This window comes from Ruegeria sp. HKCCD7303 (genome assembly GCF_013111185.1).
Taxonomy (GTDB): Bacteria; Pseudomonadota; Alphaproteobacteria; order Rhodobacterales; family Rhodobacteraceae; genus Ruegeria.
Genome location: NZ_WVRE01000001.1, coordinates 690,218 through 744,515 on the forward strand (window position 1 = coordinate 690,218; position 54,298 = coordinate 744,515).

Sequence of the window (54,298 nt, forward strand, 5' to 3'; positions counted from 1 at the left end):
CAAATCAGGCGAGCTGCATCCGAGCCGGGTGTTCGTCGCCTAACTCACGTGTTAGGCGGTTGGCATGATCACCCGAACACATACCAAGGGCGATGCGCCCTCGACCGCCATCTATTCCGATTGCGAGAAGTATCGCTATAGCCTGACCCGCGTCTGGGATCCAAAGGGGCAGAAGGCATTGTTTGTGATGCTGAACCCCTCGACCGCGACTGAGGCAGTAAATGACCCTACGGTGGAACGCTGCGAGCGCCGCGCGCGGGCCTTGGGGTTTGGCGCGTTTCAGGTGACCAACATCTTTGCCTGGCGCGACACTGACCCGCGCAAGATGCGCGCTGCCACTGATCCAGTGGGACCAGAAAATGACAGGGCGATTCTGGATGGCGTGGACTGGGCCGATCGGGTCATTGCCGCCTGGGGCACCCACGGCGCACATCTGGACCGTGGCCCGGCAGTTGAACAGTTGTTGCGTCAGACGGGTCAACCCCTGTTCCATTTGGGTCTGACCAAAGACGGCCACCCCAAGCACCCCCTTTACATCGCCTACACTCAACAGCCTGAGCAGTGGTGATAAAGTATTAACCCTTTCAACAACTTATCTTTGACGCTGCTGCCTGCAGAATGAGACAATCCCCTCGGAGTTTTCTGCCATCGGAGGGTGCCATGTTTCTGGCCGGATTGATCGGACTGGCCGCCATCGGCGGTGCAGCTTACGCGATGAGCGACATGCTGATCGAAGACGAGGACGTGTCAGATGACATTCCCGAAGATGAGCCGCGATCCGAAGCCGAAACCGGGGAATTCCTGGATATCGGCGAAAATGTCGAAGACCCCGTCGAAACCGAAGTCGAACCCCTGTCCACCGGCATCGTCCTTTCCGAATTCGAAGGCGATCTGGTGATTGCAGGACAAGACGGCCCGGACATCATCACCGGAGGAGACGGCGTGGATCAGATCAACGGCTATGGCGGTGACGATACGATCCACGGCGGCCAGGGGGATGACGTCCTGCATGGCGGCGACGGGATAGATACCATCTATGGCGGGCCGGACAACGATGTCCTGCATGGCGAAGCGGATGACGACCTGCTGTTTGGGGACACGGGCAATGACGCTCTGTTCGGACATTTCGGAAACGATGTTCTGGACGGTGGTGACGGGGAAGACGAGCTTTATGGCGGTCAGGGTGACGATACTTTGGACGGCGGGACCGGTGACGACGCGTTGCAAGGCGGCTTCGGGGATGACGTTCTGGTCGGAGCGGCGGGCGAGGATGCGATCTTTGGCGGCGAAGGGGACGATTTTGTATTCGGCATAGAAGACGGTGCAGCCGAACAGGATTTCCTGAATGGTGGTGCCGGCAATGACACCCTAGTTGCCGGCAGCGGCGACGTCGTGACCGGTGGTCAGGGGGCCGATGACATCTTCGTGGGCCAAGGTAAGGACGATGTTACCGTCATGGGGTTCCAGCCGGGTGAGGATAAGTTGCTTGTCACTTGGGAGAACGAATCCGAGCCTGAAATAGCCGTGGAACCTGACGCTGAAGATTCAAATCTTACTCGGGTGATCATTGACGGTCAGGAAGTGGCGCAGGTTTATGGTGCCGAAGGGATGACGGCAGCCGATATCCAACTGATCACCGAAGCCCAACTGGAACAGTATGGGCAGATGGTCTGACCCCGCAGATTCCCTTTGCCATTTGATAAAAATCCGCTTATACGCGCCCATCCGCATCGGAATCGGCGCGGTTTTCTCCATGGGCCTGTGCTGGACGACATCCCGGCCTGCGCCATTAACTCTAACCTTTAAAGGAGACCCCGATGTCGATCACTGCCGCTGAAAAAGCACGCGTCATGCAAGAATTCGCAACCAAAGAAGGCGACACCGGTTCGCCTGAAGTACAGGTTGCCATCCTGACCTCGCGCATCAACACCCTGACCGAGCACTTCAAGACCCACAAAAAAGACAACCACGGTCGTCGCGGTCTGCTGAAAATGGTCGCCCAGCGCCGTAAGCTGCTGGACTACCTGAAGGGCAAAGAAGAAGCGCGTTACCAGGACCTGATCAAAAAGCTGGGCATCCGCCGTTAAGTTCGGATCGCATCGCTTGCAGATTTCAGACGCCCGTCACTTTGGCGGGCGTTTTTTTGTGCAGGTCAACCAGCTGGAAGTCAGATGCCCTCAATCTGGGTGGGCCCGTTCATATTCCATGCGCGCGGATTTGACCTGATCCATTTGTTCGTGTGACCAATAGACAAGCGGCTTGAGCAGCTCCAATAGGTCGCGACCCAAAGGTGTCAGCGCATAAGAAACCGCAACAGGCGGGCCGGGATCGACAGTTCGCGTCAGATACCCATCCCGTTGCAACCCTCTCAGGTTTTCGGTCAGCACACGTTGCGTCACGTCACCAATACAGCGTTTGAGTTCTCCAAACCGTTTCGGCTCATCCTCAAGGGCCAAAATGATGATCATCCGCCATTTGCCCGTGACGTTGGACAGAACCGAACGGATCGAGCAGTTGGACGCTTCGGCCTTGCTGTTGACGCCAATGGGGAGCATGAGAACCTCCGGTGCGGTTTAGTTACTTAAGACAACAATAGAACCTCCTGAAATAATCGCAAGGACATGTTTTTTAATGAAATATCCTAGAAGTAACCTCATGACTTTTTAGTGCGTAATTGAACTGTGGTGCATTTTTAATACTTACTATCAGCACAACTCGAATCATCAGGAATTGACCATGACCCCTAAAGAGCTTGTCCTCGCCCTGTTCTCAGCCGCTTTTATCGATCACGACCCAGAAGCCGCGCTCCAGATGGTGAGCGCCGATTACATCCAGCACAATCCGCAGGTTCCGACCGGCGCTGAAGGGCTGATGGGGCTGATCCCGTTGGTTGGACAATCCGGCATGACTGCCACAACCCACCGTGTGATTGCCGAAGGCGACATGGTTGTGCTGCACAATACTTATGACAATGTCGACGCGTTTGGAGCCTCGTCGCTTGCGGCTTTTGATATCTTCCGCGTGGAAGATGGAAAGGTTGTCGAACACTGGGACAATCTGCAACCCATCCCCGAAACCACCGCGTCAGGGCGTGGCATGACGGACGGGCCGGTTGAAATTACCGACCTCGACAAAACCCAAGAAAACAAGGCGCTGGTGCTGGGCTTTGTGCGTGATGTGCTGGGCGGTGCCGCGCCAGAGAACGTCACAACCTACATGGACCCAGAGGTCTATATGCAGCACAATCCTTCTATTGAGGACGGTCTGGCCGGATTGATGGCCGCGATCGACGCTTTCGCCGCGCAAGGCATGGTGATCACTAAGTTCGAGCCTCAGTTCGCCGTAGCCGAGGGCAATTTCGTCTTCGTGGCCACCGATGCCATTATGGGTGGTGAGCCATGGGCCTTCTTCGATCTGTGGCGCGTAGAGGACGGAAAAATTGTTGAGCATTGGGATGTTGTCTCACCCATCCCGTCTGAAATGGCGCATGACAACGGCAAGTTTTAATACCGGATCAAAAAACGCCCACCATCTGGTGGGCGTTTTCAATTTTCATAGCGGTCGTATTTACATCTTCGCCTTTTCCGATTTCAGCGCCAGCCACAGGCAGTAGCACATCATCAGAACCACCAGCGTGAACGGTATCCCCGTAGACACCGCTGCGCCTTGCAGGGCGGACAACCCACCCCCAAGCAGCAGGGCGATAGCAACCAGACCCTCCAACGTGCACCAGAACACGCGCTGTACAACTGGCGCATCCATCTTGCCGCCTGCCGTAATCGTGTCGATCACCAGCGAGCCCGAGTCGGACGAGGTGACAAAGAACACTACGATCAGGATCAACGCGATGGGCGCGACGATGCCATAAAGCGGCAGCTCTTTCAGGAAGCCGAACAGCGCGCCTTCGGGGGCGTAGCTGTCGATTACGGTGGCGCGGACGCCTTCGGCTCCGCCTGCGTTCAGCATGTCGATGGCCGCACCGCCAAAGGTCGACATCCACAGGGCGCAGACCGCCGTCGGGGCCAGCAGCGCGCAGAGGATGAACTCTCGCACCGTGCGACCCTTCGAGATGCGGGCAATAAACATACCCACAAACGGTGACCATGCGATCCACCAGGCCCAGTAGAACGTCGTCCAGCCGTGGAAATAGCTGGTGTCTTCTCGCCCGAACGGATTGGACAGCGCTGGAAGGTGCGTCACGTAATCCACCATCACGTTGAAATACCGCGCGATGGCTGTGCCAACGCCGGTGACAACAATGACGAAAAGGAACAAGCCCACAGCCATGATCATGTTGATCTCACTCAGCCGTTTCACACCTGCATCCATGCCCATCAGGACTGATCCCAGCGCGATCATGGTGATGCCGATGATCAGCAGGACGGTCACGGTTGGGCTGGGTTCGATGCCGAACACCTCGTTCAGCCCCGCCGCAACCTGTTGCGCCCCAAGACCCAAAGAGGTCGTCAGGCCGAACAACGTCGCAAACACCGCAAGCGTGTCGATGATATGGCCCCACCAGCCCCAGACACGCTCGCCCAGGATTGGATAAAAGGCCGAGCGCAGGGTCAGTGGCAGATTCAGGTTATAGGCAAAAATCGCAAGGCTCAGACCCACAGCGGCATAGACCGCCCAGCCTTCCAGCCCCCAATGATGGATTGTGCCGACGATGCCGATGTATTCATTGCCCGGAACGGCAATATCAATGCCCAAGGGCCGCGCATTCCCGCTTTCGGCAAAGTTATAATAGACCGGCTCCATCACGCCAAAGAACAGCAGACCGATACCAATACCGGCGGCGAACATCATCGCGATCCATCCGGCATAGGAATAGTCAGGCTTGGCATCCTTGCCGCCGATCCGAACACTGCCGACCGGCAGAATGATCAGAACCAGACAAAACAGGGTAATTGCGTCGACCGAAAGAACCAGGAACCAGTCAAACGTGCTGGTCAGCCAGGGCCGGAGCCAGCCGAAGAAAGAAGCCGCAGCCTCTTGGTTGGCCAATGCGATCAGAACGAACGCAAAGATCAAAATACTCGAGATCAGAAAGACCGGGTTGTGAATATCCAGACCAAATGGCCGGACGTTATCCTGACCCAGCTCATATTCCGTTTCGAAGTCGTAAATCCGGGGGTCCGGATCCAGCATCTTCTTTGTTTGTGCCATTCGATTGCCCTTCTGTTCGCTTTTTGCAAACGCCAAGGTATTCGGTCGGCGGACGGTTATGAGATAGTTACCCCCTTGGCGCGTTTCCGTCATTTCGACCGCAGGCTGGTTCGTAAGAGCTTATACAGCCTTGCTATTTTTTCAATTGCATTCGATCTCACCTATGTTAGCGATAAAATTTTTTTGCGATTTATTATCCCCTGCCCGGAAAAAACGCCCTGTTTCACGACGTTCAGTTTCATGCCCTGACCTGAAAATTACGTACAAAAGGAAAGCTTCGATCTGTCTCAGCATGATCCGGCCGCCGGATGCGGTTTCTCTTTCCTTCCAACGCATTCTCATGTATGCGCGCGTTATCTGAGACGTTGTGCCCTGACCCTGGCACTCGAATGGAAGATAAAGTGGGGTCGGCGGCAATGGGGCCGCCATGCAAACCGGAGACCCGCAGGGGCGGGAGTGCTCCGTTCTAGGATACGCATATGTTTGATGTAACGAAGAAATCGATTCAGTGGGGCGAAGAGACGCTGACACTGGAAACCGGCAAGGTTGCCCGTCAGGCCGACGGCACCGTGATTGCCACGCTGGGCGAAACCAGCGTCATGGCCAACGTGACCTTTGCCAAGCAACAAAAGCCCGGTCAGGACTTTTTCCCGCTGACCGTACACTACCAAGAAAAATACTATGCCGCCGGTAAGGTTCCGGGTGGCTTCTTCAAGCGCGAAGCGCGCCCGACCGAAAAAGAGACGCTGACCGCGCGTCTAATCGACCGTCCGATCCGCCCGCTGTTCGTTGACGGCTTCAAGAACGAAGTTCTGGTGATGTGCACCGTGCTGTCCCACGATCTGGTCAATGACCCCGACATCGTTGCAATGATCGCTGCTTCGGCTGCCCTGACCATTTCGGGTGCCCCGTTCATGGGCCCGATCGCTGGTGCCCGTGTTGGTTTCGTGGATGGCGAATACGTCCTGAACCCGACCGTGGACGATATGCAGGACCTGCGCCTGAACCCCGAACAGCGTCTGGACCTGGTTGTGGCCGGTACCAAAGACGCCGTGATGATGGTGGAGTCGGAAGCTTATGAACTGTCCGAAGCCGAAATGCTGGGCGCCGTGACCTTTGCGCATGAGCAAATCCAGCCGGTCATCGACCTGATCATCTCGTTGGCCGAAGAAACCGCGAAAGAGCCGTTTGAGTTCGTCGCTCCCGATTACTCGGAGCTGTACGCCGCTGTTTCCGCTGCCGGTGAAGAACAGATGCGCGCCGCCTTCGCGATCACCGACAAGCAAGAGCGCACCGCCGCTGTTGCCGCTGCCCGTGAAGCGATCAAAGAAGCGCTGACCGAGGAACAGCTGGAAGACGCCAATCTTGGCTCGGCGATGAAAAAGCTGGAAGCCGGTATTCTGCGCGGTGACGTCGTCAAAGGCGGCAAGCGCATCGACGGTCGTTCGACCACCGATGTGCGCGCCATCGAAGCCGAAACCTCGCTGCTGCCCCGGACCCACGGTTCCGCCCTGTTCACCCGTGGTGAGACACAGGCGCTGGCTGTAACCACGCTGGGCACCGGTGACGACGAACAGTTCATCGACGCGCTGCATGGCAACTTCAAATCGAACTTCCTGCTGCACTACAACTTCCCTCCATATTCGGTGGGTGAAGTTGGCCGCGTTGGTTCGCCCGGCCGTCGTGAAATCGGCCACGGCAAGCTGGCATGGCGCGCGCTGCAAGCGGTTCTGCCTGCGCCAACCGACTTCCCCTATACCGTTCGCGTGGTGTCGGAGATCACGGAATCCAACGGTTCCTCCTCGATGGCTTCTGTCTGCGGTGGTTCGCTGTCGATGATGGACGCAGGTGTTCCGCTGAAAGCACCGGTTGCCGGTGTGGCCATGGGTCTGATCCTGGAAGATGATGGCGACTATGCTGTTCTGACCGACATTCTGGGTGATGAAGACCACCTGGGCGACATGGACTTCAAAGTGGCAGGTACCGAAAACGGCATCACCTCGCTGCAGATGGACATCAAGGTCGCAGGTATCACCCCGCAGATCATGGAAACCGCTCTGGCACAGGCCAAAGAGGGCCGGATGCACATTCTGGGCGAGATGGGCAAAGCCCTGTCCGAGACCAACGAATTCTCGGTCCACGCCCCGCGCATCGAAACCATGAACATCCCGACCGATAAGATCCGCGAAGTGATCGGCTCGGGCGGTAAGGTCATCCGCGAGATCGTGGAAACCTCGGGTGCTAAGGTCGACATCAACGACGACGGTGTCATCAAGATCGCATCGCCCGACGGTGAATCGATCCAGAAGGCTTATGACATGATCTATTCGATCGTGGCCGAACCGGAAGAAGGTCAGATCTACACCGGTAAAGTGGTCAAGATCGTCGATTTCGGCGCCTTCGTGAACTTCTTTGGCAAGCGCGACGGTCTGGTCCACGTGTCCCAGATCGAAAATCGCCGCCTGAACCATCCGTCAGACGTTCTGAAGGAAGGTCAGGAAGTGAAGGTCAAGCTGCTGGGCTTTGACGATCGCGGCAAGGTCCGCCTGTCGATGAAAGTCGTCGATCAGGAAACCGGCGAAGAGGTCGTTCCCGAGAAGAAAGAAAAGAAAGAAGACGCAGAGTAATCTGTAACTTTCTTCAAGCTCGAAAGGCCCCGGCACTGTCCGGGGTCTTTTTTGTTTGGAGATGTCATCAATCACGCCCCCATACTCTGGCCTTGGTAAATCAACCATTAACGATTCTTAAACGTATTAGCACAACCTTAAGGGTAATTTTGTTGCTCTTAGGGATGTTGTGCGACCGTGGCCACGATTACCGTCTATGAAATCAGTGCAGACCCGTTCAGCACGCGCAACGTCGATATCACGGCCGCGTATTCTGTTGAAGTAACTGATAACGACGCGATCCTGGATGACCCGGACCCCGACAGCACCCAATTGGATCTTTCCGGGCTGCCGGGCTTTACCGCCTCGTCTCAGAATTTCAGTACGTTCGAGACATATTCCGGAACGATCAACGGCGCGCCTGTCAGTTTCACCCTGATCCAGTTCAGCAACCCGCGCTATATCATCGTCACTTCGGGGCAGGCTGCGCTGAATGACACCATCGAAGACACCAGCTTTGGCGGCACCGCAACTTCTACCCCGTATCAGAGCCTACCCTCTTTCGTGTGTTTCACCACGGGGTCGCTGATCCTGACGCCCTCCGGGCAGCGCCAGGTGGAAGAACTGGTACCGGGGGATCCTGTCCTGACCACAGATGGGCGCATCCGGCCAGTGCGCTGGATCGGGCGACGGCATTTGTCGACGCAAGAGCTGCGTTCGTCTCCGCATCTGTGCCCAGTGCGCTTGAAGGCGGGCTGTTTCGGGCAAAACGCCCCCACGCGCGATCTGCTGGTGTCGCCGCAACATCGGGTCGCCGTGACATCAGCGATGATGGAGCTGATGCATGGCGAGACCGTGATGCTGACCCCGGCAAAGGCGTTGATCAACGGGCAAAGCATTGTACAGGACCTGCCTGCGCAGGGGGTCGAATATGTTCACATCCTTTTAGATCAGCATGAGCTGGTGAATGTCGAAGGGATCTGGTCCGAATCCTTCTATCCCGGCGACACGACCCTCAGTGCGATGGAACCTGCCACCCTGCGCAGGTTGTTCGACCTGTTCCCAGACCTGTCGCGCGGCGCGCAAGATTACGGGCCAACGGTACTGCCGGTTCTAAAACCCTTTGAGGCCGAAATTCTGAAATCAGAGCTGATGGTTCCAAATTGGCAGACAAGTCCAAACCTGCAGAAGAGGGCCGCCTGACATCATCTAGTGAAAGACGCCACTCGGCCCATGTTTCAGGACGTGCCATTGGCCATAACTGTCTTTCAAATCCAGCTTGATCGCCGCATCTGCGCGTGTTGTGGCGCTGCCGATCTCGGCCACAGAGAATTCGATGCCCCCGGGAATTTCGATGCGTACGCGATGCGCGCCCCCGCCATGTGGGGCTTCTATGGGACGACCCGTCGAGCTCAGCACATCTCCGATGGACACGTGGGCAGTACGCTCTTCCATGTCCATCTCGAACTCAATCGGCAAATAGAGAGTCTCGTGCACCTTATCGCACATGGCACGGAACACGTACCAATGCGTCGCCATCTCTTCTGTTTCTTCTCCATGAAAGACCTTTTCCAGCGCAGCGCGCTGCGCAGGGCTCGCCGCAGGATCAACAATCACCTGCATTTCCCCGCCACCTTCGAAAATCGGCCCTGGCCAGGCATAAATCAGAGCAGCTTTGGCACCGCAAAGATCAGTGTCGCCAAAATGCCCCTTGCCAATCTCAAGCACCTCGAAGCCCCGGCAATCCCCATGCGTGGGCAGTTCTTCGAATTGGCAGGGACAAGCATAACCGCAATTGCAGTTACCGAAGCTTTCTCCTTCAACATACCAATCTGTAAACGCCATGGTTCTCTCCTGCAAAGTACAGTGAAATCCCGATGGCCTTCGCCTGTGGAACAGCCCCCTTCAGCCATACTAGCACATCCCTGCGCAGATCAGAAACCAACCTGCTGCTGTCGAGCGACAACAATTTGATAAAGCGAATTATTCTATCACACGGACCCAATTTAGAGTGATCCGATGTGACCGCCCAAGCCCTTTCCATGCAACGCCAGACACACGATTTACGTGTGGAAACGTTTTGGAACAAAGGACATGATCATGGTTAGTCGTTTCATCCTGACCTCCGCCGCCCTGATGCTGGGCTCAACTGCAGCAACCGCGCAAAGCCTGGGTGACGGCACCTATGTTCAAGGCTTCATTGGCTACAGTCAGTTGCAGGACAGCAATTTCTCTGGCGCGATTGGCGGCGCGACCCAATCTGTCGATACGGATTTTGATGCAGGTTTTGGCCTGGGTGTGGCTATCGGTAAAGAGATCCCGCAGTGGTCCAACGACACGGTCGGAACGCGTATTGAACTGGAATTATCATACCGCGAAAGCGACGTGGATGGTGTAAATTTCTCGGGCAACGGTCCGGCACCGGAAGGCAATATTTCCGGCGACGTGTCGCAAACTTCGCTCTTTGCCAACGTGCTGTTCGACTTCAAACAATCCGGTGCGCTGACCCCGTTTGCAGGCTTTGGTCTGGGCGCGACTTATTCGGATCTGGATTTTGCTTACGGCCCCGGTGTGGCGCTGGATGACAGCGACACTGCTTTTGCGGCTCAGGTGATCGCTGGCGTGGCTTATGACATCAACCCGTCAACCGCCCTTACCGTAGACGCCCGCTATGCCCGCGCCTTTGATGTGTCGTCGCAGCGGTTGGCCCCGAACGGCGCTTTGACGGGAACGGTTGAAGACGACCTGGATACATTCAGCGTTAACTTCGGGCTTCGTTACAAGTTTTGATAAAATCGGGGGTTAGGTTTCTCTCCGGTTTCCCTTCCCCGTTATGCCCTCGCGCCTCTGGTGCGGGGGCATTCTGAAAAAATCGACAAAATAAAGCGCAGATCAAACATTCTGCGGATTGCCATGCGATCAGCAACCGCCAGTTGCATCCGACGCTAAACACATTTTGGGAAAAATTCCTATAGACGCGATTGGGGAGCCAACGGCCCCCCAACTTTCAGCCCGCCTTAGGACGGTGCTTTGGTCTTGCGCAGATATGGGAAGATCGTCTCAAACTCGCCAAACTTGGCCTTGGCATCTTCGTTGGAAACGGTCGGCGGGATAATTACGTCCTCGCCCGGAACCCAATTGGCCGGTGTCGCAACACCCTTGGCTGACATCTGCAGCCCGTCCAGCGCACGCAGGATCTCGGCAAAGTTCCGGCCCACGGTCATCGGATAGGTCATCGACAGCTTCAGTTGCTTGTCCGGGCCGATGATGAAGACTGAACGCACAGTGGCGCTGTCTGCAGGAGTGCGACCGTCCGGCAGATACGCTTCAGCGGGCAGCATATCGAAGGCTTTGGACACAGCCAGTCCGTCATCGGCGATGATCGGGAAACCAGGATTGGCTTTGCCGTATTCTTCGATGTCTTTTTTCCACTTCTTGTGGTCCTCGACCCCGTCGACCGAAACACCGATCACCTTGGTGTTGCGCGCAGCCCATTCGTCATTCAGTTGCGCAACGGCAGAAAACTCGGTGGTGCAAACAGGCGTGAAATCCTTTGGGTGCGAGAACAGAATGGCCCAGCTGTCGCCGATCCAGTCGTGAAACTGAACGGTACCCTGATCCGTTTCTGCTGTGAAATTTGGGACGGTATCGTTGATGCGCAAACCCATGGGGCATCTCCTTTCCTGTTAAAAACCTGAGTCGGTTGCTTGGAACCTAATCACTTTGCGCGCAGGTTAAACCATCCTATGCGTCTAGGGATAAGGAATTTACAGACCTCCCAAGAAAATAATTTGATCAAATTCACTATTGCCCAGTCTAAGTATGGGTGACAGAGTGTGTCCGAAACACCGATTTAAGGCTGAACCTTCAGGAGGGCGCACGATGATCGAAAAACGGGATTTCTATATTAACGGTCATTGGGTCGCGCCGTCGCAGCCCAATGATTTCGAGGTCATAAACCCCTCGACCGAAGAACCCTGCGCAGTGATTTCGCTTGGCGCGGAAGCCGACACAAATGCAGCCGTCGCGGCGGCCAAGGCCGCCCTTCCCGGCTGGATGGAAACCCCGGTGGAAACCCGCATAGCGCTGGTTGAAAAACTGGTGGATCTTTATGCGGCGCGGTCCGAGGATCTGGCGCAAGCCATGTCGCTTGAGATGGGGGCGCCCATCGATCTGGCCCGTTCGGCGCAGGCTGGGGCGGGCATCTACCATCTGAAGAACTTCATTCGCGCTGCCAAAGCATTCGAGTTTGAGCGCCCGCTTGGAGATCACGCACCAAATGACCGGATCATTTACGAGGCTGTTGGCGTTGCCGCGCTGATCACACCCTGGAACTGGCCTATGAACCAGATCACGCTCAAGGTCGGCGCGGCGGCAATTGCGGGCTGTACGATGGTTTTGAAACCGTCAGAACAAAGCCCGTTGAACGCGATGATCTTTGCCGAGATGATGGACGAGGCAGGCTTCCCACCCGGTGTGTTCAATCTGGTCAACGGTGACGGGGTGGGCGTTGGCTCTCAGCTATCGGGCCATAAGGATGTCGATATGGTCAGCTTTACCGGCTCAACCCGTGCTGGCACGGCGATTTCGAAGAACGCAGCCGAGACGCTCAAAAAAGTGCATCTGGAATTGGGCGGCAAAGGTGCCAATGTGGTCTTTGAGGACGCCGACGAGAAGGCGGTCAAACGCGGCGTGCTGCACATGATGCAAAACACCGGCCAAAGCTGTAACGCCCCCAGCCGGATGCTTGTTCAACGCCCGATCTACGACAAGGCAGTGGAAACGGCGGCCGAGGTTGCAAACATGGTCAAGGTTGGTCCCGCAATGGAAGAGGGCCGCCATATCGGTCCGGTGGTGAATGAGGTTCAGTGGACCAAGATTCAGGATCTGATTCAAAAGGGCATTGACGAAGGCGCGCGTTTGGTCGCCGGTGGCACCGGACGGCCCGAGGGGCTGAACAAGGGCTACTATGTCCGCCCGACGGTTTTTGCCGACGCCAACAACCAGATGACCATCGCACGCGAAGAGATCTTTGGTCCGGTTCTGACCATGATCCCCTTCGACACCGAAGAAGAAGCCATCGAGATAGCCAACGACACGCCCTATGGCCTGACCAACTATGTTCAGACCCAAGACGGCGCGCGAGCCAATCGCATGGCGCGGGTCTTACGCTCGGGCATGGTTGAAATGAATGGTCAATCACGCAGCGCGGGCTCTCCGTTCGGCGGCATGAAGCAATCTGGCAACGGGCGCGAAGGCGGTGTCTTTGGTCTGGAAGACTTTCTGGAAATCAAAGCCGTCGGCGGCTGGGCTGCAGAATAAGCCAGATTGCAACGTGAACCAAGCGTGAGGCACCTTAGGATGCCTCACTCTATGTCTCAGGCATCCGCCTGAGCAGCTTCGTACGCCAGCATGGCCCGCTTTACCGGTAGGCCCCAGTGATAGCCGCCAAGGCCACCCGATTTGCGCAGCGCGCGGTGACAGGGGATCAACCAACTAACCGGGTTACGCCCAACTGCCGTTCCCACCGCACGCACGGCTTGTGGCGAGCCTACGCGCTGCGCGATCTCGGAATAGGTGGTGACTTGTCCTGATGGGATATGCATCAACGCTTCCCACACTTTGATCTGCAGGGGCGATCCGATCAGGTAAAGCGGCGTTGGTTCCAACCGGTCGCTGGCAGCCCCAAAAGCGCTGAGCACCCAAGGACGCAAACGCATCGGATCCTCGACGAAATCCGCTTTGGGCCAGCGCGAAATCATGTCCTCCATCGCGGCCTCTTCCCCGGTCTCTGCCCCAAAGGCCATGCCGCAGATACCTTTGTCTGTTCCCATGACAAGCGCAGGACCAAAGGGGCATTCGAACCAACCCCAATAGATCGTGAGACCTTCACCCTTGCGGGCGTATTCGCCGGGACTCATGGATTCCCATTTCAGGAACAAATCATGCAGGCGTCCGCTGCCCGAGAGGCCAACGTTATGTGCCGTTTCCAGCGTGGTGAATCGTTCCCGCAGTAATGCCTTTGCATGGCCTAGTGTCAGGTACTGCTGGTATCTCTTCGGTGACACCCCAGTCCAACGCGAGAACAGACGTTGGAAATGGGCCGGGCTCATATCCATCTGGTGGGCCAGCTCATCAAGGCTAAGGCCCTCGCCGCCCTGATCGATCAGATCGATCGCGCGGCGCATGACGTTGTAGTGGTATCCGCTTTCCGGGGTCTGGACATTCATGGTTCCACCTCATTTCCTGACAAAACCATAGCGCGCAGGCCACGCCCAAGCGACCCGGAACTTGCGCATTGGCTTTGGGCTTGTGTCACGGGACCTTGGGCGGCATTAAGGCCCGGATGGCAAAGCAACTCGATTATCATACGATCCGCGAGATCTTTACGCGCTTTCAGGACGCCGACCGCGAACCCAAGGGCGAGCTGGAGCATGTGAACGTCTATACCCTGGTCGTGGCCGTGGCGCTGTCGGCGCAAGCGACCGACGCTGGCGTCAACAAAGCCACGCGCGAGCTGTTCAAGATCGCCGACACACCACAAAAGATGCTGGACCTGGGCGAACAGGGTCTGATCGAACATATCAAGACCATAGGCCTGTTCCGCCAAAAGGCGAAGAATGTCATCAAACTCAGCCGAATTCTGGTCGAAGACTATGATGGCGAGGTGCCCAACTCACGCGCCGCGTTGCAATCCCTACCCGGTGTAGGCCGCAAGACGGCCAATGTGGTGCTGAACATGTGGTGGCGGCAACCCGCGCAGGCGGTTGATACGCACATCTTTCGCGTAGGCAACCGAACCGGCATTTGCCCCGGCAAGGACGTAGACGCAGTCGAGCGCGCCATCGAAGACAACATACCTGCTGACTTTCAACTACATGCGCATCACTGGCTGATCCTGCATGGCCGGTACCATTGCAAGGCACGCAAGCCGCAATGCCCGACCTGCATCATCCGTGATCTCTGTCAATTCGAGGACAAAACCCAATGAAAACTTACCAGCTGACCGGCATCGGAAATGCCGTCGTAGACGTGATTTCCCAGGCCGATGACAGTTTCCTGGAACTGATGGGTATCGAGAAAGGCATCATGCAGCTGATCGAGCAGGAGCGCGGTGAGGTTCTCTATGCCTCGATGGAAGGCCGCGTGCAGACGCCGGGCGGGTCCGTCGCCAACACGATTGCAGGTGCAGGTGCCCTAGGGCTGGACGCCGCTTTTATCGGCCGCGTGCATGATGACGCGCTGGGTCGGTTCTATGCGGATGCGATGAACGAGGACGGCGTCGATTTCGTGAACCCCCCGGTCCCGGGAGGAGAGCTGCCGACCTCGCGTTCGATGATCTTTGTGTCGCCCGATGGCGAGCGGTCGATGAACACTTATCTGGGGATTTCGTCCGAGCTGTCTTCGCAGGACGTTTCGGATGATGTTGCAGGCAACAGCCAGATCATGTTCCTCGAAGGTTATCTGTTCGACAAAGAAAAAGGCAAAGCCGCGTTTCTTGAAGCTGCACGTGCCTGTCATAAGGGTGGCGGCAAGGCCGGTATCGCCATTTCCGACCCGTTCTGCGTTGAACGTCACCGGGTCGATTTCCTGTTGCTGATCGAGAATGAGCTGGATTTCGTGATCGGAAATGAGGCCGAGATCAAATCGCTGTTCGAAACCGACGATCTGGAGGAAGCGCTGGCCAAAACAGCCGCAATCTGTCCGCTGGTGGTCTGCACCCGGTCAGGCGACGGTGTCACTGTTCTGAGTGGTGACAACCGCATTGACGTGCCGGTTGAAAAGATTGTGCCCGTGGATGCAACAGGTGCTGGCGATCAGTTTGCTGCAGGTTTCCTGTTTGGTATGGCCACCGGTCGGGATTACGAGACTTGCGCAAAGATCGGAAATGTCTGCGCCCGCGAAGTCATCAGCCATATCGGTCCACGCCCCGAGGCAAACATGCAGGAATTGCTGCGCGCCGAAGGGTTGCTCTGACCTCGGATCGGATCGTTTTCACAAAATGGATTGGGGCGTCAGCGCCCCAACCCTACCCTTTAGTTAGAAAACAGCGCCAGCCAGATTCCGACGAACATCAGAACCCCACCCAGGTTCACCCAGACGTGCCAAATCGCATAACGAAACGGCAGTGTCTTTTGAGCGTAAAACATCGTTCCAACAACATAGCTGACTGCACCGCCCGCAATACACCAAAGGGTGGCTGTGGGAACGGTTGTCATGTCTGGGATTGCGCCTAAACCGATACCACCCAAACCAAGGTATGACGCCGTCGACCATCGTGATTTGACCGTCTCATTCGCGATCTTGTTCCAGACGGCTGCGATGGTCAGCCCCCAGCACACCCAAAGCAAGGTCATGGTCCATGCCGTGCCCGCCTGAACGAAGAATGGTGTGAACGTCCCGCAGATACTGGGATAAATCGCGGCGTGGTCGATACGGCGCAACAACTTGCGACGGTCATGCCAGGGCGCGAAATGATAGGCACAAGACGCAAGGTTCGACGCTAGCGCGCAAAGAACATAAACGATGACAGCAAAAAGCAGCGCGACATCCAGACGCTGATAGGCGTTCACGATCAGCAAACCCCCAGCCGTCAGGATCAAGGACAACCCGATCACATGGACAACCATGTCCGCGGTGCGATGCGCGCGTATTGGGCTGGGATAGGTTGTTTGCATCATGACTGGCCAGTTAAAAAACAGCTCTGCGCTAAAGTCCCGCCAAAAGGATGTCCAACTTTCCCAAGCGTCACTTATACGAGCCGAGGTGGTCTTCAAAAGCCGCCAGCACTTGCTCGTACACGTCCCGTTTGAACGGTACGATCTCGTCGATCAACCGATCAGGCGCTTGCCATTTCCATTGTGAAAACTCTGGGTGGTCGGTTTCGATGTTGATCTGGTCATCCTTACCGACAAAGCGCAGTAGGAACCATTTCTGCTCTTGCCCGCGATAGCGCCCTTTCCAGATCCTGGGCACGATGTCCTGCGGCAGATCGTAGAGCAGCCAACCGTCGGTTTCGGCCACGATCTCCACCAGGTCCGAGGTTACCCCGGTTTCCTCCCACAACTCGCGCAGGGCCGCATCGCGCGGGTCTTCGCCTTTGTCCACGCCGCCCTGCGGCATCTGCCACGCGTCTTTGTGGCGATCATTGCGCTGACCCACAAAAATCCTGCCGTCCGCATTTATCAGCATTAGCCCCACACATGGGCGATAGGGTAGCTTGGCGATGTCTTCGGGGGTCATAGGGGGCCTCATCGGATTGTTCCGCCAACCTCTAACAACCACAGGGGCAACAGCAAAGAGGGTGACGTGGGGTTTCGCGTGACAAAGTTGACGCGAAGGTCAATCTAACTCGCATATTCGGGAGGGAGAGTTTCGCCATGACTGCGTACCCAAACATGCTGGCCCCGCTGGATCTGGGCTTTACCACCTTGAAGAACCGCGTGCTGATGGGCTCGATGCATACGGGGCTTGAGGAAACCGGTGACTGGAACCGGGTGGCAGAATTCTATGCGGACCGGGCGCGCGGCGGCGTGGCGCTTATGGTGACAGGTGGCATTGGTCCGAATCTTGAGGGCTCGGTTCTGCCCGGCGCGTCGATGATGACCAATGAAAAAGAGGTGGCGAGCCATTCCATCGTGACCCAGCGGGTGCACGAAGCAGGCGGCAAGATTGCGATGCAGATCCTGCACGCAGGCCGCTATGCCTATGGCCCGAAATGCGTAGCCCCAAGCCCGGTGAAATCCCCTATCTCACCCTTTCCGCCAAATGAGCTGGATGAAGACGGCATCGAAAAACAGATCAGCGACATCGTGAACGCCGCCGTTCTGGCCCAACAGGCGGGCTATGACGGGGTCGAGATCATGGGGTCTGAAGGGTATTTCCTGAACCAGTTCCTTGTGACCCATACCAACAAACGCACAGACCGCTGGGGCGGGTCCTACGAAAACAGAATGCGCCTGCCGATTGAGGTCGTGCGCCGCACGCGCGAGGCCGTTGGCCGCGATTTCATCATCATCTACCGCCTTTCGATGATTGATCTGGTCCCCAATGGTTCAACCCATGAAGAAGTGGTGCAACTGGCGCAAGAAGTAGAAAAGGCCGGTGCCACAATCATCAATACTGGCATTGGTTGGCACGAGGCGCGGATTCCGACCATCGCCACCAGCGTCCCGCGTGCAGCCTTTGCTTGGGTGACGAAAAAGTTGATGGGCAAGGTTTCGATACCTGTGATCACCTCAAACCGGATCAACACGCCCGAGGTCGCCGAAGAGGTCTTGGCCACCGGCTGTGCCGATATGGTTTCGATGGCCCGCCCGATGCTGGCGGACGCGGATTTTGTCAACAAAGCAATCGCAGGACAATCTGCGCAGATCGCGCCTTGCATCGCCTGCAACCAGGCCTGTTTGGACCATACATTCAGCGGCAAACTGACGACATGCCTGGTCAATCCCCGCGCCTGTCATGAGACTGAGCTGGTGATTGAGCCCGCCACAACGCAGAAAAACGTTGCCATTGTCGGTGCGGGCCCCGCCGGTCTGTCCACGGCCATGACAGCCGCCCAGCGTGGTCACGACGTGACTTTGTTTGACCGCGCCGCAGAGATTGGCGGACAGTTGAACATGGCCAAACAGGTGCCGGGCAAGGAAGAGTTCTGGGGGCTGGTCGACTGGTATCGCACAATGATGGCCGATCTGGGCGTGAAGGTGGAATTGAACCGTGAGGTCAGCGCCGATGACCTGGCCGGCTTTGACGAAGTGATCATCGCAACCGGCGTCACCCCGCGTGACCCACAGATTCCCGGGCAGGATCGGAAAAATGTCCTCAGCTATATCGACGTGCTGCGTGGCAAGGCCGAAGTCGGCGAATCTGTCGCCGTGATCGGTGCAGGTGGCATCGGCTTTGACGTCTCCGAATTTCTTTTGGAGGACGGGCACAGCGCAACCACCGACTTGCCGCTTTGGATGAAGGAATGGGGCGTGACAGACCCGGCCGAGCACCGCTCGGGCCTTGCGCCAGAAGGGCCTCAACCCAGCGCGCCAGCGCGTCAGGTCACATTGCTACAGCGCAAGAAACAGGCACACGGCAAGGGATTGGGCAAAACCACTGGCTGGATTCACCGTGCAGCGTTGAAGATGAAAAACGTCAACTTCGTGGGCGGCGTGAACTATGAGCGCATTGATGACGACGGCCTGCATGTCAGCTTTGGCGAAGACCGTGCAGACCCCACAGTGATCTCGGCGGATACGATCGTTTTGTGTGCCGGGCAGGTTTCAGACCGGTCGCTCGCGGACGCACTGATCGAACGCGGCGTTACCCCGCACGTAATCGGCGGTGCGGATGTAGCGGCCGAACTGGACGCCAAACGTGCGATCAATCAAGGAACACGATTGGCGGCCGAGCTTTAAGCTTGGTCAGTCGGACAGCGCAAGTTTTACCCCAAGCGCGCCGAAGGCTGTTGCAAAACAACGTTTGATCCAGGCCATCACTGACGGGCGGTGGATTATGTAGTCCCGCGCCAAGGCCGCGCAGGCCCCGTAGGCGATGAATACAACAAAGGTCATCGCCATGAACGCAAGCGCCAGTTGCACCAAAGCCAGCCCCGCATCGCTTGTGTCGGCGGGCAGGAATTGCGGCAGGAACGCAAGGAAGAACAAAGACAACTTAGGGTTCAAAACGTTGATAAGCGTGCCGGTCGTCGCAATCTTTAGGTAGCCTTTACCGGATTTTTCGGCGCTCACTTCCATCGCACCGCCCTCACGGACGATTCCCCACGCCATATAGAACAGGTAGAGCACGCCAAGGTATTTGAGCACCTGAAAGGCCAGCGCGCTTGTATGCAGCAAAGCGGCCAGGCCGATAATGCTGGCTACAGCGGCGGGCACGATCCCAAGTGTACAGCCTGCTGCTGCCGCGACGCTGGCGCGAAATCCTCGGCCAAGCCCAATGGCCAGCGTGTAGATGACGCCGGTACCCGGCAACAGAACAACGATCAAGGACGTAAGAAGAAACTCAAGCGACATGAAACCCCCCGAACACGCGCCGGAGAGTTCCCCACATCAACGCGAAAGTAAACAGGCCCGTGGTTGCTTATTCGACGGTAATCGTAATCACCTCGGACACAATCGGCGGGTTATGCGGCACATGGCCCGCGTCCCCCAGCACCAGTTGCAACGTGTGCTGACCAGGGGGCAGGTCCAGTGTCACCTCGGTCTGACCGCCTCCGAAGTGCATGTGGTTGTCGTCGGCGGGCAGGCCATAGGCCAGCTCATCTGCGCCGTCATCACCCTCACCAATTGGTGGGCGGTTAAGCAGCAAGTGGTGGTGGCCGGTGTTTTCCTTCTCGGTCCCTGCCGGAGCGACACCCATTCCGCTGAGGCCAAAGACAACCGTAACCGGCGATTGCACTGCGTCACCGTCTGACAAATTGACGAAATAGACCTTTGCTTCGGGGTTCGAAGGCGTTTCACCCCCGGCGTGTGCGAAACCCGCAAAAAGGCAAAAGGCAGCGATGGTGAAAACGGTCTTCATGGTCTCCTCCCTTGTCACAAAAATGCCATTCTCAAACTAATAGATTAGTCCAATTGGCCAAAAAACACAGCCACACAGGGGCTGCGGCGCATTTGGAAACCACTGTTTCTGCGTTTCCCATACGCAAACGATCCGATTCAAATCCCTGATATTATCCCATGTATGCCCCGTTTCCGCCCAGATTCAGCGCCATAGTCAGGGAGGAAATCAAGATCTGGGGAACAAGTATGGACCGACTGACTGAAATGGAAGCCTTCGCCAATGTGGTGGACCAAGGTGGCTTCACCGATGCGGCCAAAAAGATGGGCATCTCCAAATCCGCCGTGTCCAAACATGTCTCGAGCCTCGAAGCGCGTCTGGGGGCCCGGTTGCTGAACCGCACCACGCGTCGGGTGTCGCCGACAGAAATCGGCCTTGCCTATTATGACCGCGCACGGCGCGTTCTGAATGACGCGGGCGAGGCAGATTCGCTGGTCACCTCAATGCAATCGGCCCCATCTGGCCTGTTGCGCATCAGCGTTGCCACGGATTTCGGCGTGAATCACCTGTCCCCCGTTCTGTCCGAGTTCCTGGCCGCCTATCCCGACATCACCGTGAACATGGTTCTGAACAACCGTTATGTCGAACTGATTTCCGAAGGTTTTGACGTGGCCGTCCGCATTGGAGAGCTGGAAGACAGCACGTTGCGCGCCCGTAAACTGACTGAAACCGTGAAGCGCATGGTGGTTGCGCCCAGCTACATAGAGCGCTTCGGTCGCCCGCAGAAGATTGATGATCTAAACGAACACAAGCTGCTGCACTATTCCAGCCAGTCCTCGGGCAATGTCTGGAAACTGACGGCACCTTCGGGTGAAAAGCGTCAGGTGCGCACTGCGGGCTGGCTGAGCGTGAATGACGGGCAGTCGCTGCTGAACGCGGCCATCTCGGGGCTGGGGATCGCGTATCTGCCCAGCTATCTTTATGCCGATGCGCTGAAATCAGGGCAGGTGGTCGACGCCATGCCATCACTGCCGGATGAGGTTCAGGGCATCTATGCCGTCTACCCACCCGGCCGCTTCACACAACCCAAAGTTCGGGCCTTCATCGACTTCCTGGTCAATTCCTACCACGACAAAGGCCCGATGGACTGGTAATTCTCCCTGAAGACCAACCTATGACCCGCATGTCAAAGTGCGGGTCTTTTTTTGCCTTCAGACTCGGCGGCACAGTTTCAGTTGACCAATAAAACCGCCTCGACCCGGCGGTTCAGGTCGCGCCCCTCAGGCGTTGCATTGGACGTTATCGGAGCCAGATAGCCCACGCCTTGCGCCTCAATCCGCTCGGGGGCCACGCCATGCGCCTCGATCAATCGGGTGCGTACGGCCTCGGCCCGGCTTTTGCTGACAGAGATATTGGCCGACAGCGCGCCGGTGTCGTCGGTATGCCCCACCAGCGCCAACCGCGTCTCCGGGTTGTCGGCCAGATATCCGGCCAGCAGGGCCAGTGAGCCAAATGGCCCTTCTCCTAACGCCACCTCGCCCGTAGGGAAATGCAAATCATCCAGGATCACATGCCCAGTGCTAGTCAGAGCCTCGAGCAATCCGCCCGAACCTTCGACGGCCTGTTCGATCACCACCGGATCAGGGTCAGGAGCATCCTGCGGCGTCACACGGATAAGCTGAACATAGCCATCCGGCGGGTTGCGACTGACCAACAGGCTCAACACAACAGGCCCTTTGGTGGCCGACAGGAAGCGGTAATCCTGAATGGCGACATACATGTCCGGTGTCGGCACAACTTCGGTACCAAATCGAAAATCGAAGCCGCCACAGTTTTGAACCTCGCATTCGAACAGGATTTTGTATCCCTGCGCCTCGATCTGGTCGCGCAGCGGGGCCAGAAGTTGCAGGGTCGTACTGGACCCGGCCTGAAGCCGCCATGTGAACCGTTCGACCTGCCCCTCAACGGTCTTTGCTGGCACTGCACCATCGGCATAAGGCCCCGTCGGTAGGTCATAGCTATCCAGCGGCGAGGTCCGGTCGCTGATCTGACGCGCACTGCTGGGCAGTGTCAGGTCCTGTGCCAGAACCGGACCTGTCAGAAGCATTGAAACAAGGGCGGCGGCGCGGATCATCGAAACTGTGCGTGATATTCTTCGTTGGGTACCATTGCGGTCGCGCTGGCCACCCGGTTGGACATGTTGAAGAACCCGGTGACATTGGCAATGTCCCAGATATCCCGGTCGGTGAACCCGGCATCGCGCAGTTTCTGGCGGTCAGGTTCTTCAATCTCGGCACTGGCAGTGGTCATCTTGGCGGCAAAATCCAACATCGCACGTTGACGCGGCTCCAGCGGCGCGACGCGGTAATTCATCACCAGCATCTCACCCAGTTGCGGATTACCCGACAGCTGACGCACCGCCGCGCCATGTGCGACCAGACAGTAGAAGCACTTGTTGATCGACGATACCACCACCGCAATCATCTCGCGCTCCAGCTTGGACAAGCCGCTGTCGGCCAGCATCAGGTCATTGTACATCGCTGTGAAGGCGTTCAGCTTGTCGATGTCGAATGCGTTGGCTTTCAATACGTTCGGCACCATTCCCAGCTTTTCGACACAGATATCAAAGTATTTCTGCGTTTCCGGCGGCAGCGGATCGACCATGGGCAGGTTCAGCGCGGTGGGCATGTCTTTCTGTGTCACGGCGGCCTCTTCAGTTCACTCAAGGTGACGGTAATGGTATTCGCCCGCAAGCTCCATCCCGAGTGCGCGATAAAGACCATTGGCTCCCACGTTGGCCTTGGTGCAGATCACGCTGAGGGTCTGCGTGCCATTGTCCCGCGCCCAGATTGCCGCCGCGCGCATGGTCCAGTGGCCCAGACCTTGGCGGCGATGATCGGGCAGGATTTCAAGTGCGTGGACCATCGCAACATCCCCGTGCATCGCGACAAATGCTACGCCACTGGGCTTGTCGTTGTGGCGCAACAACAGACTGGTTTTGGGGCCCTTCGCGCGCGCCATCACCGCTTGGCGTTCTGGCCCAATCCCGGCCGAAGCCCAGATTTCACGCATGATCTCAAGCGGCTCCCAGACCGAGAAGACCATGATCGGAGGGATCGGTTGATCTGTCAGCAGGTCGACCGGACAGGCATAGATGTTGACCGGGTCCAGAACGCTGTACCCCCGATCAGCCAGTTTCGCGTCCAGAGCCTCATCACCCGGACGCAGACAGAAAATGCGTTTCTGCCCCATGGCCAGCATCGCGGCTTCGGCGGCGTCAATATCCGCGTCTGTTGCAGGGCCCAGCGCATTGGCCGCAGACACACGTGACCCACCACCCTGCCCTTCGCGCAGTTGGAACGGGCCAAGTGCCTTGTAGCCTGCGGCGGGCCAAGTGCCGTCGACAATATCCGCCCAGTTGGCGCTCAAAGCTCCAACTCTTTCGCCAGACGGGTCATCGCCGCATCAATCTGCCCTCCGTCAGTGCCCCGTATCACAACGTTGGCACCGAAGGCCCCGTTGATCTGGAACGGATAACAGCCAATGGACAGGTCGCTGAACTCTTCGGCCAAGGCGGACAGGTTTGCGGCAATATCGCCCTCGCCCCGATCCACGCGCAGAGTTTGCGACAGCAAGGGACTGCCTCCGGTTAACGTTGGCAGAACACTGGCCACCATCGCCTGAAACACCGAAGGCACACCGGCCATCACATGCACGTTCACAAGAGTAAAGCCCGGTGCAGTCGAGACCGGATTGTCGATCAGCGCCGCACCATCGGGAATGCGGGCCATGCGCAGGCGGGCGGCATTCAGCTCCAACCCCGATTTGTCGTAATGCGCCTGCAACAGCGCCCGCGCGTCATCCCGAATATCAATCGGCGTGTCGAAGGCCCGCGCGATGCAATCGGCGGTGATATCGTCATGTGTCGGACCGATGCCGCCACTGGTAAAGACGGTGTCATAGGCGTCTGATAGTGCTTTGACCGCCGCTTCGATGGCGGGGGCGTCATCGCTGACAATGCGCACTTCTTTCAGGTCGATGCCGTGTTTGGTCAGCTCCTGCGCCAGAAAGTGCATGTTGGCATCACGGGTGCGGCCGGACAGGATTTCATCCCCGATCACCAGCATTGCTGCAGTTGGATTGGCCATGGCGCTCTCCCCTCTTGATCGTTCTCAGGGGCAGGTATAGGCCCTGAACCATGCGATTTGAAACCCCTCTTGTCCCCGCCCGCCTGATCCGCCGCTACAAACGCTTTCTGGCTGATTGCACGCTGGAAGACGGGCAAGAGGTTACGGCCCATTGCGCCAATCCGGGATCGATGATGGGGCTGGCTGAACCGGGCGAGAAAATCTGGCTGGAACCCAATGACGACCCCAAGAAAAAGCTGAAATACGGCTGGCGTTTGGTGGATCACGAAAACGGGCATTTCACCGGCGTTGACACCTCGGTTCCCAATCGCGCCTTAAGGGCAGCGCTTGAAGCCGGTGAGATTGCAGAACTGGCCGCCTATGACACCGTCCGGCCCGAAGTGAAATACGGCGAAAACAGCCGCATCGATTTCCTGCTGACCGGGCCGGGCCTGCCCGACGCTTATGTCGAGGTCAAAAGCGTGACCCTCTCGCGCCAGCCCGGCCTGGCCGAGTTTCCCGACAGTGTCACGGCACGCGGCACAAAGCATCTGGGCGAGCTGGCAGCCATGGCCGCGCAAGGACACCGCGCGATCATGCTGTATCTGGTCCAGCGTACCGATTGCGACAGGTTTGCGCTGGCGGCTGATATTGACCCGGCCTATGCGGCGGCGTTTGAAACAGCACAGGCGCAGGGGGTGGAACGATTGGTGTATGGGACAGAGATTTCACCCTTGGGCGTCGCAGTCTTACCCAAACCGATCTAGAGGCCATTCAGCAGCACCCGCCAGAAACAAGATAACCTAGCGTCTCGGGTCAAACCTAAAGCTCACTATAAATATTCTTAAAACGCTATTTGTTGATTCATATCAAGGTTAATGAGCATACAAAAAGCTTTGCTATTCAGCACGACAATTTCGAGGGGAGATTTGTCATGCGATACAAAGCCATTGGTATGACCGTTCTGTGCGCCGCACTCCTATACACGGCCTCTTGCTCGGGCATGAGTTACGCGATGAAGACATATGGCGACGTCGACCCAATAAACTTCGAAGCCTTTGGCAGAACCTGGCGCGTCTTCGACAAGCCTGAAAGCGGCTTGATTATGCTGACGCCCAGCTTGGGAGATGCGGCATTGGCAGGTGCCGCCAAAGGGGCAACATTCGGCTTGGCTGGCAGTATGGACCCCACGCAGTTGGTCTTTCAATCGGCGGCGGCAGAGTACCTGAAGTCAACCGGCAGAACATGTGACATCCGTTCTGCCCAACTGGTCATCGACCCTCAGTGGGAGTTCACCTATACCTGCTGAGCCTTCGCGAAACTGTCGCCTTATGTCAGAAATCACGGAGTTCAGCATGCAAAAAAATTTAGTCACATTGGCCGTCCTTCTCGCCGTCACCGCGTGCGCGGAACAACCAAGTTCGATTGCACCGGTTCCAATCGGAGACGTCTATAACGACGTATCTTGCGCAAAGGCACGACAACTCTACCAACAAGAGGTTGCCAGAGTGCCTGCCTTGGTTTCCGCACAAAAACAAGCGGTTGCTGGTGACGCTGTCGGCGTGCTGTTAATCGGCGTTCCTGTATCCAGTTTATCTGGGGATGATTTGGAGGGCGAAATAGCCGCGACCAAGGGCAAATTGATCGCACTGTCCGCTCGTTTGGAAGTTTGCGGCACTCCACCCCCGAAAATAGCGTGGGATTGAGCCTGTCGCGACATAGGGTCGTAGTAATGGCATGAGAGAGCGGCTGTTGAAACTGATAAGCCGTCGAGCTACTTCGCTGAAAGAGTGTGACCCTGCGCCCTCTGGTACTTTCTGCACAAGCAGCGTAAAAGGAATGCTGCGCGAAACATTTGGAGCTTAGCGTCGATGAAAGAACATCGTGGCCGCCTGACCAAAGACGGCATCCGCATCTATGAACAAAGCGACTTTGCCGGAATGCACGCGGCAGGGGCTTTGGCGGCACGCATTCTGGATGATATTGCAGAACACGTCTTTCCCGGCCAGACCACTGGCGCGATTGACGGGCTGATCACGCAGATGGTCGAAGACGCAGGCGCAACTTCGGCCACGATTGGCTACAAAGGCTATCAGCACGCCAGCTGCATCAGCGTCAATCACGTCGTTTGCCATGGCATTCCGGGTGAAAAAAAGCTGAAGGATGGCGACATCCTGAACATCGACGTGACTGTGATCGTCGATGGCTGGTTCGGCGACACCTCGCGTATGTATGTGGCCGGTAAATTGCCCCGCAAGGCGGAACGGCTGATCCAAGTGACCCATGACGCGCTGTTCAAGGGCATCGAGATGGTCAAGCCCGGCAACACTTTCGGTGATATTGGCCACGCCATTCAGGCTTATGTAGAAGCGCACCGGATGAGCGTTGTGCGTGATTTTTGTGGCCACGGTCTGGGCCGCGTGTTCCACGCGCCGCCCAACGTTCTGCACTATGGCCGTCCGGGCACTGGCGCGATTCTGGAAGAGGGTATGTTCTTTACCATCGAACCGATGGTCAACTTGGGCCGTCCTGAAACCAAGACACTGGCCGACGACTGGACCGCCGTGACCCGCGACAAGTCACTGTCGGCACAGTTCGAGCATTCGGTGGGTGTCACAGCGGATGGGGTCGAGATTTTTACACTCTCGCCGGGCGACAAGTTCCACCCGACCTATTCCTCCTGATCGACCGCCTGTTCGCGCATCACTTTCAGCAGCATCGTCTCTGCCCCCCACGGCGTCACCGCGTCGTGGATGAAAACAGGCGCGCGCATGGGTTTGCGCTCGGGGCCGGTCGAGGCTTCGGCGTCGTGGGAAAACGTCCAACTAAAGGGTGTCAGGGCGCGGTCCATGCCTGCACCTTAGCACAACAAAGGGTCAGAGTCCCAACAACTGGTGCGCTTGTGACATGTGCGTGATTACTTCGGCACCCAGATCTGCCAGCCTGCCGCCATGCGGTGCGTAGGCCAAACAGCGCATACCCGCCCGGGTGGCCGCAGTGACGCCGTTCTCGCTGTCTTCAATAACCACCGGGGCGTTTGCTTCGAAGTGCTGAGCGGCCAGCTTGAACATCCTTGGGTCCGGTTTGCCAGTTCCCAGAACATGAGCCGAGAACATAACGTCCTTGAACCGGTCCCAGAGCCCATTCTGACCCAGGGTGATCTTCATCTTGTCCGGGCTGCCGTTTGACGCAACGCAGAACGGGATGCCGTTTTGATCCAATGCCACCAACAATTCGGAAACACCAGGCACCAAAGGAACCCCTTTGCGAAGTCGGTCATAGGTTTCAGCATAGATCTGATCCACCCAGTCATCGGGTAAATCGGCACCCATGCTGCGTGCCTTGTCGCGCACCCCGACCATTGTTCCGCCTACAAACAGCGACATGCATTCAGGCAGTGTCAGGTGCAGGTCATAGCCAGCTAGATTTTCAACCAGCACCTGGTTCGAGATCACTTCGCTGTCTACCAGAACGCCATCGCAATCAAAAATCACCAGATCATGCATCCGGTTCGTCTTTCCATATCAAAGAGATATACGTGTCGCCATATTTCCGACTGCCCTGCAACGTGAACCCGGCAGGTGGCTGCATCGGAGCATTTTCTTCCCAAACCAGTAAGGCGTCATCAGCGACCCATCCACCGGCGGTTATTGCGGTCACTGCCTTTTGGCCCAACGCTTTGCCGTAGGGGGGGTCCAGAAAGATCAGATCATATGGGGCCTTCGGGTTGTCGCCCAGCCGGGTGGCATCGCGGCGGACCAGATCGGTACGCTCGGCGCTGTGGGTCAGGTCGATATTCTTGCGGATTAGCCCTTGGGCCACACGTCCGTCATCAACAAAGGTGACATGAGACGCACCACGCGACAGCGCCTCAAGCCCCAGCGCCCCGGTTCCTGCGAACAGATCCAGCACGCGCAGGCCGTCAAAATCGATCTGGTGGGTCAGGACGTTGAAAAGACTTTCGCGCACACGGTCAGTGGTGGGGCGCAGATGTGCCCCCGCATCCCCTTTGCCGACCGAGGCCAAGGCGCGGCCTCGGAACTCTCCGGCGATGATTCTCACGCTTTAAGCAGCGGCTTCAGGTCCGCGTCCGGATCCGCCACGATGGCCGGATCGGCCGTCTTGCCTGCGTCGATCAAGCGTTTGCCGACCATATACGCGCGGGGATCGTTCATTGCGTCCACAGCTATCAACTGATCGCCCTTGTAATACCAGAAGGACACGGTCTGCCCTTCGCCCTTGCGGGTCACAACGCGGTCATATCCGGTGTTCAGACCGGCGATCTGCAGTTTGACGTCATACTGGTCCGACCAGAACCATGGGGTCGCCACATAATCCCGGGCCTCGCCCAGCATGTTCTGCGCGACGATCTCGGCCTGATCGATGGCGTTAGGCACACTCTCTAGCCTGATCCGGCCTTCACCGTGTGGAAACGAGGCACAATCGCCTGCCGCCCAGATTGACGGATCCGAAGTGCGGCCATGGGCATCGGTCTTGATACCATTGTCCACCTCAAGCCCCGCCATCTCGGCCAATTGGGTTGCGGGCGCGATGCCGACACCAACCACGACAAAGTCAACCTCAAGCTCGGTGCCGTCGGTAAGCAGGGCCCCCGTCACCTTTCCGTTTTTGCCAATCAGCCGATCCAACCCGACGCCTTCGCGAATGTCCGCACCATACTCGCTGTGCAATGCACGGAAATAGTCGCTGGTCTCGGGTGCTGCAACCCGTTGTAGAATACGGTCTGCCATCTCGACCAGAGTCACCTTGACGCCTCGCTTGGCGCAGACGGCTGCGGCCTCAAGCCCGATATAGCCACCCCCCACGATCAACGCACGAGCACCTTCAGTGACCTTGGGCTCCATATCGTCGATATGCGCCAGATCGCGCACCACATGCACACCTTCCAGGTCACCACCAATTGCCGCGGGCAGACGGCGCGGATCGGACCCGGTGGTCAGCGCCAGTTCGTCGTAAGAAATGACTTCGTCCCCCAACGTCACAGTCTTGGCTTGCGGATCGATGCCCGTGACGCGCTGGCCCAGACGCAGGGTGATGTTGTTCTCGGCATAGAAACTCTCGGGCCGCAGGAACAGGCGCTCCAGCTCCATCTCGCCCAGCAGGTATGCTTTGGACAAAGGCGGGCGCTGATAGGGCAAATGCGGTTCAGCGCCGACAAGGGTGATGTCCCCGTCGAACCCATCCTTGCGCAAACGCGCCACCAAAGATGCACCCGCCTGACCGGCACCGATCACGACAATATGGCTCATGTTTTGCCCACCCTGCAGTTTTCCCGTGGTCTCCGTGTTTGGACCACCTATATTGCGGCTAAGCCCAATTCTGCAAATCCAAACAACAGGAGCTGAAAAATGATTTCAACAGGAGACGCCCTTCCCGAAGCGACACTGACCCAGATGGGCGCGGACGGGCCGGAAGAGGTTCGGATTTCAGAAAAGACCAAGGGCCGCAAAGTGGTGATCTTTGCTGTTCCTGGGGCGTTTACACCGACATGCCATTCCGCGCATGTACCCAGCTTCATGCGGACGAAAGATCAGTTCGACGCCAAAGGCGTAGACGAAATCATCTGCATTTCGGTCAACGACCCCTTTGTCATGAAAGCTTGGGGCGAAGCCACCGGCGCGTCTGACGCCGGTCTGACCATGCTGGCAGATGCCGCATCAGAATTCACCAAAGCCATCGGCATGGATTTCGACGCCCCGCCCGCCGGTCTGATTGCCCGGTCCAAACGCTATGCCATGCTGGTTGAGGACGGCAAAGTCACTGCCTTGAACCTGGAAGAAAACCCGGGCGCATGCGAAATCTCTGCCGGTGAAGGCCTGCTGGACGTCATCTGATAGAGTTCGGCCCCGGTTTTTCGGGGCCATCAAAACCCAAATTAACTTGATGCTCTTCCCTAATGCGCGAATACTTGATCCAGGCGTTTGGGGAGTTCTTTATGACACTTAAGACATTTTCACTTATCCTGACCGGCTCCGCCATTCTAGCATCCTGCGGACCGGCACCCACCCCACAGCAACAAGCCGCGCGCCAACACGAGATCGCGTGCCTGGGCGGAACTTTGGGCGGTGCGTTGATCGGTGGCGCCATCGGCAATCAATTTGGTGGCGGGTCGGGCAAGACAATCCTTACCGCTGCGGGTGCCGCGGCTGGTGGCTTTGAAGGCCAGAGATTTGCATGCTGAAAGGGTCAACCATGACACGCGGAATTATCATACTCATGATCACATTTCTGACCTCGGCAGCCGCCGCCGAAACCGTTGCAGAGCTGCATGAAAAAGAACTGAACGCCATTGATGCGAATAATGACGGGTTCTTATCAAAAGACGAGTTCGACGCATTCTCGGACTATGCATTTCAGGCCATGGATGAAGACAAAAACGGCACCCTGGGCCTGGAAGAGGCCAAACCGTTTCTGGACATCAAGCAGTTTCAGAATGTTGACCGCAACAAAGACAGCTTTATCTCAAGAGCGGAATATGATGCTCAGATGGATGAGGACTTCAACACGGCGGATCAGGATGGCAATGGCCAACTGGATTAAGCCTGTCACGACAGGAGCTTGGTATGAACAAATGGATTGGTTTGGGCGCATTGGCACTGGTCGCGGCCTGTGATGTTCCGCAGGCTACTGTGGTGACGGGACCGGATGGGCAGTCTCGCATTGAAATCAACCTTTCCGGGCTGACCTGCTATCAAAACCGCTGTCTGGACATAAACCCAGCAGCGCGGAGCGTGCGACAGATTGGCAACAAGACCACCAGGATTCCTGCATCCATAGATGTCAGCGACGGCTATGTCACGCCAGCCGAGTTCAGGCAGATGGCGACCACGGCCTCACTTGCCGGAGGCCAAGGCTCGGGAAATGATCGCTAGCACAGACTGTCCATCTTGCGTGCCAGTTTGGCATCCAATGAGGACAGACCACCTACGTCATGGGTGGACAGAACAACCTCGACCGTGCGGTACACGTTGAACCATTCGGGATGGTGGTTCCATTTCTCGGACCAAATCGCTACCTGGGTCATCCAGCCAAAAGCGGAAACGAAATTGTCGAATATAAACGTTTTTGTAATCGCATCTCGGCCTTCGACCATCGTCCAACCGTTCTTGAACAGCGGATCCAGCAGCGGGCCGCGGGTTTCTGTCGACAAGAGTTCGGTCATTGCTGTTCCTCCGGGTTCGATTTCCTGAACGGACCGTAGTCCGTTAGGATCTCGATCTCTTCTCCCACTGCACGGCCTTCGGCGTCCAGATATTTTTTGACGGCATCAGCAAAACCCGGATCGCCAACCCAGTGCAAGCTATGCGTGCGCGTTGGCAAATAGCCCCGCGCCAACTTGTGTTCACCCTGAGCGCCCGCCTCGACCCGGGCCAGACCACGGGCAATGGCAAAGTCTATCGCCCTATAATAGCACAGTTCGAAATGCAGACAGGCATGATGTTCAACGCAGCCCCAATACCGGCCAAAAAGCGTTTCGCGGCCTATGAAGTTCAACGCACCCGCGATGGCATAGCCGTTCCGTTCCGCCAGCACCAAGGCCATGTCATCCGCCATGGTTTCCTGTGCAATATCAAAGAATTGGCGCGTCAGGTAGGGCGAGCCCCATTTACGCGCGCCGGTATCCTGATAGAATCGCCAAAACGCATCCCAATGCTCAGGACGCAACGCTTCGCCGGTCAGGGTGCGGATGTCACCGCCAAAGTCATTGGCCTGCGCCCGCTCCTTGCGGATGTTCTTGCGTTTGCGCGATGACAGGACAGCCAGGAAAGCGTCGAAGTCTGAATAGCCCTCATTCAACCAGTGAAACTGCTGCGAGCTGCGCAACATCAGGCCCATCTGTTCACCGGCCAACGCTTCGTCCTCGGTACAGAAGGTCGCATGAACCGACGAAACCTGATTATCCGCCGCCAGTTGTACAGCGCCCTGCACCAGAGCTGACATGCCGATCCTCTCGTATCCCGGGCGCACCAGGAAACGTCGTCCGGTTGCCGGGGTGAACGGCACTGCGATCTGAAGCTTGGGGTAATAACGCCCACCTGCGCTTTCATAAGCATGTGCCCAGCTATGATCGAAGATATATTCGCCCTGACTGTGCGATTTGGCATACATCGGAGCCGCTGCGATCAGCATACCATCAAGATAAGCAGTCAAATATTGCGGCTGCCAGCCTGTGCCGCGACCAACCGAGCCGCTTTCTTCCAGCGCTAGTAAAAACCGATGGGTTGTAAAGGGATCAAGAGGCCGCCCGCCATCAACGGCTTCGGGGCAAGCGCAGGCATCCCACTCTGCCGCAGAAATCTGCGACAGAGCACCCAATACCTGAATTTCGATCTGTGCCTGATCCATATGTCCTCCGCGCCTGCCCTTTATCTGTGACAGCCTGAAGGAGGTTCAAGCCGAATGCGCAGCCAGATACCCTTCGAAAGTCACATTGTCGGCAACTTTGCGAGCCTCTGCCTCTTGTTCAGGCGATCGGACAGTCCAGCACAGAATTGGCACCCCGCGCGCCTTCAATTCGGCCACGCGGGGGCGCGACAGGTCAGCGGCCTCGTGGCTGATGAAACTTGCTCCGACACGATAAAAATCCGGAATACCACGCAGATTGTCGCAAATGTCTTGGGGCAAAAGTTCGACGCTGGGTTCATAGGCGCAAGTGGTGATGCCACGCGGCAGATGCGGGGCAAGCCGTGCCAGTTCAGCGACCGAGTTGGGATTGAAGGACATCAGGGCCACAGGACCGTCGTAACCCAGCAATGCGCGGACGGTATCCCGCTCCAACGCGCCCACATTTGCACCCATTGCACCGTCCTGATCTTTCAGTTCGATCAGCAGCGGTACCCGACCTGCTACCATCTCTAGAACATCATCCAGCGTTGGAATGCCATCATCCCCATACAAAAGGGTCGCGCCAGAAGCTGCAGCCGCCGAGACCTGACGGATCGGCCCGGGCTGACCGGTCAGACGCGCCATATCATAGTCATGGAAAACCATGGCCCGGTCATCCGATGTCAGTTGAAGATCGATCTCGATCCCGTAACCCGCGTCAATCGCTGCCTGAATAGCCGCCCGGCTGTTTTCCGGGCGGTTGTCCGATATGTCATGCAGAGCCCGATGAGCAATAGGGACCTGCAAAAACGCGTTTGGCAAAGGTGGTATCATTCGACTTCGAAAATACCTTCGATTTCAACCGCCACACCCAACGGCAGGGACGCCGCGCTGACTGCGGAACGTGAATGACGGCCCGCTTCGCCCAGCGCTTCGACCATGAAATCGGAGGCACCGTTGATCACCTGTGGCTGTGCTGTGAACTCTGCTGTCGAGTTTACAAAACCAGTCAGCTTGATCACACGCACCAGTTTCTCGATATCGCCGCCGCAGGCTGCCTTGACCTGCGCCAGCAGGTTGATCGCGCAAACCCGGGCCGCAGCGGCCCCGGCCTCAACGTCCATATCGTCGCCCAGTTTGCCGGTGATCAGTTCATCAGCTTTCGAGATCTGGCCCGAGACATAAACGATATTGCCCACGCGCACGAACGGCACATAGTTGGCAGCGGGTGCAGGTGCGTCATCCAGCGTGACACCCAGGGTTTCCAGTTTTGCGGCGATGCTCATTGAGAGGGTCCTTCCCTAAATTCGACTCTGCCGGACGCTAACCGGGAAGCTTGGATTGGGAAAGACGGAAACCGGCAATTTCCTGTCTGCCTGCGATCTGAGCGTTTCTTTACTTATTACGAGCTGTTGATCCTGGGTCACTTTACCCGCCCCCAAATGACAGGTTACACGCAAGGTGTTTCATTTAAGGCCCGAAACGACTAGTGACAGAACTTGTGCCACCCCAGCACGTGGATTTTGATTGAACGTCCGGCGGACCATGTGTCGGACCATTTTGGGAGAAGCAAACCGTGACAAGCAGATTGCGCCTGAAACATTTTATTGTCCTGTCATGCATGGCCATTCTGTCTGCTTGCGCTACGACCCCGCCCGAAGGGGCCTCGCGTAGCGACGTTTTTGATCCGTATGAGAACAACAACCGGGCAATCCACAAGTTCAACCTTGGTGTGGACCGATTTTTGTTCCGGCCTGCCTCGAAAGGCTATGTGAAGATCGTTCCTGATCCGATGGTGACCAGTTTCAGCACCTTCGCCGAAAACATCTCGCTGCCGGGGCAGGCCGTAGATTACTTGTTGCAGGGCAATCCGAAACAGATGGGCAACGCGTTGCTGCGATTCGTGATCAACATGACTGTGGGTGGCTTTGGTCTTTCCGCACCTGCGGATGAATTGAATCTGCCACCAGTGGATACCGATTTCGGCGAGACGCTGCATGTCTGGGGTGTGGGCGAAGGCGCATATGTTGAGCTTCCCTTCTACGGCCCATCCACCCAACGAGATGCGATCGGGGTTGTGATCAACTTGTTCTCGAACCCAATCAATTTTTCGCCGGTGCGACCGGTCGACAATATTGGCGTCTACGCAGAGATCGTGCGCCGCATGGGAGATCGCGGCCGGTTCTCGGATACAGTCGACTCGATTCTTTACGAAAGTGCAGACAGTTACGCGCAAGCACGCCTGATCTTTTTGCAAAATCGCCGCTTTGAACTGGCAAGAGATGACGAAGACGCCTATCTGGATCTATATTCTGACCCCTATGCCGAAACCGGGACAGACCCGGTCAGGGACCCCTTTTTAGACCCCTACGAGGACCCCTATGCCGAATAACGAGTTGAACCGCCGTCACTTCATCGCCTCGAGCCTCGCGCTGGCCTTGCTGCCCATGCCTGCCTTGGCGCAGACCGAAGCTGCAGCCAAAGCGCTGGTCAACAGCGTGGTTGCTGACATCAATCGGGTGATCGATTCGGGCAAGTCTGAAAAGGCAATGCTGCGCGACTTCGAAAAAATCTTTGTGCAATATGGTGATGTCCCGATCATGGCTCGCTATGCCCTGGGGGCGGATGCCCGCACGGCAAGCCCCGCCCAGCTGAAAAAATTCACCAAAGCGTTCCAGGGCTATATCTCGCGTAAATACGGCCGCCGGTTCCGAGAGTTTATTGGTGGCGAGGTTGACGTACGCAATGCGCGAAAAATCAAGGCCGGGTACGAAGTTCGGACGATGGTCAAACTGCGCGGCTCCGCCCCGTTTGACGTGACGTTCCTGGTGTCCGACAAGTCGGGCCGGGACAAGTTCTATAATATGTTCATTGAAGGCGTGAACCTTCTGCTGACCGAACGCACCGAAATCGGTGCTATGCTGGATGCCCGGAAAGGCAATCTGGATCAACTGATCAGAGATTTGAACAAAACAGGCTAACCTTGCGGCCGGGTGTGGTAACACGCCAGATCAAAGTTATTGCAAGTACACAAAAAAGGGTCAGGTTCTTCTGACCCTTTTTTGTTTCGATTTCAGGGCGCATAGCTACGCACCAAAGCGCCTGCAATCAACGCCCAGCCGTCTGCGATGACAAAGAACGCAAGTTTGAATGGCAAGGATACGATTGCCGGAGGTACCATCATCATGCCCATCGACATCAACACCGCTGCAACAACAAGATCGATGATCAGAAACGGCAGAAAAATCAGAAAGCCAATCTGAAAGGCCCGCGCGATTTCAGATAGCATGAAAGATGGCATCAGGACGGACAGCGGCGCTTGTGCTGACAGTTCCATCTCATCCCCACCGGGACGTAGGGCCGCCATGGCGTAAAATGTATCCGCGTCCAACCGGGCTGCCATGAAAGTACGGAACGGGTCCAGCGCCCGTTCCAGTGCGGCCTCGACACCGATCGTTTCCTCCATCATCGGGCGAATGCCGCTTTCCCAGGCTTCAGTGAAGACAGGGTCCATGATGAAATAGGTCAAAAACAACGCCAGACTGACAATCAGCATATTGGGCGGCGATTGCTGCAATCCAATCCCCTGTCGCAGGATCGACAATACTGTAACCAGGAACGGGAAACAGGTGATCATAACTGCCAGGCCCGGCGCTATGCTCAATACAGTGATCAGTAGGATCAACTGGATGGTCCGTGCCGATATAGATCCTCCCTCGCCAAGGGACAAAGTCACATCCTGAGCTGTGGCGAGCGATGGTGTCAGCACAATCGCCAGAGCCAGCCAGATCGCAAAGCGCATCAACCGATCCCGTTTTGAAGGTCGGCAATCTCGGTCAGGCGCACGGCCAGTTGACCGGCCTGGTCGCCATCCATCTCTTCAAGCAGCCCACGTGCCACCAACTGATCCCCGACATAAAGGTCAACCGGATCTTCGATCCTTTTGTCCAGTGTCAGCACCGCATTCTCTCCCATATTGAGCAAATCCCGGATCAATGGGCGGGCGCGGCCGACAGAGACAGTCACCTCGATCGGGACGGATTCAAACGGGTTGGGTCTTTCGGTGTTCGGGGTCTGAGTGTCATTCATTGGACAAAGCCTCTCTTGCCTCAAAGACGTATGCGTCAAAAATCTGTGCAACGGTGGTCAGCAAGGCGCTGCAATCCACTTCGCGCCTGCTGATGCCGACTTGCAGGCGGGCCTGCCCCGGCTCGAGCCCGGGATCTTCGATGACCTCTGGCGCGAGCTGTGCACTTGGCGGCAAAATTGCTGCAACATCTTCAGCACGGCCCGTCGGCACCATGATCTGCATAGGTTGCTCCAGCTGCATGCGCGCCATCTCCGACAGCTGTTCAACAAGAAGGGTGGCCAATCCCCGGTCAACCATCTGCGGTAAGACTGTCTGCACCAGGCTTTCAAACATCGGCTCCAAAGACAGAGTCATCCGGGTCATCGCCTCGTGATAGGTGAATGACATGTCCTCCAGCGATTGCGCGAGCTCTGCCGATACCTTTCCGCGACTTTGCTCCTGCGCCTGAGCGGCATCCTCCCAACCAGCACCATAACCATCCTCAAAGGCGGCAAGCCTCTGTTCTTCTAATGTTTCCTCATCCAGAAGCAGAACCGTGCCGGTGCTGGTCTGAGCGGTGAAATCCTCAAGCAGATGGGCGATCGACATCACACCCGCTCCTCGCCTTCTTCAAGCCAGCTGCGAAGGATCTCGACGGTCTCCTCTTGCTTGTCACCGATCATAGTCCGCAACCGTTCAACCGGGTCTTCGACGGCGTTGACGCCCAGCGCTGGAACGCCCCCGTCTTGGGACAAGGCTGCAAACTCAGCCACGTCATCGGCCGCGATTTCACCGGTCAAAACCGAAGGTTCCACCTCGGCCCCGTCAACAGCGGGCAAAAGCGCTGGTGTCAGTGTCGGCTTCATCAGAATCGGTCGGATCACGAACAACGCCAGCACCAGCGATACCACCGCCAGCACGGCCATTTGGATCAGGGACATGGCGTCCAGATGAATGTTCTGCCACATGGAAGACGAAGCCAGAGTGCCTTGCGGTTCTGTCACAGGCAGATCCAGAGATTTAAGTGTGATCACGTCCCCGCGCGCGGCGTCGAACCCCACGGCCGCAGCCACCAGTTCTTGCAGCGCGTCCAGTTCTGCCTGCGGCAGCGGTGCAAATGTTTCGGCTCCCGAGGCATCCACAGTACGCGTTCCGTTCACCAAAACGGCAACCGTCAGGCGCTTAATCGAACCGGGCGCTGTGTGAACTTCAAGCTCTGTTTCAGAGACCTCATAATTCACCCGCTCACGCGTTTCGGTGGCGGTGGAGTTCGATTCGTCACCACCAGCCCCATCTCCATCGGGCAGGTTGGATGCAACGGTGACATCAGAAGACTGATTGCGGGCGCTGTCCGAACGTTCCTCGACATCCGTACTGATGGCCACGCGGCCTTTGGGGTCAAAGCGCCGCTCGCGGATTGATTCTGTCTTGGTTTCCGTATCCACGCTAACCTCGACCACCGCATTGCCGGGTCCGACACGCGCTTCCACAAGGCGCAGTACACGTTCACGCAGTTGGCGCGATTTATCATCTGCCGTGTCAGCGGCCACCGCAGTGTCTTGCCCACCAATAACAGCCCCGTTCGAATCGATTACAGTCACGTCCTCAGGTGCCAGGCCGCTTACGGCGGAGGCAACAAGGAACCGGATCGCCTTGGCCTGATCACCAGTGATATCGGCACCTGACGGCACCAGATAGACAGAGGCTGTCGGCGCAACGCTGCGCTGGAACGGGTTCGCAGACCCGTTGGCGATGTGCACCCGCGCCTGGCTGACATGCGGACTGCCGACTATGGTGCGCGCCAACTCACCCTCTTTTGCACGCCAGTATGCGGCGTCGAACATCTGAGAGGTGGTGCCAAACCCGCTCAGCGAATCCAGCAGTTCATACCCCCTGTTACCATTTGCGGGCAGGCCTTCACTGGCCAGAGTCATCCGCAACTCGTCCCGCTGCGCGCCGGGTACATAGATTGACCCACCGCGAATCTCATAGGTGATACCGCGCTGATCCAGCGCGCGCACGATGTCCCCTGCCGCGCCGCTTTCCAAGCCTGCATACAGCAGCGTCATAGACGGTGCGGTTGCAAGGCGGGACATTCCGAGAATTCCCAAAAACACCAGCACAACTGCACTGGCGACAATGATTTGTTTACGCCTGTCCAAACTTGCCCAAACAGTTCCGATCTGCTGCACGCTCACCTCCGACTCGCCGACATTCTGCCCGGCGCACCCTCTGTTTGGACGATTGCCCTTAACAATCGGTTAGTCCCTGAGCGGTTATGAAACGACAGAACGGATGAATGAGGACGTCATGACCGACGCGACGGCAGAACAGGCAGAAGCCCCGGAAAAAAGGGGGAAAAAGGGAATCCTTATTGGGTTGATTCTGGCAATTGCAGGGGCCGCGGGCGGATATTTCCTAACCTCATCCGGACTGATTCCGCTGGGCAGCAAAGCTACGCAGGAAACAAGCCAGGACATGGAAAAAGGAAACTCTGTCAAAGCGCTGGAAAACGTTGGCTTCCTCGCACTGCCACCCGTCGTCGTATCGGTGAATTCAGACAGCTCTCGGCATTTGAAGTTTCACGCACAACTCGAAGTTAACGCCCCGTACATGGCTGACGTGGAAAAAATGCAGCCGCGAATCATGGATGTTCTGAACGGATACCTGCGTGCCGTGGAATTGCAGGATCTTGAAGATTCGTTGGCGTTGATGCGCATCCGGGGCCATTTGCTGCGCCGCATTGAAATTGTCGTTGGCGAGGGTCGCGTTCGCGATGTGCTGGTGATGGAATTTGTTTTGAACTAGGAGGCGAAATTGGAGCTGATCGCGGATATTTTGCTGGTTGCCGGTGCGTTGGGCGCGGGTCTTTACTGCTTTGTTCTGTCGCGCCGCCTCAAGCGGTTTACCGACCTTGAAAAAGGCGTTGGTGGTGCTGTGGCGGTTCTTTCACGGCAAGCGGAAGAGCTGAAGAAATCTCTGGACAACGCGCGCAGCGCTTCTGACCAGTCCCGGGACAAGCTTACAACCCTCACACACAGAGCCGAGAGCGTCGCGCAACAGCTCGAGCTGATGATGGCGTCAATGCATGACGTGATCTCCGAAGACGCCTCCAAAACGGAGACGCAGCCAGAGGCTGTTCCGGCAGAGGCTCAGCCACAAGAACCAACTCTTGCAAGGCAAGAGGATGTCACAGAGCCCTCTGACGACGCAGAATCTTCTGAAACTGAAGCACCCAAAACAAAAGAAAACAAAGCGCCAGAGGGTCTGATGTTCTTCCGTCATGATCACAAGCAGGGTGGAACACTGGCATGAACCGCCCTCGCGCAACTCGGCCAAACGCTCGCCCGCGGGCCGGTGTACTTGCTGTCATCTCCTTACTCATGCTTGGTTCAGCCGCAATTCGCATCGGGTTAGAGGCTGGGCCGGCGCTTGCGAAACCAGCCGAACCTAAGGCCGTTGAACACACGCCCAAAGCGTTGGAAACACGCGACGTTCAAGCTCTTTTGACCGAGCTTTTGCGTCGAGAAAAACAGGTCACACAACGTGAAGACGCGCTGCGGGATCAAGAAAAGGCATTGGAAATCGCGGGCCAGGCTATCGAGACGCGGCTGGTCGCGCTTCAAGAGGCGGAAGAGGCTCTGCGTGCCACTTTGGCTGTCGCCGACAACGCGGCCGAGAATGATCTGACCCGTCTGACAGATGTCTATCAAACCATGAAACCCAAAGATGCTGCTGCGTTGTTTGAAACCATGGATCCAACTTTTGCCGCCGGGTTTCTTTCTCGTATGCCTCCTGATTCAGCGGCCGGGATACTTGCTGGTCTCAGCCCCGAGGCAGCCTACACGATCAGTGTTGTCATGGCAGGCCGTAATGCCTCGGCCCCACTGGAATAACCAGTGCCACATTTTCACGCGCATCACTAAGCCGGAGATCTCAAATGATTGGAATTGTTGGAATTGTTGTCATTTTCGTGATGGTTTTCGGCGGCTATCTTGCTGCTGGCGGCAAGATGACCATCATTCTGAAATCGCTTCCGTTTGAAATGATGATGATCGGCGGCGCCGCCGTTGGTGCCTTTTTGATCAGCAATGACATGGGCGGTGTAAAACACACGATCAAAGACATGGGGAAGGTTTTCAAGGGACCGAAATGGAAACCCGAGGACTATCGTGACCTTCTTTGCCTTCTGTTTTCACTGATCCGCATTGCCCGTGCTAATCCGGTTGAGGTCGAGCAACATATCGAAGACCCTGAAAACTCAAGCTTGTTTTCCACTTATCCCAAGATTCAAGCCGACAAGGAGGCGGTCGATCTGATCTGTGACACTATGCGTTCCGCCGCGATGAACTATGATGATCCGCACCAGGTTGAAGAAGTGCTGGAAAAGCGGATGGAGGCGAATTTTCATCACGCAATGCACTCAAGCCATGCGTTGCAAACAGTGGCGGATGGCCTGCCTGCGCTAGGGATCGTAGCGGCTGTTTTGGGGGTGATCAAAACGATGGGCTCGATCGACCAACCACCCGAGGTTCTGGGCAAACTGATCGGCGGCGCTCTGGTGGGCACGTTCTTGGGGGTTTTCCTGGCGTATGGTCTGGTGGGACCCTTTTCAGGCAAGCTGAAATCCGTTGTCGAAGAAGACAATCACTTCTACCAATTGATCAAAGAGGTTCTGGTTGCAAACCTGCACAACCACAATGCCGCGATGTGTATTGAGGTTGGGCGCCAGAACACACCCACTCACAACCGCCCCGGCTTCTCCGAGCTTGAAGAGGCTCTGAAAGAGCTCAAGCAGGCCGCAGCATGAAAAAGTTCGGAATCCTGTTTGCGGCCCTGATCATGATGGCCACTTCGGCATCCGCACAAAATGTGACGGTGCGATCAGGTGAGCATGATGGCTATACGCGTTTGGTTTTCAATGTACCACCAAACACAGGATGGACACTGGAACAGCGTAAAAACGGTGCTCGCTTAAGGCTGGCATTGGATGCCGCGACCTTTCAGACAAGCGCAGTGTTCAGCCGCTTGACGACCAATCGCCTTGCGTCAATCTCACAACCTGAACCCGGTGGGGCATTGGAATTGGAGTTCGGGTGCGCGTGCGCAGCCTCGGCTTTCCTGTACCGGGATTCTATGATTGTTCTTGATATTGCACCGGGCGCATTTCTGCCCCCGCTGCTGGTTGACATCCCCCCCCCAGTGAAGCGGACGGCCAAAAAGGCCACGTCTGAATCGTATAAAGACGCGCAGTTGGCAGCATTGGACCTGCCGCTTCTTGAACACGGGTTGAAGGACCAATTGTCCACGCGTTTTCTGCAAGGGGCCGACCGCAGATTGCTGGGTTTGAACCTAACCCCAGTTGGTCCTCGCAGCTCTGCCCCACCCGACGCAGCGCGCCTGCCAACGGGTTTGTCCGGCAATATTCGACTGACTTCGGTGCTGGACGATTTGCAGAATGTTCTGAATGCCGAGTTTCAGAAGTTAGATAACAAACGAGCCTGCATCACGACGTCCGAGCTTGGCTTCGCACACTGGTCTGGGGATGAACCCTTTTCTGCGCAAGTGTCTGCTTTGCGTACGGGTCTATTTAAGGAGTTTGACCGTATTGATGAAAACAAGGCTCTCAGACTGGCAAAGCTGTATGCGTTCAACGGCTTTGGGGCCGAAGCACTGGCTGCTTTGGCGCTGTCTGAAGCACCATCTGAAGAACTGGACCGCATCGAGTTTGTCGCTCAGCTCGTAGACGACAAACCAATTAAGCCCCCCCATCCTTTCAGTGGATTGCAGCGTTGCGACAGTGACGCCGCGCTTTGGGCAGTATTGTCCGAAGGCACTCTGGCACCTGACGCGGATGTTGAGGCGATCGAGCAAGCTTATGGTAGTTTGCCGAACCACTTGCGCCGCCAATTCGGAAAACGTCTGTCCGAAATTCTCGTCAACGCACAACAGTTGGAGGCCGCCCGCAGAGTGATACGCTCGGTCGACCGTATCGAACAAAGCACTTCGGCAAGTACCGCACATGCCAAGGCCATAGTTGCTGCGGCAGAGGGGAACGACGTGCGCGAAGAGGAGTTGTTGACGGAGGTTGTTTCATCACCCAACGCCACGACAAATGCTCCGGTGGCGTTGGCCCGTTTGGTCGAAAAGCGCTGGGGCGAACGCAGCGCAGTCACTTCGAAAGAACTGGAACTGGCGGCGTCTTTTGCGGTCGAATACCGACGCTCGAACCTGGGCCCAATGATGGCACGCACGCACGCGATCGCCTTGAGCCTGAGCCAGGATTTCGAGCCAGCATTCGACATCATCCTGAACTTGCCAAACGGGCAGGACAGAACCCGCGCGTTCAATCGACATTTTCACCTACTGTCAGAGCGGTCCGACAACGTAACCTTTTTACGCCAAGCGTTCCACGTAATGCAGATGAGCAAGACCCCAGCCCTGTCAACGGACAGTGCAATCGCCGTTGGTGATCGGCTGGCGGCGCTTGGTTTTGCGGATCAAGCCATTGACCTGACAAACCGAGCAGAAGATCAAACGCACAAGACAGAAAGAGCGCGCGTGCGGGCCAAAGCGGCCCTTCTGTCGGGACGTCCGCACAAGGCTCTGATGGAGTTGGACGAAGACAAATCGGACGAAGCCCGCGCCTTGCGTGCACAGGCCCTGGGCAGAATTAGTGACTTTGCAGCAGCAGCTGAGATCATGAAAGATTTGGGGCAAGGCGAGGCAGCAAACCGCTTATACTGGCTGGCAGGGCTGCCGGACGATACCGTTGATCCACAGGGTGGGAAATACGCGGTCCTGAACCAGACAACGCAAGCCCTGTTGGACACCCCGGCACGACAGTTGGAAAAACCCCTAATGGACGCAGAGGGTCTGCTTGAGAACAGTGAAACGACACGCGAACGCATCATTGAGATGCTGAATGCGGTCAATTTAAAATGACAAGTGCGCCTGCTGCTCTTCAGACAATCCAGTGCCAACATGAGAAAACTGCGTTTTGGGGTCAGTATTGCGATAGCGGCTCTCGGATTGGCTTGCGACGCAAACGCCATCAACATCTGGTCGGCGCGAAGAATTGAAAAGCGTTTTCTCAAATGATGCCCCGTTCCTAGGGCTTGGTGCCAGGAACAGGGACAGATTAGGCGCAACAGGCGTAACGCCGACTATTCAGTAGGGTGCCTCGACATCGTTCATCGAGACATAGACGGTTTTCATCTCGCTGAAGTGGTTGATTGCCAGTTTCGAGTTTTCGCGCCCCACGCCTGACATCTTCGATCCGCCAAACGGGGCTTCGACCGGGGCAAGGTTATAGGTGTTGATATAACAGGTGCCCGCTTCGAACCCGGCCACCACGCGGTGGGCGCGTGTCAGATCGCTGGTGAAGACACCGGCGGCCAGACCAAATTCAGTATCGTTGGCGCGGGCCATGACCTCGGCTTCGGTGTCAAAATCCAGCACCGACATGACCGGGCCAAAGATTTCTTCGCGCGCGATGGTCATATCGTCGGTCACGTCGGCAAAGACCGTGGGTTGCATGTAGAACCCGTCGCCATCAAGCCGCGCTCCACCATAGACCAAACGCGCACCCTCGGACTTGCCTTTTTCGATATAGCCCAGCGCGATTTTCATCTGATTTTCGCTGACCATCGGGCCAAAGCTGACATCCTCGTCCATCGGGTCGCCGATTTTGGCGTTGGCCAGACGTTCGGACAGGCGTTTAAGGAAAGCTTCTTTGATACCCTTTTGCACAAACACGCGGGTGCCGTTGGAGCAGACCTGACCTGACGAATAGAAGTTGCCCAAAATTGCGCCTGAAACCGCGTTTTCGACATCCGCGTCGTCAAACACGATCATCGGAGATTTGCCACCCAATTCCATGGTGACATGTTTCATGCCTTCGGCTGCAGCAGCATAGACCCTGCGGCCCGTTGGAACAGAGCCGGTCAGCGAGACTTTGGCCACACGCGCGTCGGTTACCAGTGCAGCACCTACATCCCCGTACCCCTGAATCACGTTGTAAACGCCTTTTGGCGCACCGGCCTCGATGAGGATTTCTGCCACTTTCAACGCCGAGAGGGGCGTGGTCTCCGAAGGCTTGAACACCATCGTGTTGCCGCAGGCCAACGCCGGAGCCCCCTTCCAGCACGCGATCTGAGTTGGATAGTTCCATGCCCCAATCCCGACGCAAACGCCCAAAGCCTCGCGGATCGTATAGACAAAATCACCCCCGCCCAGAGGAATATGTTCGCCGGTCAGACTGCCAGCCAATCCACCAAAGTATTCCAGCGCATCCGCGCCCGAAGTGGCGTCTGCAACAGTGGTTTCCTGAATGGGCTTCCCGGTGTCATGGGTTTCCAGGACCGACAGATCATAGTTGCGTTTGCGCATGATGTCAGCGGCGCGGCGCAAAACCCGACCCCGCTCGGTTCCCGACATAGCCGCCCAGGCCGCTTGCGCACTTTTGGCACTGTTCAGAGCCTGTTCAACAATCGCCGGAGTTGCCGAATGCAATCGCGCGATCACCTCGCCAGTGGCCGGGTAGATCACGTCGATGGCGGCACCATCTGTATCTTCGACATACGCGCCATCAATGAAATGGCTGGCTTGGGGCTGAAACTTCATACCGTGTCCTCTTCTCTTGCACCCGTCTGAACGGGACAATTGGTTCGTTGAATTCGGCCCTAAAGATTATTGATTGATCAGTCAATAAACTCATTCCAGCGGCGGGAACGTGCCGACTTTACCCCCAAACCTTGAAATTTTTGGTTAATGTTCTATTTATGTTCTACATAGTCAGAGGATAAACCGATGGCCCAGCACGCACGTCAACCTGCCCTGAACGGGCCCAGCAACGACTACCATTTGCTTCCGGTGACAGACCGGCAGATGCGCTATGCCCGCGCAATTGCCGAAAAGTCAGCATTGGAGATACCGGTCGAGGCACAACGTGACCGAAAGCTGCTTTCGGATTGGATTTCAACGCACAAACCGCGCAGCACGTCGCAATTCGACAATTACCCAACAGGCAAGCAAGTTGCCTTCGCCGAGCGGATTTCACGCAGCAAGCGCCGCCCGATCCCTTCTGAGTGTTTTCGCGACAAGAAGATGATGTCGCGCTGGATCGATCACAACAAATAGACCCTACTTAGGGCCTTCATGACTGTGATTGCGCGCATAAAGCGCGACTGCCGCTGCAACAAACATGCCCAGCAAGATGTATCCTGTCACAGCTTCGGACACGGCAAGCCCGCGACACAGGCCGGTTGGGGACATGTCGCCATATCCAACCGTCGTAAAAGTCACATACGAAAAATACAGAATATCACCTGGACCTTTTGCACCGACGACACAATGATCGTTGTATCCAAACGCGCCATATACAGCAGCAAACAGGAACGGGACCACCTGTATGAAAGACACCCCCATCAGGAACAAAAGCCTTCGCGGTGATTTCACTTGGGTCATGTAGTACCAGGACTGCGACACCAGCCAGATCAACAGACCAACCGAAGCGATTGTGCCGATCGTGTCACCTGCGGTCGTTTCGCTCAGTCGAGAAAGGCCATACCAGGCGAGAAAGCTTGCCAGAACCAAACCCAACGCCGCCAGAAAGGTCGACTTCCACTCTTCCAGTGTTGTGGGTTTGCGGCGCATGAGTGCCCCTTCAAGCTGATTTCCAGGTGATCATCTGACCTAAAGCAATGGCCTGCAACCCGAATTCAATCCTGCCGTAAATGCGCCTCACCCCGTTCACGCGCCAGCAGGATCTGCTTTTGCCGCTCGCGAAAGCGCATTTTATCTGCCTCGGACGTCTCATCGATGCACTGGTGGCAAGAAACACCATGTTCGTATTCCGGGCGTTTCATGTCCTCAGGCAAGATCGGTCGGCGGCAACCGTGGCAAAGCATGTGCGGCCCTTCAACAAGGCCGTGACCGACGGATACGCGATTGTCGAACACAAAACACTCACCCTGCCAGGTACTGTCTTCAGCAGGCGTCTCTTCCAGATACCGCAGGATTCCCCCTTTAAGGTGATAGACATCCTCAACCCCTTGCCCCAACAAGTAGTTGGTGGACTTTTCGCAGCGGATACCGCCGGTGCAGAACATGGCGACGCGTTTGTTGTGAAAGCGGTCTTTGTTTTCTGCCCACCACGCTGGAAAATCGCGAAAACTGGCTGTTTCAGGGTCTATTGCGCCTTTAAACGTGCCAATCGCCACTTCGTAGTCGTTGCGCGTATCAATCACCACAACATCGTCCGAGCGGATAAGGTCGTTCCATTCTTGCGGCTCAACATAGTTGCCAACGCGGGCGCGCGGGTCGACATCCGGCTGCCCCATGGTCACGATCTCTTTCTTCAGTCGCACCTTCATCTTGCCAAATGGCGGATGATCCGAGGTCGCCTCTTTCCATTCGAGTTCTGCGCAACCTGGCAAAGCGCGGATATGCGCCAGTACCGCATCAATACCGGCGCGTGGACCTGCGATGGTGCCGTTGATCCCTTCTTGCGCCAGCAGCAAAGTGCCGGTGACAGATTGCTCTCGGCACAGATTCAGCAGCGGATCACGCAGCGCAGCGGGATCCGGGAAACGGGTAAAGTGGTACAAAGCGGCGATTGTGTACATAGGCGCGATTTACCTTTGCAAACCCAAAGTCGCAAGGGAGTGCATTGACGCCTCGTACTGTGATCCCTACCGATAGGATAATCAAAGGAGGCCGCAATGACCCATGCACTGCTCGTCATCGATGTTCAGAACGATTTCTGCCCCGGCGGAGCGCTGGCAGTGGCCCGAGGGGACGAAATCGTCGCCCCGATCAATGCAATGATGGACGATTTCGACGCCGTGATCCTGACGCAAGATTGGCATCCGGCGGGGCATTCTTCTTTCGCCAGCTCACATGATACTAAAAACCCGTTCGATCTGATCGACATGCCCTATGGTCCTCAGGTGCTTTGGCCCGATCACTGCGTTCAAGGATCGCAAGGGGCCGCATTTCACCCTGATCTCCGTGTCGATGGCGATCTGATCCTGCGGAAAGGGTTTCGGCGCGCGATAGACAGTTATTCGGCATTTTTTGAAAACGACCACAAGACACCCACGGGCTTAAAAGGGTATTTGGAAACCCGGGGTGTCAACCGCTTGACCCTGGTTGGTTTGGCAACCGATTTCTGCGTCCACTATTCGGCCGTGGATGCCGCACAATTAGGGTTCGATGTCACTGTTCAAATGGATGCGTGCCGTGCAATTGATATGGATGGCTCACTTGCGGCAGCGGAACGCGCCATGCGCGACGCAGGAGTTACCTTGGGCTAAGGCGCCCCCCCGGCTGCGGCCAGCAGCTTGATAAGCACAAACAAAACAACCGCCAAACCCAAAGCCAAGCCGATGCGACTGGGCACAGTCCGGCGCTTCGGGCTGGACTCTGCGAGTTTCTGTGGCGGCGGTGTGCGTGGCTGACGCGCGCGAACAATCCCAGCCATGGGTTGCGCCGTGCGCACGTAGTTCAGGAAATCCATCAGGTCGAACTCGCCGCAATATTCCCCACGGAGCCCACCGGTCTTAATGTTGGCAAAAAGTGACCTGAGAACCCGCACCCGATCCGTTTGATCTTCTGCCGGGAAAACACCAGGCACGATGCCGCTGTTGCGCGACTCGAGGCTGAAACCAGCATCCAGAAACATCTTGCGGATTTTCGGAGACGTACCCCGCAAAGCGTCCGCAGTTCTGATGTCGCGGAAAACCGCATGCACTTGACGTACCCCACCCTTCTGAGCCCCCGGCATTTCGGGGTCAAAATCATCCGGTGCTACGTTAACAATATCAAAATCGTACTCGAGACCCATTCACAAACTCAGTTCCGTATTTCCATCCCCTCTTCTCACTAACCGGTTAAAACAATGCACAATATGCCGGCATTGTGACGTCAAACTGGCATTGTCACCAAATCAGCGACTCTTGCCATTCCCGTTGTCGATTGATCTAACTACGGAAATCGCAGGAGTTCCCCATGGTCGACATCGCGACCCGAGTATACAATCACAAATGGCAGATTGACCCAATTGTACGATCTTTGATCGACACAGATTTCTACAAACTGCTGATGTGCCAGTCAGTGTTTCGCAATAAGCCCCAAACAAACGTCGTGTTTTCGCTGATTAACCGGTCGAATCACGTACCTTTGGCGAAATTGATCGACGAAGGAGAGTTGCGGGAACAGCTGGATCACATCCGATCACTCAGCCTGAGCCGGGGCGAAAGCACCTGGCTGCGGGGCAATATGTTCTATGGCAAACGTCAGATGTTTCGTTCCGATTTCATGGAATGGTTCGAGAACATGCGCCTTCCTCCCTATCATCTGGAGCGCAAAGGCGATCAGTATGAGCTGACCTTCGAAGGCAAATGGCACGAGGTCATGCTGTGGGAAATCCCTGCGCTGGCGGTGTTGATGGAGCTGCGATCGCGCGCCGTTCTCAACGATATGCGACGGTTCGCATTGCAGGTGCTCTATGCCCGCGCGATGACGCGCGTGTGGGAAAAGATCGAACGGCTGAGTTCGGTCGAAGGTTTAACCATCGCCGATTTTGGAACGCGACGGCGCCATTCCTTTCTATGGCAGGATTGGTGCGTGCAAGCGATGATCGAAGGCTTGGGCGCGTCTTTTACCGGCACATCGAACTGTCTGATCGCCATGCGGCGCGAGGTTGAGGCCATCGGCACCAACGCACATGAATTGCCGATGGTGTATTCAGCGTTGGCAGACACCGACGCCGAACTGGCCCAAGCGCCGTACGACGTCCTTAGCGACTGGCACGACGAACATGACGGCAACCTGCGCATCATTCTGCCCGACACTTACGGCACCAAAGGCTTTTTGGACAATGCGCCCGATTGGCTGGCCGGGTGGACCGGTATTCGTATTGACAGCGGGGATCCAGCGGCAGGGGCAGAAGTCGCCATCGCGTGGTGGAAGTCACGCGGTGAAGATCCGACGCAAAAGCGTATTATTTTCTCGGATGGTCTGGACGTCGAAAAAATTCAGGAGCTGCACGCACAATTCGCTGGCCGCGCCAATATTTCCTTTGGCTGGGGCACTTTGCTGACCAACGATTTTCGCGGACTTGTTCCCAATGACGCGCTGGCACCGTTCTCATTGGTCTGCAAAGCGGTATCCGCCAACGGGCGCCCGACGGTAAAACTGTCAGACAACCCGGAAAAGGCGATGGGACCGAAAGATCAGATCGAGCGCTACAAACGCGTTTTCGGAGTGGGTGCGCAACAAGCGATCGAAGTCGTGGTCTAGCCATGATAGGCTGCGACCGTCTTCAGCTGTGAAAACCCATAAAGGGCCTCGAACCCCTTCTCACGACCGTGGCCGGATTTCCCAACACCGCCAAAGGGCAACTCAACTCCGCCCCCAGCGCCGTAGTTGTTGATAAAAACCTGCCCTGAATGCAGCGCCTTCGCCAACCGCATCTGGCGTGCCCCGTCGCGCGTCCAGATGCTGGCGACAAGGCCGTATTCCGTACTGTTTGCGATTGTCAGAGCCTGTTCTTCGGTGTCAAACGGGATCAGAACCTGAACCGGGCCAAAAATCTCATCCCGGGCCAGCACGTGATCGGGCGATACATCTGCAAACAAGGTGGGCCGGACATAAGCACCTGTTTCAGGTGCCTCACGGACGATACGACCCTGCGCGGCAATGGTCAGATCCGCGCCTTTATCCAGAAAACCGCTAACGATCTGTTTCTGCCGGTCCGAGATCAAAGGCCCGACACGCATATCCTGAATTGCGGGCCCGACGGTCAGTTGTTCATACGCCTCAGACATGCGGGACTTGACCTGATCATACACCCCACGTTGCACCAGAATACGCGACGAGGCCGAACAGGTTTGCCCTGCATTCTGTATACCCGCGTTCACCAAAAACGGCAGCGCCGCATCCAGATCCGCATCGTCAAAGACCAGTTGCGGGGATTTTCCGCCCAATTCCAGCGTTACAGGCACCACATTGCGGCCAGCTGCCTGTTGCACCAGGGCTCCCGTGGCCACCGAACCGGTGAACGAAATATGGTTCACCCCCGGATGTGCTGACAGCGCCGCGCCTGCCTCGGATCCAAGACCGGGCACGACGTTTAACGCGCCGGCTGGCAAACCGGCCTGTTGCGCCAGATGAGCAAAAGCCAGTGCCGTTAAACAAGCTTCCTCTGCAGGTTTCAGAACGCAAGCATTGCCCATAGCTAGCGCCGCCCCAACCGAACGCCCAATGATCTGCATCGGGTAGTTCCACGGCACGATATGGCCCGTCACCCCATGCGGTTCTCGCAGTGTATAAACGGTGTAGCCATCAAGATAGGGGATGGTCTCTCCCATCACCTTGTCCGCAGCACCCCCATAGAACTCGCAATATCTGGCCAGCGCGACAGCGTCAGCCCGCGCCTGCGTCAGCGGTTTACCCACATCCATAGCTTCAAGCTGCGCCAGATCGTCGGCCCGCTCCAGCACCAGCTGACCCAGCCTCGTTAGAATGCGCCCCCGCTCCAGCGCTGTTTTACGCCCCCAATCCCACTGCAAGGCGGTTTGAGCCGCTTGAACTGCGGCGTCGATATCTGGTTCGGAACCACGTGCGATCCGGCAGATTTCGGTCCCGTCCGAGGGGTTGATGAGCGGCAGGGTGCCACCCGAGGCTGCAGGTTTCCATCGTCCCTCGATCAGACAAAGCGTGGGGTCGAACCATATCTTCTGGATCAATTTCGCCTCCATTTCAGGCTCTAATCAGCAGTTATTAGGCCGATATCATCTCAATCTCTGGCAATCGGGGTGCGGCTGCAATCAGAGTTTGTGTGTAGGGGTGTTGTGGTGCCTCAAAGACCTTATCGGTCTCGCCCTGTTCAACGATCTGACCGGACCGCATTACCAACACTCGGTCGGTGACGGTGCGCACAACGCTCAGGTCATGACTGATGAACAGATAAGTCAGGTCATACGCTTCGCAAAGCTCGGCCAACAGATCAAGGATTTGCGCTCGGACCGACACGTCCAACGCCGAGACAGCTTCGTCAAACAGGATCAATTCAGGTCGGATGATCAGCGCCCGCGCGATGGCAATCCGCTGACGCTGCCCGCCCGAGAATTCGTGAATGTACTTACCAGAGTCATCCGGGCTGAGGCCGACCGCTGTCAGCATCTCAGCGATCCGATCCTGACGGTCCGATCCGGTCGGCGGAGTATCTAGCAGATGGAAGGGTTCGGTGATCAGACGCGCCACGCGGTGGCGCGGGTTGAAACTGCCAAAGGGGTCTTGGAAAACCACCTGCATCTTCCGGCGCACCGCAAGGTTGGGTTTGTGACCTGTGAACACAGGCTGCGCGTCCAGTCGAATCTGGCCCGATTGCACCTCTTCCAACCCCAAAATAGCCCGTGTTAGGGTCGATTTTCCGCAGCCAGACTCGCCCACAAGCCCCAAACGTTCTCCTCGGTTGAGGGTAAAGCTTACACCATCCACAGCCCGATGATGACGCGGCCTGTCAAACAAGCCCTTACGGGGCAGGCGATACTCACGCACGACCTGGCTCACCTCCAGTAACGGCTGCGGCTGCGGCGGTTTCGGCAGCGTGACCTGATGACCGGATGCCTCAAACAGCATCCGGGTGTAGGGATGCTGCATGTTGTGTAGCAGGTAACTTGTCGCGCCGCTTTCGACCACTTCCCCGTGACGCATGACGGTAATTTGGTCAGCCATGTCTGCGACCACAGCCAAATCATGGGTGATCATCAACAGACCCATGTCATATTCGCGCACCAGTCCCTTGAGCAAATCGAGGATCTGCGCCTGCGTGGTGACATCCAGCGCCGTTGTCGGCTCGTCCGCGATCAACAGCTTGGGGCGCAAGGCAATGGCCATGGCGATCACCACACGCTGTCGTTGCCCACCAGACAGCTCATGCGGATAGCGGGACAACGGGAACCGATCGGCAGGCAAACCGACGCGGGTCAGAACCTCTTCTGCCCTTGCTCTAGCCTGAGCCAGAGGCATCGCCTTATGGATCAGGATCGTTTCCATCACCTGATCGCCAATGGTTTTAACGGGGTTGAGCGCTGTCATCGGCTCCTGAAACACCATCCCGATGGATGCGCCGCGCAATGCACACATCTCGGCCTCGGACCGGATCAGCAGATCTTCGCCCTCCAGTTGGACCGTGCCGTCTACCTCTGCACCGTTCGGAAGCAACTGCATCACTGCCAAGGCCGTCATGGATTTACCCGAACCGCTCTCACCCGTCACGGCGACGATCTGACCGTGATCGATGGACAGGTCGATCTGTTTCAGGATCGATGTCCCATGGATCGACAGTGACAGGTCCTTGATGCGCAACAAACTCATGCCCGCGCCACCCTGATCCGTGGATCCAGCCAATCCCGCAACCCGTCGCCCAACAGGTTCAGGCCCAAGACGGTGACGATGATCGCCACGCCTGGAATCAGAGCCAAATGCGGGGCAAAACTGACCATTGTCTGCGCATCAGCCAGCATTCTGCCCCAACTTGGCGTGGGCGGCTGCGCCCCCAGTCCGACGTAGGACAGACCGGCCTCAGCCAAAATACCTAGGCTGAATTGGATGGTGCCCTGCACGATCAGCAAGTTGGCGACATTGGGCAGGATATGCTCGACCGATATCCGCGCTGCCCCTTTTCCCGACACGCGAGCGGCAAGGATGAACTCGCGCTCCCACAGCGATAGGGCCGCACCTCGGGTGATACGGGCAAAAACGGGGATGTTGAAAATGCCGATGGCAATAATGGCGTTGATCGCTCCGGCTCCAAACACGGCGGTGATGAGGATGGCGATCACTAGCGAGGGGAAGGCAAAAACCAGATCGTTGCCGCGCATGATGACCTCATCCAACCACGATCCTTTGCGGGCCGCGGCTGTGAGGCCAAGGGGGACGCCCAGCGCCATACCGATCCCCACAGCCACCAAAGCCACCGCAATGGACGTGCGCGCACCGACCATGATCATCGAAAACATGTCGCGCCCGAAGTGATCCGTACCGAACCAGTGCTCCACATTTGGGGGCTGTAGCTTCTCTGGAATGCTCAGTGCTGAATAATCATAGGGGGTCCAGACAAACGAAATCAGCGCGGCTAAAACCACTAGTGAAGACAAAAAAGTGCCCAGAAACAGGTTGCGGCTCATGTCCTGCTCCTCAGCCTCGGATCGACGGCGGCATAAGCCAGATCGACCAGAAAATTCACTGTGATCACGGCAAAGACCAGCAACATGACCACCGATTCAACCACGATGAGATCACGGGCCGAGATGGCCTGAAACACCAAACGACCAAGGCCAGGCAGGTAGAATACCTGTTCGATGATGATCGACCCGGCCAGCAGAAAGGAGAACTGCAGGCCGATGATGGTCAGCACCGGGATCAGCGCATTTCGCACGCCGTGCCGCCAAAGCGCCTGA

Annotated in this window: 64 protein-coding genes (2 of these 64 cut by a window edge); 31 read left to right on the forward strand and 33 right to left on the reverse strand. The window is 56.8% G+C overall.

Features of this window, described 5'->3' with window-relative positions; all coding sequences use genetic code 11:
• The 4 genes from truB to rpsO all read left to right on the forward strand — a co-directional run.
• Positions 1-43, forward strand: partial view of a tRNA pseudouridine(55) synthase TruB gene (gene truB / locus GS630_RS02935; RefSeq protein ID WP_171178217.1) — the final stretch only. The gene continues 863 nt to the left of window position 1, outside the view; only the last 43 of its 906 coding nucleotides appear in the window; its start codon lies off the left edge, out of view; the stop codon is at positions 41-43.
• A 21-nt stretch (positions 44-64) separates the two neighbouring features.
• Positions 65-568, forward strand: a complete 504-nt coding sequence (locus GS630_RS02940) for a DUF1643 domain-containing protein (protein WP_171178220.1) — start codon at positions 65-67, stop codon at positions 566-568.
• A gap of 92 nt (positions 569-660) precedes the next feature.
• Positions 661-1,674 (forward strand): calcium-binding protein, encoded by a 1,014-nt coding sequence (locus tag GS630_RS02945; RefSeq protein ID WP_171711858.1) that lies wholly within the window; start codon positions 661-663, stop codon positions 1,672-1,674.
• Positions 1,675-1,817: 143 nt separating this feature from the next.
• A complete protein-coding gene (gene rpsO, locus GS630_RS02950) occupies positions 1,818-2,087 on the forward strand; it encodes a 30S ribosomal protein S15 (RefSeq protein ID WP_170329634.1) in 270 nt (89 codons plus the stop codon).
• 90 nt (positions 2,088-2,177) lie between these two features.
• Here the strand turns inward: rpsO and GS630_RS02955 are convergent, their stop codons facing one another.
• The gene (locus GS630_RS02955) at positions 2,178-2,555 is read right to left on the reverse strand and encodes a helix-turn-helix domain-containing protein (RefSeq protein WP_171093255.1); all 378 of its coding nucleotides are present in this window, start codon (positions 2,553-2,555) and stop codon (positions 2,178-2,180) included.
• 181 nt (positions 2,556-2,736) lie between these two features.
• On the opposite strand from GS630_RS02955, the gene GS630_RS02960 reads away from it, so the two are divergent.
• Positions 2,737-3,507, forward strand: coding sequence for a nuclear transport factor 2 family protein (locus GS630_RS02960; RefSeq protein WP_171620191.1), 771 nt, complete (start codon positions 2,737-2,739; stop codon positions 3,505-3,507).
• Between the two features lie 60 nt (positions 3,508-3,567).
• On the opposite strand, the gene GS630_RS02965 is transcribed toward GS630_RS02960, so the two are convergent.
• Positions 3,568-5,169, reverse strand: coding sequence for a BCCT family transporter (locus GS630_RS02965; protein WP_171620193.1), 1,602 nt, complete (start codon positions 5,167-5,169; stop codon positions 3,568-3,570).
• Between the two features lie 479 nt (positions 5,170-5,648).
• Between GS630_RS02965 and pnp the strand changes: the two genes are divergently transcribed.
• Positions 5,649-7,796 carry a polyribonucleotide nucleotidyltransferase gene (pnp, locus tag GS630_RS02970; RefSeq protein WP_171178230.1) on the forward strand — a complete coding sequence of 716 codons (2,148 nt, stop codon included), beginning with the start codon at positions 5,649-5,651 and terminating at the stop codon, positions 7,794-7,796.
• A 177-nt stretch (positions 7,797-7,973) separates the two neighbouring features.
• Positions 7,974-8,978 carry a Hint domain-containing protein gene (locus GS630_RS02975; RefSeq protein ID WP_171178232.1) on the forward strand — a complete coding sequence of 335 codons (1,005 nt, stop codon included), beginning with the start codon at positions 7,974-7,976 and terminating at the stop codon, positions 8,976-8,978.
• Positions 8,979-8,984: 6 nt separating this feature from the next.
• Here the strand turns inward: GS630_RS02975 and GS630_RS02980 are convergent, their stop codons facing one another.
• Positions 8,985-9,620: a DUF1326 domain-containing protein gene (locus GS630_RS02980; protein ID WP_171178234.1), complete on the reverse strand. Its 636-nt coding sequence runs from the start codon at positions 9,618-9,620 to the stop codon at positions 8,985-8,987.
• A gap of 255 nt (positions 9,621-9,875) precedes the next feature.
• Here GS630_RS02980 and GS630_RS02985 point away from each other — a divergent pair, with 255 nt between their 5' ends.
• Complete coding sequence (locus GS630_RS02985) at positions 9,876-10,565, forward strand: outer membrane protein (protein ID WP_171178236.1); 690 nt, start codon at positions 9,876-9,878, stop codon at positions 10,563-10,565.
• 227 nt (positions 10,566-10,792) lie between these two features.
• On the opposite strand, the gene GS630_RS02990 is transcribed toward GS630_RS02985, so the two are convergent.
• Positions 10,793-11,443 carry a peroxiredoxin gene (locus GS630_RS02990; RefSeq protein WP_039543105.1) on the reverse strand — a complete coding sequence of 217 codons (651 nt, stop codon included), beginning with the start codon at positions 11,441-11,443 and terminating at the stop codon, positions 10,793-10,795.
• Between the two features lie 214 nt (positions 11,444-11,657).
• Between GS630_RS02990 and GS630_RS02995 the strand changes: the two genes are divergently transcribed.
• A complete protein-coding gene (locus tag GS630_RS02995) occupies positions 11,658-13,097 on the forward strand; it encodes an aldehyde dehydrogenase family protein (RefSeq protein WP_171178238.1) in 1,440 nt (479 codons plus the stop codon).
• Positions 13,098-13,153: 56 nt separating this feature from the next.
• Here the strand turns inward: GS630_RS02995 and GS630_RS03000 are convergent, their stop codons facing one another.
• Positions 13,154-14,005: a bifunctional helix-turn-helix domain-containing protein/methylated-DNA--[protein]-cysteine S-methyltransferase gene (locus GS630_RS03000; RefSeq protein WP_171178240.1), complete on the reverse strand. Its 852-nt coding sequence runs from the start codon at positions 14,003-14,005 to the stop codon at positions 13,154-13,156.
• A 116-nt stretch (positions 14,006-14,121) separates the two neighbouring features.
• On the opposite strand from GS630_RS03000, the gene nth reads away from it, so the two are divergent.
• Both nth and GS630_RS03010 read left to right on the forward strand, forming a co-directional pair.
• On the forward strand, positions 14,122-14,766 hold the full coding sequence (gene nth, locus GS630_RS03005) for an endonuclease III (protein WP_171620197.1): 645 nt from the start codon (positions 14,122-14,124) through the stop codon (positions 14,764-14,766).
• Entirely contained in the window at positions 14,763-15,752 is a 990-nt protein-coding gene (locus tag GS630_RS03010; RefSeq protein ID WP_171237946.1) for an adenosine kinase, read from the forward strand. The genes nth and GS630_RS03010 overlap by 4 nt, the downstream gene beginning before the upstream one ends.
• 59 nt (positions 15,753-15,811) lie before the next feature.
• Here GS630_RS03010 and GS630_RS03015 read toward each other — a convergent pair whose 3' ends face one another.
• Together GS630_RS03015 and GS630_RS03020 are read right to left on the reverse strand one after the other, a co-directional pair.
• Positions 15,812-16,456: a hemolysin III family protein gene (locus GS630_RS03015; protein WP_171620199.1), complete on the reverse strand. Its 645-nt coding sequence runs from the start codon at positions 16,454-16,456 to the stop codon at positions 15,812-15,814.
• Positions 16,457-16,523: 67 nt separating this feature from the next.
• Complete coding sequence (locus GS630_RS03020) at positions 16,524-17,018, reverse strand: RNA pyrophosphohydrolase (RefSeq protein ID WP_171178252.1); 495 nt, start codon at positions 17,016-17,018, stop codon at positions 16,524-16,526.
• A gap of 137 nt (positions 17,019-17,155) precedes the next feature.
• Here GS630_RS03020 and GS630_RS03025 point away from each other — a divergent pair, with 137 nt between their 5' ends.
• Positions 17,156-19,183 carry an NADPH-dependent 2,4-dienoyl-CoA reductase gene (locus tag GS630_RS03025; RefSeq protein ID WP_171620201.1) on the forward strand — a complete coding sequence of 676 codons (2,028 nt, stop codon included), beginning with the start codon at positions 17,156-17,158 and terminating at the stop codon, positions 19,181-19,183.
• A gap of 6 nt (positions 19,184-19,189) precedes the next feature.
• Here GS630_RS03025 and GS630_RS03030 read toward each other — a convergent pair whose 3' ends face one another.
• Positions 19,190-19,798, reverse strand: coding sequence for a LysE family translocator (locus GS630_RS03030; protein ID WP_171178255.1), 609 nt, complete (start codon positions 19,796-19,798; stop codon positions 19,190-19,192).
• Between the two features lie 67 nt (positions 19,799-19,865).
• Positions 19,866-20,306: a DUF4399 domain-containing protein gene (locus tag GS630_RS03035; RefSeq protein WP_171178257.1), complete on the reverse strand. Its 441-nt coding sequence runs from the start codon at positions 20,304-20,306 to the stop codon at positions 19,866-19,868.
• Positions 20,307-20,533: 227 nt separating this feature from the next.
• Between GS630_RS03035 and GS630_RS03040 the strand changes: the two genes are divergently transcribed.
• Positions 20,534-21,439: a LysR family transcriptional regulator gene (locus GS630_RS03040; protein WP_171178259.1), complete on the forward strand. Its 906-nt coding sequence runs from the start codon at positions 20,534-20,536 to the stop codon at positions 21,437-21,439.
• Between the two features lie 77 nt (positions 21,440-21,516).
• Here GS630_RS03040 and GS630_RS03045 read toward each other — a convergent pair whose 3' ends face one another.
• From GS630_RS03045 to GS630_RS03060, 4 genes are read right to left on the reverse strand one after another with little or no spacing between them, the layout of a single operon-like run.
• Positions 21,517-22,419: an OmpA family protein gene (locus GS630_RS03045; RefSeq protein ID WP_171620203.1), complete on the reverse strand. Its 903-nt coding sequence runs from the start codon at positions 22,417-22,419 to the stop codon at positions 21,517-21,519.
• On the reverse strand, positions 22,416-22,973 hold the full coding sequence (locus GS630_RS03050; RefSeq protein WP_171234845.1) for a peroxidase-related enzyme: 558 nt from the start codon (positions 22,971-22,973) through the stop codon (positions 22,416-22,418). Before GS630_RS03050 ends, GS630_RS03045 begins: the two co-directional genes overlap by 4 nt.
• A 30-nt stretch (positions 22,974-23,003) precedes the next feature.
• Positions 23,004-23,714, reverse strand: coding sequence for a GNAT family N-acetyltransferase (locus GS630_RS03055; RefSeq protein ID WP_171711860.1), 711 nt, complete (start codon positions 23,712-23,714; stop codon positions 23,004-23,006).
• Positions 23,711-24,433 carry a molybdopterin-binding protein gene (locus GS630_RS03060; protein ID WP_171620207.1) on the reverse strand — a complete coding sequence of 241 codons (723 nt, stop codon included), beginning with the start codon at positions 24,431-24,433 and terminating at the stop codon, positions 23,711-23,713. The genes GS630_RS03055 and GS630_RS03060 overlap by 4 nt, the downstream gene beginning before the upstream one ends.
• A gap of 50 nt (positions 24,434-24,483) precedes the next feature.
• On the opposite strand from GS630_RS03060, the gene sfsA reads away from it, so the two are divergent.
• From sfsA to map, 4 genes are all read left to right on the forward strand, one after another.
• Positions 24,484-25,179 (forward strand): DNA/RNA nuclease SfsA, encoded by a 696-nt coding sequence (sfsA, locus tag GS630_RS03065; RefSeq protein ID WP_171178266.1) that lies wholly within the window; start codon positions 24,484-24,486, stop codon positions 25,177-25,179.
• A gap of 167 nt (positions 25,180-25,346) precedes the next feature.
• The gene (locus GS630_RS03070) at positions 25,347-25,721 is read left to right on the forward strand and encodes a hypothetical protein (protein WP_171620209.1); all 375 of its coding nucleotides are present in this window, start codon (positions 25,347-25,349) and stop codon (positions 25,719-25,721) included.
• A 46-nt stretch (positions 25,722-25,767) separates the two neighbouring features.
• On the forward strand, positions 25,768-26,118 hold the full coding sequence (locus GS630_RS03075) for a hypothetical protein (protein ID WP_171620211.1): 351 nt from the start codon (positions 25,768-25,770) through the stop codon (positions 26,116-26,118).
• Between the two features lie 165 nt (positions 26,119-26,283).
• Positions 26,284-27,096, forward strand: a complete 813-nt coding sequence (map, locus tag GS630_RS03080) for a type I methionyl aminopeptidase (RefSeq protein WP_171620213.1) — start codon at positions 26,284-26,286, stop codon at positions 27,094-27,096.
• Here the strand turns inward: map and GS630_RS03085 are convergent.
• From GS630_RS03085 to GS630_RS03100, 4 genes are read right to left on the reverse strand one after another with little or no spacing between them, the layout of a single operon-like run.
• A complete protein-coding gene (locus GS630_RS03085; protein WP_171620215.1) occupies positions 27,084-27,263 on the reverse strand; it encodes a hypothetical protein in 180 nt (59 codons plus the stop codon). The two genes, map and GS630_RS03085, sit on opposite strands and share 13 nt — an antisense overlap.
• A gap of 25 nt (positions 27,264-27,288) precedes the next feature.
• Positions 27,289-27,918, reverse strand: coding sequence for an HAD family phosphatase (locus tag GS630_RS03090; protein WP_171178274.1), 630 nt, complete (start codon positions 27,916-27,918; stop codon positions 27,289-27,291).
• Positions 27,911-28,474, reverse strand: a complete 564-nt coding sequence (gene rsmD / locus GS630_RS03095; protein WP_171178276.1) for a 16S rRNA (guanine(966)-N(2))-methyltransferase RsmD — start codon at positions 28,472-28,474, stop codon at positions 27,911-27,913. Before rsmD ends, GS630_RS03090 begins: the two co-directional genes overlap by 8 nt.
• Entirely contained in the window at positions 28,471-29,682 is a 1,212-nt protein-coding gene (locus GS630_RS03100) for an NAD(P)/FAD-dependent oxidoreductase (RefSeq protein ID WP_171620217.1), read from the reverse strand. Before GS630_RS03100 ends, rsmD begins: the two co-directional genes overlap by 4 nt.
• Positions 29,683-29,781: 99 nt before the next feature.
• Between GS630_RS03100 and GS630_RS03105 the strand changes: the two genes are divergently transcribed.
• The 4 genes from GS630_RS03105 (at position 29,782) to GS630_RS03120 (ending at position 31,305) form a co-directional block, all read left to right on the forward strand.
• Positions 29,782-30,267 (forward strand): peroxiredoxin, encoded by a 486-nt coding sequence (locus GS630_RS03105; protein WP_171178280.1) that lies wholly within the window; start codon positions 29,782-29,784, stop codon positions 30,265-30,267.
• Between the two features lie 101 nt (positions 30,268-30,368).
• Positions 30,369-30,614: a glycine zipper 2TM domain-containing protein gene (locus GS630_RS03110; protein WP_171178282.1), complete on the forward strand. Its 246-nt coding sequence runs from the start codon at positions 30,369-30,371 to the stop codon at positions 30,612-30,614.
• Between the two features lie 11 nt (positions 30,615-30,625).
• Entirely contained in the window at positions 30,626-30,973 is a 348-nt protein-coding gene (locus GS630_RS03115; protein WP_245222904.1) for a hypothetical protein, read from the forward strand.
• A gap of 23 nt (positions 30,974-30,996) precedes the next feature.
• A complete protein-coding gene (locus GS630_RS03120) occupies positions 30,997-31,305 on the forward strand; it encodes a hypothetical protein (protein ID WP_171178286.1) in 309 nt (102 codons plus the stop codon).
• On the opposite strand, the gene GS630_RS03125 is transcribed toward GS630_RS03120, so the two are convergent.
• The 4 genes from GS630_RS03125 to GS630_RS03140 are packed head-to-tail and all read right to left on the reverse strand — an operon-like array spanning position 31,302 to position 34,044.
• Complete coding sequence (locus GS630_RS03125; RefSeq protein WP_171178288.1) at positions 31,302-31,595, reverse strand: 4a-hydroxytetrahydrobiopterin dehydratase; 294 nt, start codon at positions 31,593-31,595, stop codon at positions 31,302-31,304. The genes GS630_RS03120 and GS630_RS03125 overlap by 4 nt on opposite strands.
• Positions 31,592-32,779: a GNAT family N-acetyltransferase gene (locus tag GS630_RS03130; protein ID WP_171620219.1), complete on the reverse strand. Its 1,188-nt coding sequence runs from the start codon at positions 32,777-32,779 to the stop codon at positions 31,592-31,594. The genes GS630_RS03125 and GS630_RS03130 overlap by 4 nt, the downstream gene beginning before the upstream one ends.
• Before the next feature lie 45 nt (positions 32,780-32,824).
• Positions 32,825-33,592: a glycerophosphodiester phosphodiesterase family protein gene (locus GS630_RS03135; protein ID WP_171620221.1), complete on the reverse strand. Its 768-nt coding sequence runs from the start codon at positions 33,590-33,592 to the stop codon at positions 32,825-32,827.
• Entirely contained in the window at positions 33,589-34,044 is a 456-nt protein-coding gene (locus GS630_RS03140) for a RidA family protein (protein WP_171178294.1), read from the reverse strand. Before GS630_RS03140 ends, GS630_RS03135 begins: the two co-directional genes overlap by 4 nt.
• 335 nt (positions 34,045-34,379) lie before the next feature.
• On the opposite strand from GS630_RS03140, the gene GS630_RS03145 reads away from it, so the two are divergent.
• Positions 34,380-35,150, forward strand: coding sequence for a VacJ family lipoprotein (locus tag GS630_RS03145; protein WP_171093362.1), 771 nt, complete (start codon positions 34,380-34,382; stop codon positions 35,148-35,150).
• Entirely contained in the window at positions 35,140-35,739 is a 600-nt protein-coding gene (locus GS630_RS03150; RefSeq protein ID WP_171178297.1) for a phospholipid-binding protein MlaC, read from the forward strand. Before GS630_RS03145 ends, GS630_RS03150 begins: the two co-directional genes overlap by 11 nt.
• 92 nt (positions 35,740-35,831) lie before the next feature.
• Here the strand turns inward: GS630_RS03150 and fliP are convergent, their stop codons facing one another.
• Genes fliP through fliF form a run of 4 tightly spaced genes read right to left on the reverse strand, consistent with a single transcriptional unit; the run spans position 35,832 to position 39,019 of the window.
• Positions 35,832-36,560 (reverse strand): flagellar type III secretion system pore protein FliP, encoded by a 729-nt coding sequence (fliP, locus tag GS630_RS03155; RefSeq protein ID WP_171620223.1) that lies wholly within the window; start codon positions 36,558-36,560, stop codon positions 35,832-35,834.
• Positions 36,560-36,847 (reverse strand): FliM/FliN family flagellar motor C-terminal domain-containing protein, encoded by a 288-nt coding sequence (locus GS630_RS03160; protein ID WP_171178301.1) that lies wholly within the window; start codon positions 36,845-36,847, stop codon positions 36,560-36,562. Before GS630_RS03160 ends, fliP begins: the two co-directional genes overlap by 1 nt.
• The gene (locus GS630_RS03165) at positions 36,840-37,436 is read right to left on the reverse strand and encodes an ABC transporter ATP-binding protein (RefSeq protein WP_171620225.1); all 597 of its coding nucleotides are present in this window, start codon (positions 37,434-37,436) and stop codon (positions 36,840-36,842) included. The genes GS630_RS03160 and GS630_RS03165 overlap by 8 nt, the downstream gene beginning before the upstream one ends.
• Complete coding sequence (gene fliF, locus GS630_RS03170; RefSeq protein ID WP_171178305.1) at positions 37,436-39,019, reverse strand: flagellar basal-body MS-ring/collar protein FliF; 1,584 nt, start codon at positions 39,017-39,019, stop codon at positions 37,436-37,438. Before fliF ends, GS630_RS03165 begins: the two co-directional genes overlap by 1 nt.
• A 118-nt stretch (positions 39,020-39,137) precedes the next feature.
• Here fliF and fliL point away from each other — a divergent pair, with 118 nt between their 5' ends.
• Genes fliL through GS630_RS03195 form a run of 5 tightly spaced genes read left to right on the forward strand, consistent with a single transcriptional unit; the run spans position 39,138 to position 43,772 of the window.
• Complete coding sequence (fliL, locus tag GS630_RS03175; protein ID WP_171711862.1) at positions 39,138-39,635, forward strand: flagellar basal body-associated protein FliL; 498 nt, start codon at positions 39,138-39,140, stop codon at positions 39,633-39,635.
• 9 nt (positions 39,636-39,644) lie between these two features.
• Positions 39,645-40,142, forward strand: coding sequence for a hypothetical protein (locus tag GS630_RS03180; RefSeq protein ID WP_171620227.1), 498 nt, complete (start codon positions 39,645-39,647; stop codon positions 40,140-40,142).
• A complete protein-coding gene (locus GS630_RS03185) occupies positions 40,139-40,723 on the forward strand; it encodes a MotE family protein (RefSeq protein ID WP_171178311.1) in 585 nt (194 codons plus the stop codon). The genes GS630_RS03180 and GS630_RS03185 overlap by 4 nt, the downstream gene beginning before the upstream one ends.
• Positions 40,724-40,767: 44 nt before the next feature.
• Positions 40,768-41,637 (forward strand): flagellar motor stator protein MotA, encoded by an 870-nt coding sequence (gene motA, locus GS630_RS03190; protein ID WP_171620229.1) that lies wholly within the window; start codon positions 40,768-40,770, stop codon positions 41,635-41,637.
• Complete coding sequence (locus GS630_RS03195) at positions 41,634-43,772, forward strand: hypothetical protein (protein WP_171620231.1); 2,139 nt, start codon at positions 41,634-41,636, stop codon at positions 43,770-43,772. The genes motA and GS630_RS03195 overlap by 4 nt, the downstream gene beginning before the upstream one ends.
• Before the next feature lie 225 nt (positions 43,773-43,997).
• On the opposite strand, the gene betB is transcribed toward GS630_RS03195, so the two are convergent.
• Positions 43,998-45,452 (reverse strand): betaine-aldehyde dehydrogenase, encoded by a 1,455-nt coding sequence (gene betB, locus GS630_RS03200; RefSeq protein WP_171620233.1) that lies wholly within the window; start codon positions 45,450-45,452, stop codon positions 43,998-44,000.
• Positions 45,453-45,638: 186 nt separating this feature from the next.
• On the opposite strand from betB, the gene GS630_RS03205 reads away from it, so the two are divergent.
• Positions 45,639-45,968 (forward strand): hypothetical protein, encoded by a 330-nt coding sequence (locus GS630_RS03205; protein ID WP_171178319.1) that lies wholly within the window; start codon positions 45,639-45,641, stop codon positions 45,966-45,968.
• 3 nt (positions 45,969-45,971) lie between these two features.
• Here GS630_RS03205 and GS630_RS03210 read toward each other — a convergent pair whose 3' ends face one another.
• Positions 45,972-46,484 carry a potassium channel family protein gene (locus GS630_RS03210; protein WP_171620235.1) on the reverse strand — a complete coding sequence of 171 codons (513 nt, stop codon included), beginning with the start codon at positions 46,482-46,484 and terminating at the stop codon, positions 45,972-45,974.
• A gap of 65 nt (positions 46,485-46,549) precedes the next feature.
• Positions 46,550-47,455 (reverse strand): rhodanese-related sulfurtransferase, encoded by a 906-nt coding sequence (locus tag GS630_RS03215; RefSeq protein ID WP_171620237.1) that lies wholly within the window; start codon positions 47,453-47,455, stop codon positions 46,550-46,552.
• Positions 47,456-47,551: 96 nt separating this feature from the next.
• Between GS630_RS03215 and pncA the strand changes: the two genes are divergently transcribed.
• Entirely contained in the window at positions 47,552-48,145 is a 594-nt protein-coding gene (gene pncA, locus GS630_RS03220; RefSeq protein ID WP_171620239.1) for a bifunctional nicotinamidase/pyrazinamidase, read from the forward strand.
• Here the strand turns inward: pncA and GS630_RS03225 are convergent.
• Complete coding sequence (locus tag GS630_RS03225) at positions 48,142-48,675, reverse strand: hypothetical protein (protein ID WP_171237935.1); 534 nt, start codon at positions 48,673-48,675, stop codon at positions 48,142-48,144. The two genes, pncA and GS630_RS03225, sit on opposite strands and share 4 nt — an antisense overlap.
• A gap of 164 nt (positions 48,676-48,839) precedes the next feature.
• Between GS630_RS03225 and pncB the strand changes: the two genes are divergently transcribed.
• On the forward strand, positions 48,840-50,132 hold the full coding sequence (gene pncB, locus GS630_RS03230; protein ID WP_171178330.1) for a nicotinate phosphoribosyltransferase: 1,293 nt from the start codon (positions 48,840-48,842) through the stop codon (positions 50,130-50,132).
• On the opposite strand, the gene GS630_RS03235 is transcribed toward pncB, so the two are convergent.
• The 4 genes in view from GS630_RS03235 to GS630_RS03250 are tightly spaced (at most 34 nt apart) and all read right to left on the reverse strand, a layout consistent with a single transcriptional unit that may run on beyond the window.
• Entirely contained in the window at positions 50,129-51,580 is a 1,452-nt protein-coding gene (locus GS630_RS03235; RefSeq protein ID WP_245222890.1) for an aldehyde dehydrogenase family protein, read from the reverse strand. The genes pncB and GS630_RS03235 overlap by 4 nt on opposite strands.
• Before the next feature lie 34 nt (positions 51,581-51,614).
• A complete protein-coding gene (locus GS630_RS03240) occupies positions 51,615-53,213 on the reverse strand; it encodes an ABC transporter ATP-binding protein (protein ID WP_171711864.1) in 1,599 nt (532 codons plus the stop codon).
• Complete coding sequence (locus GS630_RS03245) at positions 53,210-54,025, reverse strand: ABC transporter permease (RefSeq protein WP_171620243.1); 816 nt, start codon at positions 54,023-54,025, stop codon at positions 53,210-53,212. Before GS630_RS03245 ends, GS630_RS03240 begins: the two co-directional genes overlap by 4 nt.
• Positions 54,022-54,298 carry the 3' end of an ABC transporter permease gene (locus tag GS630_RS03250; RefSeq protein ID WP_171620245.1) on the reverse strand. The gene runs 671 nt beyond the window's last position, so the window shows 277 of its 948 coding nt (coding positions 672-948); the start codon falls outside the window, past its right edge; its stop codon occupies positions 54,022-54,024. Before GS630_RS03250 ends, GS630_RS03245 begins: the two co-directional genes overlap by 4 nt.

Bases quoted from the DNA above. Each gene is read 5' to 3' on its own strand.
- GS630_RS02940 (WP_171178220.1), top strand. From the start codon at position 65: ATGATCACCCGAACACATACCAAGGGCGATGCGCCCTCGACCGCCATC.
- GS630_RS02945 (WP_171711858.1), top strand. From the start codon at position 661: ATGTTTCTGGCCGGATTGATCGGACTGGCCGCCATCGGCGGTGCAGCT.
- rpsO (WP_170329634.1), top strand. From the start codon at position 1,818: ATGTCGATCACTGCCGCTGAAAAAGCACGCGTCATGCAAGAATTCGCA.
- GS630_RS02955 (WP_171093255.1), bottom strand. From the start codon at position 2,555: ATGCTCCCCATTGGCGTCAACAGCAAGGCCGAAGCGTCCAACTGCTCG.
- GS630_RS02960 (WP_171620191.1), top strand. From the start codon at position 2,737: ATGACCCCTAAAGAGCTTGTCCTCGCCCTGTTCTCAGCCGCTTTTATC.
- GS630_RS02965 (WP_171620193.1), bottom strand. From the start codon at position 5,169: ATGGCACAAACAAAGAAGATGCTGGATCCGGACCCCCGGATTTACGAC.
- pnp (WP_171178230.1), top strand. From the start codon at position 5,649: ATGTTTGATGTAACGAAGAAATCGATTCAGTGGGGCGAAGAGACGCTG.
- GS630_RS02980 (WP_171178234.1), bottom strand. From the start codon at position 9,620: ATGGCGTTTACAGATTGGTATGTTGAAGGAGAAAGCTTCGGTAACTGC.
- GS630_RS02985 (WP_171178236.1), top strand. From the start codon at position 9,876: ATGGTTAGTCGTTTCATCCTGACCTCCGCCGCCCTGATGCTGGGCTCA.
- GS630_RS02990 (WP_039543105.1), bottom strand. From the start codon at position 11,443: ATGGGTTTGCGCATCAACGATACCGTCCCAAATTTCACAGCAGAAACG.
- GS630_RS02995 (WP_171178238.1), top strand. From the start codon at position 11,658: ATGATCGAAAAACGGGATTTCTATATTAACGGTCATTGGGTCGCGCCG.
- GS630_RS03000 (WP_171178240.1), bottom strand. From the start codon at position 14,005: ATGAATGTCCAGACCCCGGAAAGCGGATACCACTACAACGTCATGCGC.
- nth (WP_171620197.1), top strand. From the start codon at position 14,122: ATGGCAAAGCAACTCGATTATCATACGATCCGCGAGATCTTTACGCGC.
- GS630_RS03010 (WP_171237946.1), top strand. From the start codon at position 14,763: ATGAAAACTTACCAGCTGACCGGCATCGGAAATGCCGTCGTAGACGTG.
- GS630_RS03015 (WP_171620199.1), bottom strand. From the start codon at position 16,456: ATGATGCAAACAACCTATCCCAGCCCAATACGCGCGCATCGCACCGCG.
- GS630_RS03020 (WP_171178252.1), bottom strand. From the start codon at position 17,018: ATGACCCCCGAAGACATCGCCAAGCTACCCTATCGCCCATGTGTGGGG.
- GS630_RS03025 (WP_171620201.1), top strand. From the start codon at position 17,156: ATGACTGCGTACCCAAACATGCTGGCCCCGCTGGATCTGGGCTTTACC.
- GS630_RS03030 (WP_171178255.1), bottom strand. From the start codon at position 19,798: ATGTCGCTTGAGTTTCTTCTTACGTCCTTGATCGTTGTTCTGTTGCCG.
- GS630_RS03035 (WP_171178257.1), bottom strand. From the start codon at position 20,306: ATGAAGACCGTTTTCACCATCGCTGCCTTTTGCCTTTTTGCGGGTTTC.
- GS630_RS03040 (WP_171178259.1), top strand. From the start codon at position 20,534: ATGGACCGACTGACTGAAATGGAAGCCTTCGCCAATGTGGTGGACCAA.
- GS630_RS03045 (WP_171620203.1), bottom strand. From the start codon at position 22,419: ATGATCCGCGCCGCCGCCCTTGTTTCAATGCTTCTGACAGGTCCGGTT.
- GS630_RS03050 (WP_171234845.1), bottom strand. From the start codon at position 22,973: ATGCCCACCGCGCTGAACCTGCCCATGGTCGATCCGCTGCCGCCGGAA.
- GS630_RS03060 (WP_171620207.1), bottom strand. From the start codon at position 24,433: ATGGCCAATCCAACTGCAGCAATGCTGGTGATCGGGGATGAAATCCTG.
- sfsA (WP_171178266.1), top strand. From the start codon at position 24,484: ATGCGATTTGAAACCCCTCTTGTCCCCGCCCGCCTGATCCGCCGCTAC.
- GS630_RS03070 (WP_171620209.1), top strand. From the start codon at position 25,347: ATGCGATACAAAGCCATTGGTATGACCGTTCTGTGCGCCGCACTCCTA.
- GS630_RS03075 (WP_171620211.1), top strand. From the start codon at position 25,768: ATGCAAAAAAATTTAGTCACATTGGCCGTCCTTCTCGCCGTCACCGCG.
- map (WP_171620213.1), top strand. From the start codon at position 26,284: ATGAAAGAACATCGTGGCCGCCTGACCAAAGACGGCATCCGCATCTAT.
- GS630_RS03085 (WP_171620215.1), bottom strand. From the start codon at position 27,263: ATGGACCGCGCCCTGACACCCTTTAGTTGGACGTTTTCCCACGACGCC.
- GS630_RS03090 (WP_171178274.1), bottom strand. From the start codon at position 27,918: ATGCATGATCTGGTGATTTTTGATTGCGATGGCGTTCTGGTAGACAGC.
- GS630_RS03100 (WP_171620217.1), bottom strand. From the start codon at position 29,682: ATGAGCCATATTGTCGTGATCGGTGCCGGTCAGGCGGGTGCATCTTTG.
- GS630_RS03105 (WP_171178280.1), top strand. From the start codon at position 29,782: ATGATTTCAACAGGAGACGCCCTTCCCGAAGCGACACTGACCCAGATG.
- GS630_RS03110 (WP_171178282.1), top strand. From the start codon at position 30,369: ATGACACTTAAGACATTTTCACTTATCCTGACCGGCTCCGCCATTCTA.
- GS630_RS03115 (WP_245222904.1), top strand. From the start codon at position 30,626: ATGACACGCGGAATTATCATACTCATGATCACATTTCTGACCTCGGCA.
- GS630_RS03120 (WP_171178286.1), top strand. From the start codon at position 30,997: ATGAACAAATGGATTGGTTTGGGCGCATTGGCACTGGTCGCGGCCTGT.
- GS630_RS03125 (WP_171178288.1), bottom strand. From the start codon at position 31,595: ATGACCGAACTCTTGTCGACAGAAACCCGCGGCCCGCTGCTGGATCCG.
- GS630_RS03130 (WP_171620219.1), bottom strand. From the start codon at position 32,779: ATGGATCAGGCACAGATCGAAATTCAGGTATTGGGTGCTCTGTCGCAG.
- GS630_RS03135 (WP_171620221.1), bottom strand. From the start codon at position 33,592: ATGATACCACCTTTGCCAAACGCGTTTTTGCAGGTCCCTATTGCTCAT.
- GS630_RS03140 (WP_171178294.1), bottom strand. From the start codon at position 34,044: ATGAGCATCGCCGCAAAACTGGAAACCCTGGGTGTCACGCTGGATGAC.
- GS630_RS03145 (WP_171093362.1), top strand. From the start codon at position 34,380: ATGGCCATTCTGTCTGCTTGCGCTACGACCCCGCCCGAAGGGGCCTCG.
- GS630_RS03150 (WP_171178297.1), top strand. From the start codon at position 35,140: ATGCCGAATAACGAGTTGAACCGCCGTCACTTCATCGCCTCGAGCCTC.
- fliP (WP_171620223.1), bottom strand. From the start codon at position 36,560: ATGCGCTTTGCGATCTGGCTGGCTCTGGCGATTGTGCTGACACCATCG.
- GS630_RS03160 (WP_171178301.1), bottom strand. From the start codon at position 36,847: ATGAATGACACTCAGACCCCGAACACCGAAAGACCCAACCCGTTTGAA.
- GS630_RS03165 (WP_171620225.1), bottom strand. From the start codon at position 37,436: ATGTCGATCGCCCATCTGCTTGAGGATTTCACCGCTCAGACCAGCACC.
- fliL (WP_171711862.1), top strand. From the start codon at position 39,138: ATGACCGACGCGACGGCAGAACAGGCAGAAGCCCCGGAAAAAAGGGGG.
- GS630_RS03185 (WP_171178311.1), top strand. From the start codon at position 40,139: ATGAACCGCCCTCGCGCAACTCGGCCAAACGCTCGCCCGCGGGCCGGT.
- motA (WP_171620229.1), top strand. From the start codon at position 40,768: ATGATTGGAATTGTTGGAATTGTTGTCATTTTCGTGATGGTTTTCGGC.
- GS630_RS03195 (WP_171620231.1), top strand. From the start codon at position 41,634: ATGAAAAAGTTCGGAATCCTGTTTGCGGCCCTGATCATGATGGCCACT.
- betB (WP_171620233.1), bottom strand. From the start codon at position 45,452: ATGAAGTTTCAGCCCCAAGCCAGCCATTTCATTGATGGCGCGTATGTC.
- GS630_RS03205 (WP_171178319.1), top strand. From the start codon at position 45,639: ATGGCCCAGCACGCACGTCAACCTGCCCTGAACGGGCCCAGCAACGAC.
- GS630_RS03210 (WP_171620235.1), bottom strand. From the start codon at position 46,484: ATGCGCCGCAAACCCACAACACTGGAAGAGTGGAAGTCGACCTTTCTG.
- GS630_RS03215 (WP_171620237.1), bottom strand. From the start codon at position 47,455: ATGTACACAATCGCCGCTTTGTACCACTTTACCCGTTTCCCGGATCCC.
- pncA (WP_171620239.1), top strand. From the start codon at position 47,552: ATGACCCATGCACTGCTCGTCATCGATGTTCAGAACGATTTCTGCCCC.
- GS630_RS03225 (WP_171237935.1), bottom strand. From the start codon at position 48,675: ATGGGTCTCGAGTACGATTTTGATATTGTTAACGTAGCACCGGATGAT.
- pncB (WP_171178330.1), top strand. From the start codon at position 48,840: ATGGTCGACATCGCGACCCGAGTATACAATCACAAATGGCAGATTGAC.
- GS630_RS03240 (WP_171711864.1), bottom strand. From the start codon at position 53,213: ATGAGTTTGTTGCGCATCAAGGACCTGTCACTGTCGATCCATGGGACA.
- GS630_RS03245 (WP_171620243.1), bottom strand. From the start codon at position 54,025: ATGAGCCGCAACCTGTTTCTGGGCACTTTTTTGTCTTCACTAGTGGTT.